Origin of the sequence: Bradyrhizobium sp. CSA112, from assembly GCF_029051645.1 — a bacterium.
Lineage (GTDB): Bacteria > Pseudomonadota > Alphaproteobacteria > Rhizobiales > Xanthobacteraceae > Bradyrhizobium.
In genome coordinates, this window is the sequence record NZ_JAACFS010000045.1 from 1 (window position 1) to 53,928 (window position 53,928).

At 59.8% G+C, this 53,928-nt stretch carries 51 protein-coding genes and 12 pseudogenes; 14 read left to right on the forward strand and 49 right to left on the reverse strand.

What is annotated here, in order from left to right; all coding sequences use genetic code 11:
• Window positions 1–866 precede the first annotated feature (866 nt).
• Complete coding sequence (locus tag GWE18_RS37540) at window positions 867–1,442, forward strand: helix-turn-helix domain-containing protein (RefSeq protein ID WP_275190651.1); 576 nt, start codon at window positions 867–869, stop codon at window positions 1,440–1,442.
• Window positions 1,443–1,837: 395 nt separating this feature from the next.
• Here GWE18_RS37540 and GWE18_RS37550 read toward each other — a convergent pair whose 3' ends face one another.
• Window positions 1,838–2,968, reverse strand: a complete 1,131-nt coding sequence (locus tag GWE18_RS37550) for an IS630 family transposase (RefSeq protein WP_275190653.1) — start codon at window positions 2,966–2,968, stop codon at window positions 1,838–1,840.
• A 38-nt stretch (window positions 2,969–3,006) separates the two neighbouring features.
• On the opposite strand from GWE18_RS37550, the gene GWE18_RS37555 reads away from it, so the two are divergent.
• Window positions 3,007–3,288, forward strand: coding sequence for a MarR family transcriptional regulator (locus GWE18_RS37555; protein WP_057850890.1), 282 nt, complete (start codon window positions 3,007–3,009; stop codon window positions 3,286–3,288).
• Window positions 3,289–4,244: 956 nt separating this feature from the next.
• On the opposite strand, the pseudogene GWE18_RS37560 reads toward GWE18_RS37555, so the two are convergent.
• Window positions 4,245–4,566, reverse strand: a pseudogene (locus tag GWE18_RS37560) (iron-sulfur cluster assembly accessory protein).
• 224 nt (window positions 4,567–4,790) lie between these two features.
• Here GWE18_RS37560 and GWE18_RS37565 point away from each other — a divergent pair.
• Together GWE18_RS37565 and GWE18_RS37570 are read left to right on the forward strand one after the other, a co-directional pair.
• Complete coding sequence (locus tag GWE18_RS37565) at window positions 4,791–6,521, forward strand: ATP-dependent Clp protease adaptor ClpS (RefSeq protein WP_275190654.1); 1,731 nt, start codon at window positions 4,791–4,793, stop codon at window positions 6,519–6,521.
• Window positions 6,522–7,016: 495 nt separating this feature from the next.
• A complete protein-coding gene (locus GWE18_RS37570; protein WP_275190655.1) occupies window positions 7,017–7,610 on the forward strand; it encodes a hypothetical protein in 594 nt (197 codons plus the stop codon).
• Here GWE18_RS37570 and GWE18_RS37575 read toward each other — a convergent pair.
• Window positions 7,579–7,967: pseudogene (locus GWE18_RS37575) on the reverse strand (Rieske 2Fe-2S domain-containing protein). The gene GWE18_RS37570 and the pseudogene GWE18_RS37575 overlap by 32 nt on opposite strands.
• 1,334 nt (window positions 7,968–9,301) lie before the next feature.
• Here GWE18_RS37575 and GWE18_RS37580 point away from each other — a divergent pair.
• A pseudogene (locus tag GWE18_RS37580) lies at window positions 9,302–9,400 on the forward strand (IS1 family transposase); the annotation flags it as partial.
• A gap of 542 nt (window positions 9,401–9,942) precedes the next feature.
• Window positions 9,943–10,335: pseudogene (locus GWE18_RS37585) on the forward strand (FMN-binding negative transcriptional regulator); the annotation flags it as partial.
• A 618-nt stretch (window positions 10,336–10,953) separates the two neighbouring features.
• On the opposite strand, the gene fdxB (GWE18_RS37590) reads toward GWE18_RS37585, so the two are convergent.
• From fdxB (GWE18_RS37590) to GWE18_RS37645, 12 genes and pseudogenes are all read right to left on the reverse strand, one after another.
• Window positions 10,954–11,253 carry a ferredoxin III, nif-specific gene (fdxB, locus tag GWE18_RS37590; RefSeq protein WP_275190656.1) on the reverse strand — a complete coding sequence of 100 codons (300 nt, stop codon included), beginning with the start codon at window positions 11,251–11,253 and terminating at the stop codon, window positions 10,954–10,956.
• Between the two features lie 15 nt (window positions 11,254–11,268).
• The gene (locus tag GWE18_RS37595) at window positions 11,269–11,469 is read right to left on the reverse strand and encodes a CCE_0567 family metalloprotein (RefSeq protein ID WP_275190657.1); all 201 of its coding nucleotides are present in this window, start codon (window positions 11,467–11,469) and stop codon (window positions 11,269–11,271) included.
• A 9-nt stretch (window positions 11,470–11,478) separates the two neighbouring features.
• Window positions 11,479–11,949, reverse strand: a complete 471-nt coding sequence (locus GWE18_RS37600; RefSeq protein ID WP_057846605.1) for a NifX-associated nitrogen fixation protein — start codon at window positions 11,947–11,949, stop codon at window positions 11,479–11,481.
• 7 nt (window positions 11,950–11,956) lie between these two features.
• On the reverse strand, window positions 11,957–12,352 hold the full coding sequence (gene nifX / locus GWE18_RS37605) for a nitrogen fixation protein NifX (RefSeq protein WP_108523372.1): 396 nt from the start codon (window positions 12,350–12,352) through the stop codon (window positions 11,957–11,959).
• Complete coding sequence (gene nifN, locus GWE18_RS37610) at window positions 12,349–13,755, reverse strand: nitrogenase iron-molybdenum cofactor biosynthesis protein NifN (RefSeq protein WP_275190658.1); 1,407 nt, start codon at window positions 13,753–13,755, stop codon at window positions 12,349–12,351. Before nifN (GWE18_RS37610) ends, nifX (GWE18_RS37605) begins: the two co-directional genes overlap by 4 nt.
• Window positions 13,756–13,764: 9 nt before the next feature.
• Window positions 13,765–14,199: pseudogene (locus tag GWE18_RS37615) on the reverse strand ((2Fe-2S)-binding protein); the annotation flags it as partial.
• Between the two features lie 420 nt (window positions 14,200–14,619).
• Window positions 14,620–14,949: a helix-turn-helix domain-containing protein gene (locus GWE18_RS37620; protein WP_249791459.1), complete on the reverse strand. Its 330-nt coding sequence runs from the start codon at window positions 14,947–14,949 to the stop codon at window positions 14,620–14,622.
• A 1,071-nt stretch (window positions 14,950–16,020) separates the two neighbouring features.
• Window positions 16,021–16,686: pseudogene (locus GWE18_RS37625) on the reverse strand (DDE-type integrase/transposase/recombinase); the annotation flags it as partial.
• Between the two features lie 324 nt (window positions 16,687–17,010).
• Complete coding sequence (locus GWE18_RS37630; RefSeq protein WP_249735011.1) at window positions 17,011–17,847, reverse strand: nucleotidyl transferase AbiEii/AbiGii toxin family protein; 837 nt, start codon at window positions 17,845–17,847, stop codon at window positions 17,011–17,013.
• A gap of 29 nt (window positions 17,848–17,876) precedes the next feature.
• Window positions 17,877–18,320 carry a type IV toxin-antitoxin system AbiEi family antitoxin gene (locus GWE18_RS37635; RefSeq protein WP_275190659.1) on the reverse strand — a complete coding sequence of 148 codons (444 nt, stop codon included), beginning with the start codon at window positions 18,318–18,320 and terminating at the stop codon, window positions 17,877–17,879.
• Window positions 18,239–18,451: a hypothetical protein gene (locus GWE18_RS37640; RefSeq protein ID WP_275190672.1), complete on the reverse strand. Its 213-nt coding sequence runs from the start codon at window positions 18,449–18,451 to the stop codon at window positions 18,239–18,241. The genes GWE18_RS37635 and GWE18_RS37640 overlap by 82 nt, the downstream gene beginning before the upstream one ends.
• 564 nt (window positions 18,452–19,015) lie before the next feature.
• Entirely contained in the window at window positions 19,016–19,216 is a 201-nt protein-coding gene (locus tag GWE18_RS37645) for a hypothetical protein (RefSeq protein ID WP_145963803.1), read from the reverse strand.
• A 202-nt stretch (window positions 19,217–19,418) separates the two neighbouring features.
• On the opposite strand from GWE18_RS37645, the pseudogene GWE18_RS37650 reads away from it, so the two are divergent.
• A pseudogene (locus GWE18_RS37650) lies at window positions 19,419–20,206 on the forward strand (ISNCY family transposase); the annotation flags it as partial.
• Window positions 20,207–20,241: 35 nt separating this feature from the next.
• Here GWE18_RS37650 and GWE18_RS37655 read toward each other — a convergent pair.
• A pseudogene (locus GWE18_RS37655) lies at window positions 20,242–20,618 on the reverse strand (hypothetical protein); the annotation flags it as partial.
• 822 nt (window positions 20,619–21,440) lie between these two features.
• Between GWE18_RS37655 and GWE18_RS37665 the strand changes: the two are divergent.
• Both GWE18_RS37665 and GWE18_RS37670 read left to right on the forward strand, forming a co-directional pair.
• Window positions 21,441–22,433, forward strand: a pseudogene (locus GWE18_RS37665) (IS630 family transposase); the annotation flags it as partial.
• A gap of 209 nt (window positions 22,434–22,642) precedes the next feature.
• A pseudogene (locus GWE18_RS37670) lies at window positions 22,643–23,982 on the forward strand (IS701 family transposase).
• 207 nt (window positions 23,983–24,189) lie between these two features.
• Here GWE18_RS37670 and GWE18_RS37675 read toward each other — a convergent pair.
• The 19 genes and pseudogenes from GWE18_RS37675 to GWE18_RS37765 form a co-directional block, all read right to left on the reverse strand.
• Window positions 24,190–24,348 (reverse strand): hypothetical protein, encoded by a 159-nt coding sequence (locus GWE18_RS37675; protein ID WP_210205921.1) that lies wholly within the window; start codon window positions 24,346–24,348, stop codon window positions 24,190–24,192.
• Window positions 24,349–24,604: 256 nt separating this feature from the next.
• A complete protein-coding gene (locus tag GWE18_RS37680) occupies window positions 24,605–25,054 on the reverse strand; it encodes a Rieske 2Fe-2S domain-containing protein (RefSeq protein ID WP_275190660.1) in 450 nt (149 codons plus the stop codon).
• Between the two features lie 196 nt (window positions 25,055–25,250).
• Window positions 25,251–25,436 (reverse strand): hypothetical protein, encoded by a 186-nt coding sequence (locus GWE18_RS37685; protein WP_275190661.1) that lies wholly within the window; start codon window positions 25,434–25,436, stop codon window positions 25,251–25,253.
• Window positions 25,437–25,648: 212 nt separating this feature from the next.
• Window positions 25,649–26,836: a DegT/DnrJ/EryC1/StrS family aminotransferase gene (locus tag GWE18_RS37690; RefSeq protein ID WP_275190673.1), complete on the reverse strand. Its 1,188-nt coding sequence runs from the start codon at window positions 26,834–26,836 to the stop codon at window positions 25,649–25,651.
• A gap of 5 nt (window positions 26,837–26,841) precedes the next feature.
• The gene (locus GWE18_RS37695) at window positions 26,842–27,111 is read right to left on the reverse strand and encodes a DUF6129 family protein (RefSeq protein WP_275190662.1); all 270 of its coding nucleotides are present in this window, start codon (window positions 27,109–27,111) and stop codon (window positions 26,842–26,844) included.
• A gap of 33 nt (window positions 27,112–27,144) precedes the next feature.
• Window positions 27,145–27,504, reverse strand: coding sequence for a DUF3024 domain-containing protein (locus tag GWE18_RS37700; protein ID WP_275190663.1), 360 nt, complete (start codon window positions 27,502–27,504; stop codon window positions 27,145–27,147).
• Window positions 27,505–27,519: 15 nt separating this feature from the next.
• Window positions 27,520–27,759 (reverse strand): nitrogen fixation protein NifZ, encoded by a 240-nt coding sequence (locus tag GWE18_RS37705; protein WP_057847888.1) that lies wholly within the window; start codon window positions 27,757–27,759, stop codon window positions 27,520–27,522.
• Complete coding sequence (locus GWE18_RS37710) at window positions 27,756–28,076, reverse strand: nitrogen fixation protein NifZ (RefSeq protein ID WP_057847889.1); 321 nt, start codon at window positions 28,074–28,076, stop codon at window positions 27,756–27,758. The genes GWE18_RS37705 and GWE18_RS37710 overlap by 4 nt, the downstream gene beginning before the upstream one ends.
• Window positions 28,073–28,846: a 4Fe4S-binding leucine-rich repeat protein gene (locus GWE18_RS37715; RefSeq protein WP_275190664.1), complete on the reverse strand. Its 774-nt coding sequence runs from the start codon at window positions 28,844–28,846 to the stop codon at window positions 28,073–28,075. Before GWE18_RS37715 ends, GWE18_RS37710 begins: the two co-directional genes overlap by 4 nt.
• Entirely contained in the window at window positions 28,836–29,372 is a 537-nt protein-coding gene (locus GWE18_RS37720; RefSeq protein ID WP_275190665.1) for a hypothetical protein, read from the reverse strand. The genes GWE18_RS37715 and GWE18_RS37720 overlap by 11 nt, the downstream gene beginning before the upstream one ends.
• Complete coding sequence (locus GWE18_RS37725; RefSeq protein WP_275190666.1) at window positions 29,369–29,497, reverse strand: hypothetical protein; 129 nt, start codon at window positions 29,495–29,497, stop codon at window positions 29,369–29,371. Before GWE18_RS37725 ends, GWE18_RS37720 begins: the two co-directional genes overlap by 4 nt.
• 228 nt (window positions 29,498–29,725) lie before the next feature.
• Window positions 29,726–29,950 (reverse strand): 4Fe-4S binding protein, encoded by a 225-nt coding sequence (locus tag GWE18_RS37730; RefSeq protein WP_057847892.1) that lies wholly within the window; start codon window positions 29,948–29,950, stop codon window positions 29,726–29,728.
• A gap of 11 nt (window positions 29,951–29,961) precedes the next feature.
• Window positions 29,962–31,461, reverse strand: coding sequence for a nitrogenase cofactor biosynthesis protein NifB (nifB, locus tag GWE18_RS37735; RefSeq protein ID WP_245310781.1), 1,500 nt, complete (start codon window positions 31,459–31,461; stop codon window positions 29,962–29,964).
• Between the two features lie 339 nt (window positions 31,462–31,800).
• The gene (locus GWE18_RS37740) at window positions 31,801–32,664 is read right to left on the reverse strand and encodes an SIR2 family protein (protein WP_057852083.1); all 864 of its coding nucleotides are present in this window, start codon (window positions 32,662–32,664) and stop codon (window positions 31,801–31,803) included.
• On the reverse strand, window positions 32,661–32,885 hold the full coding sequence (gene nifT / locus GWE18_RS37745; RefSeq protein ID WP_057847894.1) for a putative nitrogen fixation protein NifT: 225 nt from the start codon (window positions 32,883–32,885) through the stop codon (window positions 32,661–32,663). Before nifT ends, GWE18_RS37740 begins: the two co-directional genes overlap by 4 nt.
• Before the next feature lie 4 nt (window positions 32,886–32,889).
• A complete protein-coding gene (gene nifS / locus GWE18_RS37750) occupies window positions 32,890–34,074 on the reverse strand; it encodes a cysteine desulfurase NifS (RefSeq protein ID WP_213290818.1) in 1,185 nt (394 codons plus the stop codon).
• Between the two features lie 11 nt (window positions 34,075–34,085).
• A pseudogene (locus GWE18_RS37755) lies at window positions 34,086–34,362 on the reverse strand (NifU family protein).
• A gap of 19 nt (window positions 34,363–34,381) precedes the next feature.
• On the reverse strand, window positions 34,382–34,702 hold the full coding sequence (locus GWE18_RS37760; RefSeq protein ID WP_057852082.1) for an iron-sulfur cluster assembly accessory protein: 321 nt from the start codon (window positions 34,700–34,702) through the stop codon (window positions 34,382–34,384).
• A 75-nt stretch (window positions 34,703–34,777) separates the two neighbouring features.
• Window positions 34,778–34,981, reverse strand: a complete 204-nt coding sequence (locus tag GWE18_RS37765) for a hypothetical protein (protein ID WP_057852081.1) — start codon at window positions 34,979–34,981, stop codon at window positions 34,778–34,780.
• Between GWE18_RS37765 and GWE18_RS37770 the strand changes: the two genes are divergently transcribed.
• Window positions 34,980–35,570 carry a hypothetical protein gene (locus tag GWE18_RS37770; protein ID WP_108523046.1) on the forward strand — a complete coding sequence of 197 codons (591 nt, stop codon included), beginning with the start codon at window positions 34,980–34,982 and terminating at the stop codon, window positions 35,568–35,570. The genes GWE18_RS37765 and GWE18_RS37770 overlap by 2 nt on opposite strands.
• Before the next feature lie 15 nt (window positions 35,571–35,585).
• Here GWE18_RS37770 and GWE18_RS37775 read toward each other — a convergent pair whose 3' ends face one another.
• The 6 genes from GWE18_RS37775 to GWE18_RS37800 form a co-directional block, all read right to left on the reverse strand.
• Window positions 35,586–35,990 carry a Rieske 2Fe-2S domain-containing protein gene (locus GWE18_RS37775; protein WP_108523045.1) on the reverse strand — a complete coding sequence of 135 codons (405 nt, stop codon included), beginning with the start codon at window positions 35,988–35,990 and terminating at the stop codon, window positions 35,586–35,588.
• Window positions 35,991–36,577: 587 nt separating this feature from the next.
• Window positions 36,578–36,781 (reverse strand): hypothetical protein, encoded by a 204-nt coding sequence (locus GWE18_RS37780; RefSeq protein WP_275190667.1) that lies wholly within the window; start codon window positions 36,779–36,781, stop codon window positions 36,578–36,580.
• Window positions 36,782–36,885: 104 nt separating this feature from the next.
• Complete coding sequence (locus GWE18_RS37785; protein ID WP_057852077.1) at window positions 36,886–37,146, reverse strand: hypothetical protein; 261 nt, start codon at window positions 37,144–37,146, stop codon at window positions 36,886–36,888.
• A gap of 347 nt (window positions 37,147–37,493) precedes the next feature.
• On the reverse strand, window positions 37,494–38,024 hold the full coding sequence (locus GWE18_RS37790) for a type II TA system antitoxin MqsA family protein (RefSeq protein WP_108523044.1): 531 nt from the start codon (window positions 38,022–38,024) through the stop codon (window positions 37,494–37,496).
• A 780-nt stretch (window positions 38,025–38,804) separates the two neighbouring features.
• The gene (locus GWE18_RS37795) at window positions 38,805–39,287 is read right to left on the reverse strand and encodes a Wadjet anti-phage system protein JetA family protein (protein WP_275190674.1); all 483 of its coding nucleotides are present in this window, start codon (window positions 39,285–39,287) and stop codon (window positions 38,805–38,807) included.
• A 99-nt stretch (window positions 39,288–39,386) separates the two neighbouring features.
• Window positions 39,387–39,608 (reverse strand): hypothetical protein, encoded by a 222-nt coding sequence (locus GWE18_RS37800; RefSeq protein WP_213290821.1) that lies wholly within the window; start codon window positions 39,606–39,608, stop codon window positions 39,387–39,389.
• A gap of 214 nt (window positions 39,609–39,822) precedes the next feature.
• On the opposite strand from GWE18_RS37800, the gene GWE18_RS37805 reads away from it, so the two are divergent.
• From GWE18_RS37805 to GWE18_RS37815, 3 genes and pseudogenes are all read left to right on the forward strand, one after another.
• Entirely contained in the window at window positions 39,823–40,074 is a 252-nt protein-coding gene (locus GWE18_RS37805) for a helix-turn-helix domain-containing protein (protein ID WP_057852073.1), read from the forward strand.
• Window positions 40,074–41,399, forward strand: coding sequence for a type II toxin-antitoxin system HipA family toxin (locus tag GWE18_RS37810; RefSeq protein ID WP_275190668.1), 1,326 nt, complete (start codon window positions 40,074–40,076; stop codon window positions 41,397–41,399). Before GWE18_RS37805 ends, GWE18_RS37810 begins: the two co-directional genes overlap by 1 nt.
• A gap of 251 nt (window positions 41,400–41,650) precedes the next feature.
• Window positions 41,651–42,187: pseudogene (locus GWE18_RS37815) on the forward strand (GntR family transcriptional regulator); the annotation flags it as partial.
• An 885-nt stretch (window positions 42,188–43,072) separates the two neighbouring features.
• On the opposite strand, the gene fdxB (GWE18_RS37820) reads toward GWE18_RS37815, so the two are convergent.
• The 8 genes from fdxB (GWE18_RS37820) to nifD form a co-directional block, all read right to left on the reverse strand.
• Window positions 43,073–43,372 carry a ferredoxin III, nif-specific gene (gene fdxB, locus GWE18_RS37820; RefSeq protein ID WP_275190656.1) on the reverse strand — a complete coding sequence of 100 codons (300 nt, stop codon included), beginning with the start codon at window positions 43,370–43,372 and terminating at the stop codon, window positions 43,073–43,075.
• Window positions 43,373–43,387: 15 nt separating this feature from the next.
• The gene (locus tag GWE18_RS37825; protein WP_275190657.1) at window positions 43,388–43,588 is read right to left on the reverse strand and encodes a CCE_0567 family metalloprotein; all 201 of its coding nucleotides are present in this window, start codon (window positions 43,586–43,588) and stop codon (window positions 43,388–43,390) included.
• 9 nt (window positions 43,589–43,597) lie between these two features.
• Window positions 43,598–44,068, reverse strand: coding sequence for a NifX-associated nitrogen fixation protein (locus tag GWE18_RS37830; RefSeq protein WP_057846605.1), 471 nt, complete (start codon window positions 44,066–44,068; stop codon window positions 43,598–43,600).
• A gap of 7 nt (window positions 44,069–44,075) precedes the next feature.
• Window positions 44,076–44,471: a nitrogen fixation protein NifX gene (gene nifX / locus GWE18_RS37835; RefSeq protein WP_108523372.1), complete on the reverse strand. Its 396-nt coding sequence runs from the start codon at window positions 44,469–44,471 to the stop codon at window positions 44,076–44,078.
• Window positions 44,468–45,874: a nitrogenase iron-molybdenum cofactor biosynthesis protein NifN gene (gene nifN, locus GWE18_RS37840; RefSeq protein WP_275190669.1), complete on the reverse strand. Its 1,407-nt coding sequence runs from the start codon at window positions 45,872–45,874 to the stop codon at window positions 44,468–44,470. Before nifN (GWE18_RS37840) ends, nifX (GWE18_RS37835) begins: the two co-directional genes overlap by 4 nt.
• 9 nt (window positions 45,875–45,883) lie before the next feature.
• Window positions 45,884–47,548: a nitrogenase iron-molybdenum cofactor biosynthesis protein NifE gene (gene nifE / locus GWE18_RS37845; RefSeq protein ID WP_275190670.1), complete on the reverse strand. Its 1,665-nt coding sequence runs from the start codon at window positions 47,546–47,548 to the stop codon at window positions 45,884–45,886.
• A gap of 98 nt (window positions 47,549–47,646) precedes the next feature.
• A complete protein-coding gene (gene nifK, locus GWE18_RS37850) occupies window positions 47,647–49,206 on the reverse strand; it encodes a nitrogenase molybdenum-iron protein subunit beta (RefSeq protein ID WP_057852067.1) in 1,560 nt (519 codons plus the stop codon).
• A gap of 70 nt (window positions 49,207–49,276) precedes the next feature.
• Window positions 49,277–50,779 (reverse strand): nitrogenase molybdenum-iron protein alpha chain, encoded by a 1,503-nt coding sequence (gene nifD / locus GWE18_RS37855; protein ID WP_108522950.1) that lies wholly within the window; start codon window positions 50,777–50,779, stop codon window positions 49,277–49,279.
• A gap of 726 nt (window positions 50,780–51,505) precedes the next feature.
• Between nifD and GWE18_RS37860 the strand changes: the two genes are divergently transcribed.
• Window positions 51,506–53,821, forward strand: coding sequence for an NADP-dependent malic enzyme (locus GWE18_RS37860; protein WP_275190671.1), 2,316 nt, complete (start codon window positions 51,506–51,508; stop codon window positions 53,819–53,821).
• Window positions 53,822–53,928: the final 107 nt, after the last annotated feature.

The window sequence follows — 53,928 nt, forward strand, 5'->3', positions numbered from 1 at the left end:
ATCAGCTTGATGATGTTATCTTTGGACACGGCATATCGCTCCTTCGGTGGAGAAGTGGAGGCTTCAAGCACCCCCACGATATGCCGCCTTCCCGATTCCCACCGTCACCAACTTTCAGCGATAGCTCTTCGGGGGTCCCGGCCAGCATCAAAGGCATTCCTGCCAGATGTCGCGGTCCACTCTCCGAACGGTTCAAGTGGCAGCATTAGGCAGCGGTTCAGGCGGGTGCAATATCGGAGTGCTGCTGGAGCAAACGTGCGAGCGTCGTCCCCGACCTGGGGAGACCGAGAAGAAAACATACCTCTGACTAGTTGCTTAGGGCCAAGTTTCATGATGTGCCGGTTATACTTGAGCAAGGTGAGCAAGGCGCTGACCATCTCAGGAGAGATAGGCCGAGCTGCCGAACATAGGCATAAGCTGCCGGCCACCTATTATGAAAGGCACTTCGCTGCTCCAGCTTTGCATCGCGCAATCAATCCATTCGGCGATAGCGGAGGCATTTTCCATCTACATTCTACGGCTCCCGATAGCTGACGGAGGTCGATGACATGTTCAATTGTACGGAGGTGGGCGATCGGTATAGAAAAGAGGGGACCTGCTATACGAAGGTTTACCGATGGAAGCTCTACCCCAATTCGATCGGCTTGCCTGATCGAGCGGGCGCGTTGCAGCGTGTGCAACCGGAAGAGGTGTTTGCAACGCACTGCCAGGAGTCGCCATAGCGGCGTACCAACTCGAGCATGAGAGCCTGAACATATGCAGCGCAGCTTGCGCAGCAGCTCCTCCCACTGAGTGCATTCGGCGTTGCCATCACGAGCAGCTAGTACCCACCCTCCTTAGAGGGTGAGTCGTGATTCAAGATCGGGATGATACCCGAGGCAAGAGAAGTTCACCTTTCGAGGAAGGATCGCAAGGTCCTGGAGGCGCGTTGTCGTTCGCCGGCGACATTGCAGCGCGATTTGAAGCGGGCGCGGATAGTTTTGTTGGCGGCGGCCGGGCGCAGCACGCGGTCGATAGCCAAGGAAGTCGGGGTCCAGCCTCGGATTGTCAGCCTGTGGCGGCATCGCTATGCCGACCTTGGCCATGCAGGGCTGCAGGAGAGGCGGCGGCCTGGCAAGCAGCCGATCTATACGAAGGCCACCGACAAGCGGATTCTGCGGCTGTTGGACAAGCAGCCGCCGGAAGGGTTTGCGCGCTGGACCGGGCCCCTGCTGGCCGAGGCGCTGGGCGATGTTAACGTCCAATATGTCTGGCGGTTCTGCGCAACCACAAGATCGACCTCGTGGCTCGCAAGTCCTGGTGCGAGAGCAACGACCCGAACTTCACGGCCAAAGCCGCCGATGTTGTCGGCCTCTACGTCGCTCCGCCCGAGAAGGCTATCGTGCTATGCGTGGACGAAAAGCCTTCAATCCAGGCTTTGGAGCGAGCGCAAGGTTATCTGAAGTTGCCCAATGGTCGCGCCTTGACCGGTCAGAGCCACGACTACACGCGTGCATGGCACGACAACGCTGTTTGCGGCGCTCGAGGTTGCGACCGGAAAGATCATCGCGATGCATTCAAAACGGCGGCGCCGTGTCGAGTTCCTCGACTTCATGGACAGCGTCACCTCGGCTTTTTCCGGACCGCCAGCTTCACGTCATCCTCGACAACCTCAACACCCACAAGAAGAACGAGCACTGGCTAAGCCCACCCCAATGTGAAATTTCATTTCACGCCGACAAGCGCATCCTGCCTCAATCAGGTCGAAGTTTGGTTTTCGATCCTGCAGGGGCAGTCGCTCAGCGGCGCTTCCTTCACCAGCCTTAAGCAGCTCCAGGAGCATAGTGCTAGTGGTTCATCACAGTGATTTTGACTCATTGGCGGAGGTTGGATATGCGCGGCCGAGTTTGGCGCGGGCTTTATCGGTTGTGAACATCCATTTGATGCGGTCTCGTACTTTGTTTCGCTGCCGTTGCCATGCTGCGATCTCTTTTCGGAGCCGTTTGGGGTCGTCGATGCGGCTGCCGAGATACTGGCGCTGCAGCACGCTGATCTCGCACTCGACCATATTGAGCCAACTGGCGTGCTTCGGGGTGAAGTGGAATTCGAGGCGGCGCAGGATGCGCCGGGCCTCGGCGGGCGCAAATGCTTGATACAGCGCGCCGGCGGTGTGGATCGACAAATTGTCCTGCACGACACGGATGCAGGCGGCGTCGGGATAATGGACGTCGACGAGATCACACATACAGTGGGCGTAGTCCACGGCGGCGCGGCGGTCGGTGACCTTGACGTTGCGCCAGCCGCGATGTGGATCGAAGGTGACGAAGAGATTGGCGGTGCCGTTACGGCGATACTCGTAATCGTAGCGCTCGCGCTGTCCCGGTTGGGCCGGGACCGGCTGGCGCACCTCGCCGATGAGCTGGATGGGAGTCTCGTCGAAGCAGACCAGCGGCCGCTCGGGATCCGGCGCCTCGGAATAGAGGTCGAGCACGTTCTCCATGCGGGCAACGTATTCGCCGTCGACATGGGGAATGCACCACATGTCCCTGCGCCATGGCTTGAGGTCGTTCTCGGCCAGCCGGCGACGCACGGTCTCGCCCGACAGGCTGTCGTGATCGGTGAGCTTGACCAACGTGTCGGCCAGCAGCGTCAGCGTCCAGCGTTTGCGGCCGGTGGGCGGCTTGGCGCATGCGGTCGCGACCAGCAGGGCCTCTTCCTTGCCCGTCAGCTTGCGTTCCGCGCCCGGACGCGGCTCCTCGCTCAAGGCCCGCTCCAGATTGCCTTCCACGAAGCGGCGCTTGGTCCGGCCGACGGTGGAGAGGCTGACACTCACGGTCCGGGCAATCTCCTCGTCGCGGCGGCCCCTATCGGCCGCCAGCAAAATCTGCGCCCGCTTGAGCTTGCGGGCGGCGTGCTTGCCGCCGCCGAGCATCGCCGTCAGTTCATCGCGCTCGGCTTGGCTCAATTCGACCCGATAACGTACATTCATGCTTTGCCTCCTTGTCGGAGGCCGGGACGAATCCAACGATGAGTCAAAAATCAGGCGCGCGTTTCACCGAGAAGCAGGGGCACTACCTCGCTTTCATCCATACCTATTCGTACATGTTCGGACAGCCGCCCGCCGAAGCCGACATCCAGCGCCATTTCCGCGTCAGCCCGCCGACTGTCCACCAGATGATCGTCACCCTCGAACGGAACGGCTTCATCCGACGTCAACCCGGCGTCCCCAGAAGCATCGAGATTCTCTTGCCACCGGAAAACTTGCCCATCCTCGAATGGCTCGGTATCAAAACGTCAAAATCACTATGATGAACCACTAGACATCACCGTCCATGCCTCATCGGAGATGCCAAGGCTAAAGAAGCAAGCGCCGTGCCGCAACAAAGAAGATTGAGTCTGCACGCAGTATCTGCATGCGTCGCATTGTCGACATTTGGTTCGGAGCCGACAATCTTCCTGATACCAGACGCCTGTGGCGCGTACGCCGTTTCACTCTCGTGTGAGGGCACCCACCGGAAGGCGTTGACGCAGACATCCTCAGATGGTGTGCCGGGGATATCAAGATGCTCAGAAAGTCGGGAAGAGAAAATTGACTGGCGTCACGAATGAAGATGTCCATACCATCGAGGTGATCCGTAGCAATATAGTTCTCTCGCCTTGCTTTCCGCCAATGGCATCGAACACAAAGCGTATCGAGTCAACCACGGCGGCGTCTCGGGCTGTCGCTGTCCTCCTTGGACGTTTCCTCCCTAGACTTGTGCCGCTTGTCAGTTAAGCGTCCTTTTTGCTTGCCCATCAATCCGAGCATTTAGATCGGGTATGCGAGACTCAGGATTCGCGTTTGATGCGGAAGGATACAGACCGCGATCAACGACTTGGACGCCAGGGTCGCCTGAGTTGGCATGCTCTGCGAGCGCCTCCTGTGCCTTGTGCTGGGGATTATGTTTTGGGCATAAACCTTTTGGATCCCGTAAGGATTCGTTCCAGTGCTGATGGACACGCCACTCGTCTGGGAAACTGGAATTGGTGCCCGTCAGCAGCACGGAAAGCACGACCGAACTCCTCGCCCAATTCACTTCGAAGATCATCCGGCGGGAGCGATCCAGGCAGGTTTCTGCCGCCGACAGCAAGGACACAGGCAGCGTTGCGGATTGGGCCGGATCTCCTCGATCACGGCGCGAATGAGTTGCTCCCGACCGGTCTCAATGCTCGGCGGTTGCTTCAGTTGTTCTGGTTCCACCAGCATGGTTCGATTTCTCTTGTCATCAGCTGAAGGATTTGCCGCAAGAGCAGCTCGATTTGGCGTTTGGGTTGTCGAAGGTGAAGCCCGAGCCCTACAGCGCCACCACGAAATCGATCGTCGTGCCGGCGAGGTGTTCATGGCTCTTATTGTCGACGAACACCTTGACGCCGTCGCGCTCGATCACGGTGTCGTCAGGCTTAGCCTCGTCGGCCAGGCTTCATCCGGTATTTGAACCCGTCGCAGCCACCGGCCTCGACCATGATGCGCAGGCCGCTCGTCGGCTGCGCCGAAGCCGAGATCGCGCTCTTGAGCGCATTCACTGCGCTATCCGTCAGATTGATCATGGCACCCTTTATTTTCCCGAGTCGTTTGCATGGGAATTGGCAAGTCGCATGCCAGCGCGCCCGAGCTTGACATTGCTCACCTTTTCGAAATCGCGCCTGTTGGCTTTGCGAGCGTGTAGGGTTGCTGACAAAGGTCTTCGAGGGATTGCGGCGGCTTTGCGTGTCTTCTTTATGGATTCCGCCGATAAAGCGTAAGGAACGCGGCGGCAAGCAATTTGCATTGCGTGTCTAAGCCGGCCGAAGTGTCCGGTGATGAGCTTAGATCGGAGACCACTTTCATGACGAACACTACCGAACAACTAGAACACGCACCGGGGGTCTTTGTCGACAAGATCTCCGCAGGCGGTGCGCCCATTCAGCTTGTTTTGCACAATGACGACAAGACGACTCTCGGTTTCGTGGTACGCCTGCTGCGCGAGGTATTCGACAAACAGGAGCGGGATGCCATTGCGCTCGCCGAACTCGTCTTGCAGCATGGCAAGGCCGTCTGCGGACGCTATCCTCCCTCAGTCGCAAAGGCGCTCCTCGAGGCGGCGCAAGAGCGTATCCGAGCTGAAGGATGTCCCCTGCTGATCACGGGCGAAGCCGCGGGCGAACCGGACGGCCCCGACCTGTCCGACGTGCAATTCGAATATGCCTTCGAAGCGCTTGAGTGGCACTTCACCAACATACCGCCGAGCGAACTCGCCACTACTGTGCGGCGATTCCCGGGCCACATGCAGGCCGATGTTCAGGTCGCGATCGATAAGCTATTCGCCGATCCGGTCCGCTTCTTCGGCGTCTATGAACAACATAGGTACGAGACGCTTTCATTCGCTCGGATCAAACAGCGTGGACGGAATGCGATTTCGCTGGTGCCGCCGCAATATCACCACGTTGATACTGGCGAAACGGCGCCGGTCAAATGCCTGTGCAATGGACTGTGGCTTTGCCGGGCGAGCGAATTTTTCTATGCCGTCGTGCTCTCTACTGAGTTCGAGTTCAAGCAAGAGCCGAGGATCCGGATTGAAATCGTTGCCCCTGCGGGGTCTGGCGGCGAAGCCTTTGTTCAGCGCAGCTTTGACGAACTGGAACGGGCGGTGCACGCGGCACGTTCTTATCGCGGCAAGATCCTCTCATTTGAGAAAGGTGCGGATTACAGCGGCCGCTCAAGAGGCATCACGGTGCATCGAGTGGCACCAGTGAGGCGCGAGGAGGTGATCCTGCGGGAACAGGCTATCAAATTGCTCGATCGCAACGTGTTGAGTTTTGTCGCCACGCGCGGCGCACTCCGCCGATTCGGCCAGTCGACCCGCAAGGGCATCCTGCTCTATGGCCCGCCGGGCACCGGTAAGACCCACACCATCCGCTATCTCGCCACCAACCTACCGGGACACACCACGCTAATCATCACCGCCGAAGAGGTCGGTGAGCTGAGCGCCTATATGGCGCTCGCGCGCCTGCTGCAGCCTACCATGGTGGTGATCGAGGATGTCGATCTGATCGCCAGCAAGCGCGACGACTTGACAACATGTGAGGAGGCCGCGCTGAACAAGCTCCTAAATGAAATGGACGGCTTGAAGGAAGACGCTGACATCCTCTTCGTGCTCACCACCAACCGCCCCGAACAACTCGAGGGCGCCCTGGCCGGTCGTCCCGGCCGCATCGACCAGGCGATCGAGATGCCGCTGCCTGATACGACCGGCCGCGACAAGCTGATCCGGCTTTACGGCATGGGCCTGCCGCTTGAGGCGGAGATCGTAGCCGAGACGGTGCGCCGCACTGAGGGCGTCAGCGCCGCTTTCATTAAGGAGCTGATGCGGCGCATTGCGCAATCATGCATCGCTCGTAACGGCGGAAACTCAGTGACCACAGCTGACATCGAGGAAGCGCTCGACGACATGCTGTTCACCGGCGGCCGCCTCAACGTGAAGCTCTTGGGTGGGGCCGGAGCGATGGCTGCGGGGTCTGAATGAAGGCGAAGGGAGGAAGATCACCCGCCAAGGGCTGCGCCAACTCCCGCATGCGCCGGGTGTCGACGACGCGTCTATGACTGATGAGCAGCGAGGCGGTTCGTGAACGCGAACCGCCACGACGAGGCCGAAGCAACAATGACTGCCCGCTCGCCGGCTGCGCCGACGTTGAGATCGCGGTCTTGACTGCATCCATTACGCTATCCGTCAGGTTGCTTGTGGCTCACCCTTCCCTTGCATAAGTCGGTTGCTTGCGAATTCGCAAGCTGCATGCCCGCGCGCGCTTGATAGTTCCCGTCTTTTTCGAATCGCGCAGAGTGGCTTTGCGACCCGTGTCGGGTTCCTGACGAGGCTCTTCGAGGGATCGCGGCGCGCTTGCGTGTTTTCTTTAAGTGTTACGCGGATGAACCATTCCAGTCGCGGCGGCAAACAATTTGCATTGCACATGTTGCGCCGGCCGAGGTGTCCGGTGATGAGCTTAGATCGAGGACGATTTTCATGACTGCAATCGAGAACACCGCGCTCGGCCGGCTGGACAAGGAGGGGCGCCTGCTCAATGCCATATTCAAGGGCGGGACCACCAAGCCGGGCCGGTTCGGCTTTCGCGGCGATATCGCACTAAAATTCCAGACCCAGGTCGCGGACGAGGAGCGGCCGCCCGACTATTCGATCGAGCAGGTGCTGATGGTCGCGCAGGAAGGCGAAAGCACCATTCCGGTGCTGGCCGGCTATCTGCACTGCTTCGCTTATCTTGCTGATATCGCAAACGTTCTTGACGGCGCGCTAAGCCCTGGTGGCAGCTACTTCATGTTTTGCAACAACATAGACCTGTTGGCGAAATACCGAACCAAACTCGGTGATATCACCTTCCACGTGCTGCCGTGCGATGAATCCACTGTCATCTGGAAGGAGATGATGGACCTGGTCGGGGTCAACAAGAACGGCCTCAAGAAGCTCGATGCGGGCGGCAGGCTCGATTACTTGCTCGACGCGGCCAGGAATGTCGATGCATCCTCTGACGAAATCTCCTACGAAGACGGGCTGAAGAGGATGGGGCCCGTCAAAAACCGCAACGAGAACCGGCCGGTCTGAGCGCTGGTCCAGCCCTCGCCGGTGGGATCCGTTCTCGTCCTACAACAAGCCGCACGCCGGTGACGCAGATGTCGCCGTCCAGCACCGTCAACGCGACCGGCGTGAGCCCGCTGCCCTTGCACGGGCCATCAACGCAGCGGCCGGTGCCGAGCTCGAAGGTCGAGCCGTGCTTACTGCACATCAGCCGGATGCCCTTGGGATCGAGGAACTGGTTACGTTCCCAGTCCAGGTTGACCCGGTTATGCGGGCATTTATTGAGATAGCCAAACACCCGCTTGCCCCAGCGCACCACAACAATGGACCACGGCTTGGGATGTCGTAGAAGCCGCAGATCGCATAGGCGGTATTCGGCTGCATCCATTGCTCGTTCATGACAAGATGCCTTTCATTAATCACCCTGCGACCAGCCCTGCAAGAATCGCGCAGGGTGCTGGATCGCCTCACCTTCTGGGGAATTCGACGCGCGGCGTCGCAAGCGCACCACCACTAGGTGCGACCCGTGCACGATCGACGGGTTCGCGCGAGCACTGTCGCTTTACGGGGCTCACAACGCGCATCTCCGCGGCTGCTACAAAAAATTGATCTCTTCGCGTCCGACTTTGCCGGCTGCTCGCTGGACGAGCTGACGGCAATGCTCGATCGTGGCATGCTGACCATCTATTCGGTCACGCGCCCGATTACGGCAGATTGCGCTGTCGATCAGGCGGGATTCTCGTGATTTTCAGCGTTGGCACGCCGGCCTTCGGCCCGCGGAGGGTGGCGTGAACCAGCCGCTCCTCGCGGCCAATCCGGTTTCGGCCGCCGGCCTGGGCTTGCCCGTGCCCGTCAGGCGGATGGCACGATGGTTCCGGTTTTTTCCGCAGGCCCTGGCAACTACGAGATCAAATTCGCCGAAGTGTCCTGCTCGAAAGGCTCACCGGTGAAGATCACCGCTGTCAAATTGCTTCCGGTTCGTCATCATACGGAAAAGTGCCCCGAAGCAGCCTCTCTTGGTGGGAGCAGTCATTGGAATGCTTTCCGCATCGGTGGGATGAGCGCTATGAACAAGCTGCCCCTACAAACCCGCGTCCAGATTCTGACGATGCTCTGTGAGGGCAGCAGCTCAGCCGGATTACCGGGGTTATAGCGCGACAATCTGGATGGGAAGTCTTCGGGAACATTCCTCCATGAGGCAATACGCACTTCCATCCTGATTGCCGCGCCGCACGGGGTGTCGATCAATACCGTGACTAAGCTCTTGGTGGACGCTGGTTTGGCCTGCGCCGCCTTCCACGATGAGAAGGTCCGCCATGTCCCCGCCATCCGCATCCAATGCGATGAGGTTTGGTCGTTCAGCTACGCCAAGCAGAAGAATGTCAAATTTGCTAAGCGGCTCCGGCCGCTGCTGGCGACATCTGGACGTGGACGGGCCTGGACGCCGACTCCAAGCTGATCGTGTCATGGCACGTTGGCGACCGCAGCCAAGACAACGGCATTGTCTTCCTAGGAGACTTGGAGGCGCGTCTTGCCAACCGCGTCCAGCTCATCACAGATGGCCACAAAGCCTATCTCAAGGCCGTATCTGCGGTCGATTTCAACGCTGAGTACGCGATGCTGAACAAGATATTCGCGACTGACTATGCCGTCCTGGCCGCTATAGCCCTCCCAAGTGCATTGGCGCGATCAAGGAAGCCATCATGGGCAACCCCGATCCGAAGCGTAACAGCACCTCATTTGTTGAGCGGCAGAACCTGACCATGCGCATGTCAATGAGGCGGCTTACCCGCTTCACCAATGCGTTCAGCAAGAAGTTTGAAAACCATTGCCACGCGTTGGCACTCTACTTCTTTTTCTACAACTTCTGCCGCGTCCACAAGACACTTGGCGTCACCCCGGCTATGGTCGCTGCCGTGACGGATCGTATCATGAAAATGGAAAGCCTTGTTGAGATCATCGGCGCGCGGAATGCCCCGGGGCCGCGCGGCAAAGGGCTGGATGAGGCCCATACACCGTCCGCCTGCCGTTTCGCATCGACCAGGTTGCCCATGGCCGCTGAAGACGGATTGCGTGCAGCCTTCCCTATGCGCCAGATCCGACGGCGCAGCCGCTGGCTTGCATGTGGTGGTCTGGTTTCGCGATCTGCCCCAAACGTCCGAAGCATGGGTTACGCCGCACTGGAGGCGCGCCAGATCGAGCGCGGCTGTCAGCTTCTGGCTCAAGCGGTCGATCAGCTTCGTTCGCGGCGATTGTCCTAGTCGCATGCCCTCCAACTGGACCATCAAAATCAGTGATAAATGGCAGTTCTAACCGTACCAGGCTCGGTCTATCTCAGGAACGAGAACGGAGAACCGCCATGTATGTGCCCCCCGCCTTTAGAGATGACGAGGTCGAAAGCATCCGCGCGACCATTTGCTCCGCCGGCCTCGCCAACCTGGTCACGGCCACCGCGGACGGACCGATTGCGACACCCTTGCCGCTCTTCCTCGATGAGACCGAAGGAGAGCACGGAGTGCTGTACGGGCACTTGGCGAAGGCCAATCCACAATGGCGTTCGGCTCCGACCGGCGAAGCTCTGGCGATCTTCATGGGTCCGGAAGCCTACGTGAGACCCTCATGGTTCGCGACCAAGCAAGAAACCGGGAAGGTGGTGCCGACATGGAATTACACCGCCGTCCACGCGTAAGGGCCGGTTGAGTTCTTCCAGGAGCCCGAACGTCTGCTCGAGGTGGTCACGCGCCTAACGAACTCGTTCGCGACAGCGGAATGAAGTTATTGAAGATTGCCAACATCCGATCCCATAGTGGCAGCAGACATTATGAACCATCCGAACCGGCATTTTCGCAGAATTCAGATGCTTGCGGCCGACGACGCATGATTCTACCCGGGGACGGCGACTCGGAGCCAGCAAGCTGGTGGGAATGGCCGAGCAGGATCACCGACTTCGCGGGAGCAGTCACTGGTGAAGGTCACCGAACATTCCCGAAGGCCAGCTTGCCGGAGCCGGCACTATTACGACGCCCATCCGCGGCAGGGCCCTGCAATGCCAACCATTTTGTGATGCTGTCGCGGCGCATAGAGTCCCATCCTATGAACGACGCGCTGGCTCCGGCCGATCTCATTTCGATGGGAGCGGGATTTGAACTACCGTCCGTCGACCGGCCCTTCATGCTGCTGTCAGGGCGGACTACTTTGTCACGCATCTTGCAGACGACGGCCGCCCGCTTCGACCACTAATCAACCAAGTCCTTCGCGCCGGTCGGCGCCGAGGGGCTCTATCCCCGAGCGCAGCACACGGAGAGTCCCTTCAGCGAGGCTTCGCCGTCCAACTCCCGCTTGCCTGCGGGAAAGGCGGACAGAGGCGCTGTCAAGCGGCTTCCGTTGCGGCGGGCTGTTGGGTCTGGCAGTTGGTCGGACAAACCCGGGCGCAGGCGCCGCAGCCGATACAAGCGCCCCGGTCATTCATCACCATAATCTTCTTTTCGATCTCACCGTCTTCGTCATCGTCGAGATCGACAAGATCGCCCTCCTCATTGATCCCCTTCAACGTCATGACGTCGCGACCGCAGACCTTGAAACAGCGGCCACAACCGATGCACTTCTTGGGATCAATTGAGATCAGGTAGTTCGGCGTCCAGTCGCGGCCGTCGCGCGTTGCAAATGACATGATCGGATACCCTTTTTAGGCCTTTTCCAGCGCCTTGAGATCCTCGCGCTTGCGCTCGAGTTCGGCAAAGGCATCGTGCGCCTTCTGCGCCACCGCCATGATCGAGGTCCAGTTGATGGGAAGTTCCTCCGACAAATCATGCAGATCCATCTTGGCCTTCGTCGCCTTGACCGACAGCTTTCTTATTTCCCCTTTCAGCATTTCAAGGTCGCTCATGAGCTGCTCTCAATAGTTGGCCACGTCGGGAAATTTCCGGGTCATCTCGATGCCGCCTTCGACGTATTTGTCACCCTCGGCGGCGAGCTTTGCGAGATTGTCGAAGCCGAAGCGATGCACATCGCGCAGCTGCTTGTTCACCACGATCAGCCGGCCGCCGATCAGCACCATGCGGCCAAAGCCTTCGTGGTGCATCTTCAGCATCGGCTGGATCATCACACCGGTCGTCTTCTCGATCGAGAGCGCGACCGCATTGAAGAACAGCTCCAGCCGCCAGACCGTATCCGGATCGGGATCGCCGACGATCGGCAGCGCGCGCCGTTTCTCCTTGTCCAGAATATAGGGTTCGAGGAGATCGAGATCGCTCTTGCCGTCCCAGGCGCCATGGACGTCCTGGGCGCGCCAGATCTTGATCAGTTCCCTCACGAATGGCGCATCGAGCGCGCGATCGGTTTGCACGATATCCGCGGCTTCAGTCATGTCGTCCTCATTCTTCGAAATCGAGCGTGCGCTCCTGGTCCTTTGCCAGTGCCTTGCGCAGCCAGGGTGGCGGCGTACCCTTCAGCACGTGCTGAAGCTTCTCGACCAGCGCCAGAATGTTCTCGGGCTTGTTCACCTTGATGGGATGTATATTGTTCGCCACTACCCGCGCGGCACCGGAGCCGCCGATGGCAGCGACATAGAGAATGGCGCAATCCTTGATTGCCTCGATCTTGGGCGCGAGCTTGTCCTCGTTGCCGTCTTCCTTGAGATCGCCGTAGAACTGAACCGCCTTCAGAAATACGTGCCCGCCCGGCCCAACATCATAGATCGCGATGTACTTGGCCCAGCCAAAGTGCGCATCGACGCGCCTCAAGTCTTGGGTAGCGAATGCGACCTTCATGCAATCGACCCCTCTGTTGCGTCGATGAAGCTACGGCGGCCGGGCTTTAAGGGCCGTCTCGAGGTCCGCCAGCTATCGGGCGTCGGCTGATGATTTTCCTCTCGGTCGGCGATCACGAGATTGGCGATATTGAAGATCACATCGCGCGTGCCGCGATAGCCGACGGATAGCTGGTGTCCCGCGCCGATCCGATCGAACATCGGAAATCCCGCGCGATAAAACGGAATCTTCAGCCGCGCCGCCGCTTGGCGGCCATGCGAATGCGTAATCAGCAGATCGCAATTCCTCGTCCTAGCAAGCTCTTCCAGATCCTCGAGATCGCCGATCAGCACCTCCTTGGTCCCGATCCGCTCCAGCACCGGCGACGGCGTGGTCGTCACGGCCGCCGTCACCTGCGCGCCCATCTCGTGAAGCATGCTGGACAGGTCGAACAGGAGGTCAGGCTCGGCACCGATCGCGAGCCTGCGGCCGCCGACATGGAAATGCGCGTCCAGCATCGCATCGCTGAGCTGGCCGCGCTGGCGCCGATATTTTGCTGGCACAGGGCGGCCACTGATGTCGCTCAGGAAAGCGATGAATTCATCGTTGGGGATGAGGCCGCACAGCCGCTCGAACAAGCGAAACGGCACCCCAGACTTCGCCTGCATGGCTTCTGCCGCCCGCCGCATCTGCGCACCGATGGCAATGGTCCAGCTGGACCGGCCCATGCCCGCGACTTCGTCAACCCCGATGCCACCAATGGTCGTTGGCGTAAACTCGTCCGGGATATGCCCGTCCAGCGATCCCGCGAGATCAGGCAGGAAGGATGGCTTCAGGCCGAAATCCTCCAGGATCGTCCTAAGTTCGTCGAGGTCACCCGGCGTCAGGTGACATCCGGGGAGGACATTCACCCGCGCGGGATCACGCTCCGCCCCGACCGCCGGCGCCTCCACCAGTACCTCGACCATGCATGCCACTGTCTTTCCCCACCCGTCCTGGAAGGCGTCCTTGAAATCGGGCGTGGAGACAAAGACAAGAGGAAATTTGGCAAGCTGCGGATGCTGCTCGCGAATCAGCTTGATGTAGCCGTCGACGTCATCGCCATTGGTTTCGGTCACTCCGGTCGAGCAGATCCCGATGATCTCCGGCTTGGCACGATTGTATATGTTGAGGATAGCCTTCTCGACATTTTCATAACCGCCGAGCACGGTCGCCACCTCGCTCATCGCAGTCGTCTGCAGCGGCACCGCCTCCTTGAAATGCCGCACGAACAGCGTGAGCCCGAAGGATGTGCACCCTTGCGAGCCGTGCAGAAGCGGCATCGCCCCACGCAGCCCCATGAAGGCGAATGCGCCGCCGATCGGCTGACTCATCTTCAGCGGGTTGACCGCGCAGGCCTTCTTCGGCGTGGTGACGATGGCCATGACGCCGTCCTATTCCGCGGCCTGCAGCATGGCAGGCGTCGAGGAGACCGGCATGGTGGCCAGGATGTCCTCGATCCGCCTCTTGCAGCAGCCACCGAACGCGTTGGTGTGCTGCCTAACTGCCTCGACGCTGGTCAGGCCATGCGAGCGGATTGCGTCCTCGAGCGTGCCGAGATCGACTTCCTTGCAGAAGCAGACCTTTTTCGCGCGCCGGGTCGTCTCCGGATCGGCGGCGACCTCGGCGGCCTGCGCGTCCATTTGCGCAATGGCCTTGGCCCGCCAGTTATTGGCGACTTCGTCCCACGGCACCGGCCGGCGCAGTTGCTCCCAGATCGGGTTGAACAGCGCCTTGTCGATCTCCTCGACCAGCTTCACCATACCGACATAGCCCATGTAGGCGTGGTAGCGCTCCTGGTTGATGTCGAGCCAGGGCATCGCCGCTTTCCGCCATGGGTCATCCACTTCGCGGATTGAGCTTGCTGCATGTTTGATTCTCTTTGCATGGGCGTCTGCCCCATCAGCCCGGGCCACGCTGCATTGTCCTTGATCGAGATCGACCCCGATCAGCTATCCACACCACCGGAGGGAGTTTTCCATCAGGTCCAGCGGCTGCCTGAAGGAATCAGAAAGGACGACGCTTGCGCGCCCCCTCGGGTGGCGCCTGATGCACCCTGGGGATTGCACATTGACCCAAGCAAGGGCAGCGGCGAAAATAACGAAGACCGAGATGACGGCTGCGGAAGCCAAGAGCGAATCGGTGCGCATGACGATCTCCATTGAAGCTGATGCGAATATATCGCCGTTTCAATAGACGCGTCTTTGACCTTGATCAAATGAGGGCAAAAGAACCAGACGCGACGCGCTTCAACTTACGCCCGCAGACAGCGCTTCGGCGCGCGCGGCATCCAACAGGACGACGCCACGCGTAAAGGTGCGGATCACGCCATCACGTTCGAGCTTCGTGAAGGTACGACTCACCATTTCGATGGTGAGCCCCAGATAATCCGCGATGTCCAGCTGTTTCATCGGCAGCGGCAGAATTTCTCCACCACATTCAATTCCACTGAGTCGGTCGCGGCAGCCGATCAGGAAGCTCGCCACCTTCTCTTCGGCGGAGTGCCGTCCGAGCAAGACCATATGTTCCTGTGCCCGGGCGAGCTCGCGGCCCGCCAACTCATTGATTCGGCGCAACAACCGCGGCCGGTTCTCGGCGAATGTCGCGAACGATGCTCTGGAGATTTGGCACAGCGCGACACGGCCGATTGCGAGCGGAAAACTCGTGCTGCGGTAAGCCGGAGAGCCCGAGGAAATCGCCCGGCTATTGTCACCGGATTTGAATTGACCGACCAGATTATGGCGGTCCTTTGCTTTTGTGATCTGGGACGCGATTTGTCGGCCTCATCGTAAAGTGATAGTGGAACAAACCTGTCTTTGTAGTGATCTCAACAGCGCCACATACTCCTGATCGCGATTGTTGGTCTTGCCAAAACATCATTGCCCGAACGCTCAGTAAGCAAGGCTGGAAAAAGGCGCACTTTGACATCGATCCGGAAGTCAACCTCTTGCGTTTTATGCCCCGCCAACGCATCTACCGCAGTGCGGTGGCGCCATGCGCTATCGCTGCCCTCTTGGGCGTTTCCTCCCTAGACTTGGGCCGCTTGTTCGTTCAAGCGGCCTTTTTTCCTGGTCGCCGTTGTGGCGGCGCTCGGCCATTCACTCGGCAAGTCGCTCGCGCACACGCCCCATATTTTGTTATCGTCTTTACGGCCACGGCCGTCGCGGCCACTGTCTCAGACCCCGCCATGTTCCGCTCCGGTCGGGAGTTCGCTGCCTGGCTCGGCTCGGCCTGACGCCAAGGCAGAACTCCACGTGTGGGAAGGAAAGGCTCGGCCATATAAGGAAGCAGGGGGGACGCCCATCTCCGGCACTTGCTGATTATTGGGGCACGCAACGTCGTCCGGTACCCAAAGGCGCGATCACGGGTCGGAGCGGCCTGGATCGACGCACTACTTGAGTGACGTCGCCCCATAGTCGTTGCAATCGCCGTTGCCAACAAGTTAAGAAGCTCGGATCATCTGGGCGATGATGACGACCGGTGAGTTCTATAAGGCTGCGGGGTGAACTGCCAAGCAGGCTGGCCACTTTAGGTGTGAGGGCAGATGACAGCATGATGGAAACCGGCGGAGCTGGGGATCGAGAAAACCCGAAGAGCTTTAAGCGCAACAAGCGCGAACCCGTTGATGAGGCCTCGATCCGCGATCTCCATCAGGGCCAGCGGCCATGATATCGGTCGCACCAACAGGCCGTATACATGAACGCACCCGACCGATCTCCAAAACGCTGTCGAAATCCCTTGCACCCGCGGGGCCGTCTATACACGAAGCTCTCGATGAAACCGTTCTGCATCGGTTTCCCCGGCGCGATGAAGTGCCAGTCGATGACTGTGTCCTTGCTCCAGGCGAGCATGACATTGCAGGTGAACTCAGTGCCATGGTCGGGTACGATCTTCCGGGCTTGCCGCGTCGCTCGACGATCGCCGTCAGTTCGCGGGCAACGCGCCGTCCTGAGATCGACGTATCTGGAATAGCCCCAGGCACTCTTTGGTGACATCGTCGACGATGTTGAGGATACGGAAGCGTCGGCCATTGGCGAACTGGTCGTGGACGAAATCCAACGACCAGCGTGCATTCGGCGTCGCTTCCAGGATCGGCGCCCGCGTCCCCACAGCCTTGCGGCGGCCACGCCGCTTGCGGACGGCGAGCCCTTCCTCCCGATAAAGCCGGTAGATCCGGTTGATCCCGACGGCTCTCCCTCCCGCCGCAGCAGGATGAACAGCCGGCGATAGCCGAAACGCCGCCGCTCGTTGGCGAGATCGCGCAACCGGCCGCGCAGAGCCGCGTCTGGAGGGCGGGTGGAGCGGTAGCGGATCAGGGCCAGAACGAATTTCAAACTGGAATAAGCCCGTGGGGCAAGGTCACCTTGTTTCAAAAGTGCCGCGGGATCGAAAGCTGACCGAGATGGCCCGTTCGCACTGTTAATGTTAATGGAATGTCACTAATGCCTTGGGATGTGCGCGACGCTGAAAATCTGCTGTGCGAAGTCTGGGAGCTTTTGCTCGAAAAGTGCAAACAACCCTTCGTAACTTCAAGCGGCTTGTAAACTGTCAGCTCAAAACCTGCTTCGCTCGCGATTTCGCCATCTCATGGCCAAGGGCATTCACCGAAAAAGCTTCGGTTGGGCTTCTGACCATCGACTTTATTCGAACTGATCAATAAGTCCAGACTGTTCGATCATCTTCTCCGTCTTGGACCAGGCCTCGCCCGGCATCAGACGGATGATCTTACTGAAGACCTTGACGAACGCAGCCTTCGCCGCATCGTCGTCGAAATCCTCCGCCTCGTCTGCGGACAGCAGCGGGCGAACATCAGCCATGAAGTTTGGATTGTTGAGTTTCGTGAACATGCGCTTTTCGGCTTCAGCGCGGGATATCGATATCCCGCCAGCCGCGAGGTATTTGCCCAAGACTTCTACGGTCGTGCTCGCATCAAATCCCTCGAAGATATCGAGAGCGTGCGCAATGTCGATCAGGTCCCGCCCCTTATGGCATTGGAGCAGCGCGCGAAGCTTGGTCGAGAGTAATTCTTCGTTTGAAAACGTCGATATGTCGGCGGTGCCTGTAAACCACGTGTTTTCTACTTTAAATGGCAGAGATTGCGGTGTGTCGTAGGCAGTACGCTCCCGCGTGTTGATTTCGATCCTCAAGCGGATTGGCGCAGGGTTGCTCTTGTCTTCGGCTTCGACCGAGTATTTGAGCTTGGGCGCAATTTCGTTTTGTACGAATTGCGGTTCGCCAAACCACGGATTCAGAACTTCGCGAACGCGGTCAACACCGGCCCTATCGGGCCTGCCGTGGTACACGAGGTCGATGTCTTCGGAGTAGCGCAACGGCTTTGGAAAATGCAGGTTGTTGAGCGCGGTCCCTCCGAGTTCCGCCTTCAAGAACTCATCCGAAAAGAGCGCGACCAGCGCTCGGCTGATGATCAGGTCTTGCTCGACCTGCCTTGTTCGACCCATGGCGTTGTCTGCGACCATGCGACAATGTTGAGGGCCGGAATCATTCGTCAATCTCGGGGTAACGATGGACGATGACGTGCCAAACGCGTGCTGCGTACGAGCGGAGGTTCGCTTTCTTGAGCGTGCTCTTTGCGGTTCTGCGGCTCCAGCATTACCCAGGGCAGAGGTTTATAGTTTTCATGGAGATAGCTTTCCAAGGGACCTGCTACCTGCTCGTGACCAAGGCGCTCCAATAAATAACCGAGACGTTGGATGACCGTGCGCTCGAATTGCCGCGCCAGGGATGCAAGCTTGTCTGCTTTCATACGCGTCGCGAGATCGCTCAATACCGTCGCGATCGCGTCGATGCTACCAGCTACGTGCAGATACCGCAGGAGATCCAACGCGGTAAGTTCGGGCGACGAAAGTTTCATCGTGCCAGCGTCGGTATTGAAATCCTGTAATGCGTTCGAGACCTGCGAAAAAACCTTGCGATAGTAGAATACGAGCATGGAGCGCCCGACCCGCATCTTGGGATCTGCTTGTTGGTGATGATCTGAAATTCCATCACCGCATGATGTGAGGCGCCTTGCAGTTCCGCGGCCTTCGGTCCGACATAGTACGGTCGGTTCTCGTGGCGCATCAGTTGGTCAATGTACCAGGTCGGAGGCGGCGCGCCCCATGAGAGATATTGCGGCGGCACGATTACATAGAAGCCGTTTCGAGGACTTACGAGTTGCTGTTTTTGCTCCAGACGTTTCGCGCTCTTCAAGAAAGCGGCTTTAGACAGTCCAAAACACGCATCGCTTCGTCGCGGGTAAAGGAGATTTTGCCCGCGGCCTGGAGGCGGGTCGTGTACGCAGAAAGGGTGACAGGAGCATCTAGCATTGCATTGAATTATAGACGGAAATCATCCATTTTTCAATATGATGCTTTATTCAATGATGCTTTATTCATACAGCTATATACTCGTAAATTGACTGTCCGTTTTTCAACACGATGCGAGATGATCCCCGACGGTCGAGGGCCAGAACTTGCTCAGCGAAGGCTTGGCCTATCCATCTGTTTGCGGCCCCCACGGCTAAACAGCCTTGGTGCGAGCCGAATATCTAAGCGGATTCCACGGACTTGACCGGTCAACCATGAATGACGAGAGGCGGATATGTCATCGCCTCCTGGCCAGACATCCATTGGCCAAGTGCAACAATCAGGCGGCAGTTAGCACCGGCTTCTCTAACCAATTGCTACTACGTTCGTTCATCAACGCATCCATGCCGTTGCGGTGCAGCCACAGAAGCCCTCGGGCAAGTTGCCGTAGGTCGTTGCGGTCCGCACCAATAGGTAAGCTTCTTGCACGACGGAGAGCGTCGGCAGCCTGTTGCTCCAATGATGATAGCTTGCGTTCCATCTGCTGCCCCCCAAATCGATATTTGGCCCTTGGCGAACGCTTATCTACCCCACTTCAAATATCAGCATTGTGAAATAGCCCACAATTCTATAGCGCGACAATCTGGATGGGAAGCCGCATTGCGTCGCCTGAAATGTTCCTGAATGCTAGGCCGTTGCCTCACGTAATTTGCTCCCCAGTGAGATGGGACTGGGGGGCGATAATGAGGCAACTGAGCATGGCGACTCGAAGAGAGCTGACGGCCGCTGTGGGGCAGCGCTACAGAGAGGCGAGCCGCGCGGAGAAGGCGCGAATTCTCAACGAGTTTGTGGTGGTGACGGGCTTCCATCGAAAGCATTCGATGCGCCTGCTCCGAGGCGATATGGAGAAATCCCGGGTTCGGCGCACCCGTCGGCGGATTTACGAGGAAGCTGAACGAAATGCGCTGGTAGTTCTTTGGGAGGCATCGGACCGGATTTGCGGCAAGAGACTGAAAGCGCTGCTGCTGCTCCTGATCGAGTCGATGGAACGGAACGGCCACATGGGCCTGGCGCCTGAAATCCGCGCGAAGCGCTGGCGGCGAGCGCGTCGACGATCGATCGGGCGCTGGGGAAGGTCCGAGAGGAGGGTGCACGCCAGCGGCGCCGGCCGGTGGCGAGCGCATTGCGACGGAGCATCCCGGTACGGACGTCCGCCGACTGGAAGGATCCGGCGCTGGGCTTTGTCGAAGCCGATCTGGTCGCCCACAGCGGGCCCTCGGGGCGCGGCAGTTTTATCCAGACGCTGGTGCTCACGGATATTGCGACCGGTTGGACGGAGTGTGCGCCGTTGCTGGTGCGCGAGCAAACGCTCCTGAGCACCGTGTTGACAGAACTTCGCCGACAGCTGCCGTTCTCGTTGCAGGGCATCGATGCCGACAATGATACCGTGTTCATAAACGAAACGCTGAAAGCGTATTGTGAGCAGGCGAACATTGTGTTCACGCGTTGCCGACCCTACCGCAAGAACGAGTCCAGCTCGGCGCGCCCTATCAGTCGAAGCCGGCATCAGCCCCTCAGTCGGCTCTGCAGTGCCTGCCGATCGACGACGAGGTTCTCGAGGTTCAGGTCTGCCTGCCGTCTTCCCGCCAATCGCCTAACCAGCGCCCGCGTACCGTCCACCACGAAGACGCCGCAATCATAGCCGTTCCTCTGCTGGCTTATGGGGGCGTCTTGCAGGTTGGCTCCCACCCGTGCTGCGAGCATTGCTGCAGGTCTGTCATTGTGTCCCCGGGCGGGTCGTAGTGGTAGGCAACCGGCCTTTCGCGATCGCGGCGGTCCACCAGCAGCAACGACTAATGGGAGCCGCGGCGAATGATGTCCGTAGCGCTGGCATCGTTCACCAGCAAGAACAGGAAGTCGGCTGTATCGTTACCATTCCTATCGCGCTGTATTGACCCTACCCGGCGCCGGCCCCCAGCAGTTTGGTTCTCGGGCCGGCCCAGCGAACGGACCCTGATGCCCCTGCAATTCCATCGTGCCGTCGAAGACATGGAGATATGGAGCGCAAGCAGCGACCACTATTCGTTCGTGATCAGCTTCCAGAGCCCAACCGGTCCTGGCTTTCGCGGAAGGTTGGGCTACGTCGCGTCGTGGCGTCCGCTTCACCAGGGCCGTGGCGCGATCAGGGTTCTCGGCTTGCCCCTCCAAAGTTTCGCTGAGGCCGAGGACGCCTGCAACACTATGCTGAATTACCTGAAGGACGACACTGATTCCACTTCCCAGCAAAGTTGAAGCCTCGCTAAAATGCCGCAATCGCTCCGCGTGCCGCCAGGATATCCGCACGATCAACTCGCAGCGCTCAAACCAGCCCTCGGTCGAGGGTGCATCTCCGACAAGGAGGACAAAATAGCCCTCTGAACTTTGCCATTGGCCGCCATTACGCTTTCGCAGGCGGCATCGCTGCCAACGCTGCATGGTCGAGGATCAACTGCGTCATCACGCTCGTGAGGGCCCCGGGCGGCGGGTACGGCTTTGATAGCGGGAAGATTGGCGACATGATCGGCGGTGCCATTGGCGGCGTACCCTGCCGGCCACCGCCAGCCCATGCCGGTTCTCCATGGTGGCGTGAAAATTGGCGCCGTTATCATCGTCGCCGCTGCCATCCTTGGGGCGAAAGCTCTTCTGTGAAGCCCAGGCTTCGATCAGCGTAGTTCTGTCACTGACATTTGAATCCCAACTTGTCGCGAACATGATTCACTCGCGGCATGGGAAACGACTTGATTGTACTTGATCGCAAGGCTCGTAGGGAACTGGAGCAATTGCTCACCGATGGAAACACGGCTCAGAAGATCGCCAAGCGAGCGAGGATCGTGCTGATGACGGCGGACGGTCATGGCATCGTGGCGATTATGCGTGAGGTCGGGGTTTCGAAGACCACCGTCTGGCGCTGGCAGGACTATTTTGTCGAGGCCGGCGTCGATGGTCTGATCAAAGGCCGCTCCAAGCCGCCTGGCCGGAAGCCGCTCAGCGCTGCCATGAAGCTCAAGGTCGTCGAGAAGACCGTGAAGGAGCGTCCGGCCAATGCCGCGCACTGGAGCGTGCGGTCGATGGCGGAAGAAATGGGCATCAGCCACACGAGCGTGCAGCGCATCTGGGCCGAACACGGCCTCAAGCCGCATCTCCTGCGCAGCTTCAAGATCTCCAACGATCCCCACTTCATCGCGAAGGTCGAGGACATCGTCGGCCTTTACGTCGATCCGCCGGAGAAGGCGCTGGTGCTTTCCGCCGATGAAAAGAGTCAAATCCAGGCACTCGACCGCACTCAGCCGGGTTTGCCCTTGAAAAAGGGCCGTGCCGGCACGATGACCCATGATTACAAGCGCAACGACACCACAACACTCTTCGCCGCGCTCGATGTGGCGGCCGGTACCGTCATCGGCGAATGTCTGGCACGCCATCGGGCAGACGAGTTCCTCTCGTTTCTGAAAACAATCGACCGCGAGACGCCCGCACATCTCAATCTGCATCTGATCCTCGACAACTATGCCACCCACAAGACGCCGGCCGTGAAGCGCTGGTTGGCGCGACACAAACGCTTCACGCTGCACTTCACGCCGACATCCTGTTCCTGGCTCAACCTCGTCGAGCGGCTCTTCGCCGAAATCACTCGCCAGCGCATCCGGCGAGGAACCTTCAACGACGTCACCGAACTCAAGACCGCGATTGCCGAGTGGATCGAGCATCGAAACCAAAACCCATAGCCCTTCAGGTGGACCGCCAGCGCCAAATCCATCCTCGCAAAGCACCGCCGAGCCAAAAAAGCGCTCGCCATCGCAAAAGCGGGATGCAAATGAATGAGTCAGAACACTAGCACTACTTTGGCCGAATTTGGCGATTGATTGGCGAAACTGGAGTCCCGAATCAGATTTTCAATGATTCATGGATGGTCGGCTTTGGAGGGCCGACCATGGTGGGCACGAAGTCGAAGTGGGAAGACGAGCTTGGACGCTGGCTCAAGCCATTCCTGGATCGTTTAGGTCACAAGGCGCGGCGGCGGATGTGTCCGCTTTATATCTCGGGATTGATTGGACCGGGTGATCGCAAGAGCGTCCAGCCGATGGCGGCGCGGCTGGCACCGGGCGAGTATGATCAGTTGCACCATTTCATTGCTGATGGCGTTTGGGATGCAGCGCCATTGGAGGCGAAATTGCTGATTCAGGCCGATCGCCTGGTCGGCGGCAAGGATGCGGTGCTGGTCATCGACGACACGGCGATGCCGAAGAAGGGCGATCGTTCGGTTGTGTGTCGCTCCACAATATGCCTCGTCTCTCGGCAAGACGGCCAATTGCCAAACATTACTGTCGCTGACGCTTGCGCGGGGTGAAGTGCCGGTCATGGTGGCATTACGTCTCTTCGTTCCCGAGAGTTGGACGAGTAATCTGGTGCGTTTGAAGCGTGCGGGCGTTCCAGTCGAGCACCGCGCAGCGCGGACCAAGCCAGAGATCGCCTTGGCGGAGATCGACTGCGTCATCGCCTCCGGTGTGCGTTTCGGCTGTGTGCTTGCCGATTCAGGGTACGGCTCCAGCGGGCCTTTCCGTCAGGCTTTGAGCGAGCGCGGTCTGCTGTGGGCGGTGGGTCTGTCGCGGCGCCAGAACGTCTATCCCGCCGACATTGCCCTGATCTTCCCCATCGCGAGGACCGGCAAGCCCCGCAAATACCACATCCCTGATCAGCCACCAGTCTCTGCTGAAGCGTTATTGGCCGAAGGCAATTGGCAAAGGGTCAGTTGGCGGCGGGGCACCAAAGGTCGGCTGACATGTCGCTTCACTGCCCGCCGTGTCCGCGTTGCGGATGGCCATAAGCACCGGATGCTCAATAGCCGTATGCAGTGCATGCCTGGTGACGAGGTCTGGCTCGTCGGCGAGCGGCGGTCGACCGGGGAGCAAAAAATACTATGTGTCGAACCTGCCGGCCGATGCCACCATCAAGACGCTCGCTGCCACGATCAAGGCCAGGTGGGTCTGTGAACAGGCTCACCAGCAGCTCAAGGAGGAGCTTGGGCTCGACCACTTCGAAGGTAGATCCTCGACGGGATTACATCGACACGCGTTGATGACGATGATCGCCTACGCCTTCCTCCAATCCCGCCGCCTCAAAGCAGCGGGACGGAAAAAAAAGAATCTCAGGACTGCCACCACAACCAAGCATGCCGGCCATCAGGCAAGCCATCCTCGACCTCTTCGCACGACCTCCACCCCGACAATGTCCTCACTGCGACATGTTCCTTGCAGATATTGCCAAGCCTAAAGTGCCAAAGTAGTGCTAGGGGAGCGCTGCCACCTTCTCTTTAGGATGCGCCGCGGTCTTTCATCATACCGGCCTGGTTGCGCCGTCGAGCGTTGACAGCGCAAGGTCGAGTTCGGCACGCGCGGTTTCGTTAGCAATCGTCTCCTGCAATACGCCGCACATGTAGGCGAGCCAGCGGGTCGAGCTCGGCGCCGCCGATGAGAAAACTTAGATGGCTCTGGCGCGGCCGCTGGCATGGCCCTTCTCGGAAGTATAGATTTTTGGCTCGGCGAGATAGCACTTGAACACCTCCTTGGTGCCCCCGACATCAGCCGGATGCACGGCGCGAATGATCTCCGCTTCAGGCAATTCATCCATGCGTGCCAAGAGCTGTCGACCGGCCGATCGGTCCTCACAAAGCCGCCAATGCGGCTCGAACACCGAAATGGCTGCGCGTCTTGCTGTTCGACTGTCCCCGTACCATTCATACATGCCGGGCTACTGGATGACTTCGGCCGCCGTGCCCGGCCCTTGATCTCTCACGAGTTCGAAAGCAGCGAAGGCGCGGGCCTGCGCCAATGTTCATGAGAACGACGGCGCTTTACCGAAAGGCTCCTGAGCTACGGTCATGAGATCATCCCTGTTAGTCCGGATGGATCATGATGTCCATGGTTTCGTCGCTGTCCTCGAACGGATCGGGAAACCCGTTGTCCTCCACCAGCTTCACGCCACACAGGCAGACGTCGCCGTCGACCACAGCGAGCGCGACCGGCTCAAGGGCCTTTCCGTTGCAAGGGCCATCGATGCAAAACCCGCTATCGATCTCGAAGGTCGCACCGTGCCGGCCGCATCTGATAAAGGCGCGGTCCGACGAGAAAAACTCTCCGGAGCCGATGTTGAGCCAGACACCGTCATGCGGGCAGCGGTTGACATAGCCGTGGTAGTCGTTTCCAAAGGTCCGCACCACGACAATCGGAAACGGCCGGCTCTCGCCGCTCTCGTCGATCCGCGACAGGTTAAAACCCTTCGCGCCGCCCCGCTCGATTGCATCGGCGCGACAGACGGTGAACACCTCGATCTCTTGGCTGCCCATATCGCGGTGCTACCTTCGCTCGTGCTTGTCGTTGCGTTTTCCTGCCTGAAGGCATCGACGGCGGCACGGGTCAGCCGAAGCACGCCAATTCCACCGACCAGCTCCTGGAAGGGCATCGACGGCCCGCTGATAAAATCAAACCATTGGTGCGGCGTGAGGCAGGCCGGGCGCTCTTCAAGCTCCACCACTGTCTCGTTCAGGGAACAATGACGTGTTGCGAAATCCATGTGCCTTCCCGCCCAAGCTTGAAGAAACCCGAGCCGAAGCCGAAGAGCTCGATGATCATGCTACCGGTTCCGAGCAAATTGACTTCGCAGGCGAGCCGCAACTTGGAGGCGCCTCCTCCGATCGTATTGAGCTTGTCATTCTCTTTGCGCGCCACCCTCGAGAGTTCCTTGCGGCCTTGCCGGACGAAATGTCGGAGGATCCACGTTTGGTCTGCACTTGCATTTGTTTGGCGTTGCGATCTTCGGGTTCTGCAGCACCGCCAAGAGTGATGTGGCCTGAATGACCTCGATCATCTTGCCCCATGGTGAGGCCGTGGCTGTCGACATTCAAGCCCTCCTTTTGCGTCCCATTGATGATTCCTCGGCTCTAATAAATTGCAGCGCCAGCGCCGATGTTGATTGACGCATCCTTCATCGTCTCCACGATGAACTCGATCTGGTCATCGGTGAGGTGGGTGTGAAACGGCAGTGCCAGGGCTCGATCGGCGATCTTTTCCGTGACCAGAAAATCGCCATGCCGATAGCCGCGTTCGAAATAATGTCGCTGCAAATGCAACGGGTGGCAATAGGAGGCGGCCTCGACCTGCTCGATGCGCAGGTCATCGACGATGGCATCGCGGCTGGAGCGCGTGAAGCGCGTCCCGAGATGGACGAGATAGAGGAACCAGTTCACCTCGGTCGCATCGGGAGCCACATAGGGCGGCTTGATACCTTCGAAGGATTGCATATGCGCATTGTAGAGCTGTTCAGCGAGCCGGCGTCGCTCCAGGATTTCGTCGAGGCGCCTTAGCTGCGCAAGGCCCAGCGCGGCTGTGAGATCGCTCATGCCGGCCTGGTGGGGCGCTGCGCTGCTGATGACAACGGAGGAGCGCTCATCCAGCCGATGTGCGCGATGGCGACGCAAGCCGCCGGCCAAGTCGATGTCGTCGGTCACCACCATGCCGCCTTCGCCGCAGGTCAGGGCCAGTGGCTGAGCGAAGTCAAACACGGCGATATCGCCAAAGCGGCCGACGAGTTCGCCCTTGTATCGCGATCCGATCGCTTCGGTCGAATCCTCCAGGAGCGGCAGCTGATGGCGCTGCGCGATCGCGCGCAGCTCCGACCATGGCGCCGGATGCCCATTGGGGTTGCCACCAATAATCGCCCGCGTGTTGGCCGTGACACGCTCTTCGACCTTCGCCGGAGCCAAGGCTCCCGACCAATAGTCGACGTCGGCAAATACGGCCCTCGCGCCCACGAGACTAATAGCATGCACCGCCTCGCGAAACGAATAAGGCGAGGCGATCACCTCCTGCCCGGGTCCGATGCCAAGCGCTTTTAGCGCTAGCAGAAGCCCGATCGTGCCGCTGGGGACGGCAACGGCATATTTGCGGCCAAGATAGGCGGCAAAGGCTTTCTCGAAGGCGTCAGTGATCGGCCCATTGGAGATTCGCGGCGAACATAGCAGCGCTTCCACGGCAGAGAGCTCGGCGGAGGTGATATCGGGATCGGACAGCGGAATGAAGCATACGGCCTCGATCGCTTCGGTGCCGTCGTGATCCTCTGCGAGTGCAATGCCGGTCACCGCCCAGTACTCCTTGCCGCCAGCAGGATACCAATCGCGCGTGCCGGATCGGCCGTGATCTGCACGCAGCGATCGCAGCCACCGATCAGATGCAGGTCGAAACGCGGAAAGCTTCGGAACGGCCGCTCCGTCACATCAGACGCATCACAGCGCGTGAAGGCGAGGTGCGGAAAACGGCGCCGCAGCTCGAGGAATGGGCTTGCATCGGCCTCCGCCGCCGCAAGCACCCGTTCTATTTCGATCAGTTGGTCTGTGCCAAGCGCCATCGCGGTTCCCATATAACTAGTCCCAAATCAGCTTTATTGCCAGAACCGCCGCTCTGGATCCGTGTTTAAATCCTCGATCGCTGAGGTCAGCCGGAGGTAAATGCTGTAAAACTCCCAGATCCCGTGCGCGTGGTTCATGCGAAACAGCTTCCACATCCCGCTCACCATGTCATAGTGGATCAGCGCGACATCGATCAGGCCGCCGTCCTTGTCGATATTGCGAGAGCAGCAGGGACTCTCGATCAGATAGCCACCCCTCACCGGCTTCACATTCGGCGACACAAAGCGATAGCGCTTGCGCGAGCCCAAGGCGCGCTCGATCCGCTTGCGATCGAGCTCGTTCGGGTGAGGGATCATTCCGATCGCTAGTTTTCTCATCACCGCAGCATTCATCGCGAACCAGCACCCTCAAAGCACTGCAATTTCTTCTTCAAGACAGCCGACGACCAGCCGCTCGCCGAACTCGACGAGATAGATTGGCACGTTCGCTTCGGTATGCCTGCCGACCTGCACGATCTCGCCGATCCCTCCGGCGCCCATCAATAGTCCATCGGCCGGTGCATCCGGAAAGGAGCCGTCGTTAATGAGGTCGATCGCCGCCTTGACGCGCTGGCCCCATTGGTACTTCGGCAGCCTCGGGTCGATCATGACGCGGCCTCTTCCGGCAACGGCAGGTCCTCAAACTCCTCGCGCGCCACCGCCGGCACGAGCTCCTTGCGCTTCATGCCGACGCGGTTGCCGCTTTCGAGAAATTCGACGCCATAGATGTAGAACTGCTGCAGGAAAGTGCCGATTGAAACGACGTAACCCACCTCCCCCTTTTTGGCGAGGATCTCGCCGACTTCCTTGCCGGCATAGGTTCCGTCATTGCGGATGGTGCGGTTGGCCCGCACCTTTTCGCCAAAGCTGAAGAAAGGCGGCCCGGTCAGCTCGACCACCTCGCTGTCGCGAACGATGTTGCTCATGTCCCACTCTCTCTCGGTCGTTCGGGCCGGATGGCCACGCGCGCGCGGGCGGCTTCCTGCACCATCGAGTCCCCGTCCTCGGTCAACTCCGCCAGCTCGGCCGCCGTAATGCGGCTTGCCACCTCATAGCGGACGCGCCAATCCGGATCGCGGCGCAGCAGGCTGAGCGAATCCGGAGACAGCCGCCGTGCGATCTCGAGCCGCACGGTGCCATCGGGATCATTGACCATGCCGAGCAGCCAGTCATGGGGAATGCGGAGCGCGACCACGCGGCGCACCTCGGGCTCGTCATCGCTCATGAGACGCCCAAGCAGCGCCGGCGCGATCCGGCTCGCCACCACCAGGCGGACGTAATAGTCCTGGTCCAACATCATCGGCGCCAGCTTCTCGCCGTCCAGCAAGGTCGCAACCCGCATCCTCACCTCCCGATGCGGGTCGCTGCGCAGCCGCAGCACAAAGCGCTTGGGCAGGCGGCGCGCCGCGTTCCAGCGCACGGTTTCCTCAGCATCGTCGAGCAGCATCGGCAGCAGGAACACATTGGCGTGGTTGGCCGAGATTGCGCGCACCTCGAAATGCGGATGTGTGACGTAAGCGTCGGCCAGCACCGGATTCCAGTTGAAGAAGCGGTCGATGCAGCGGGCGTAGCGGTCGTTGACGCAGGCGTGCATCAAGCGGCAGCCGCCGCTGGCCCTGAGCAAGAGATGCGTGCAGGTGCCGCAGTCGACCTCGTTGCCCAGCCAGTCGCGGGCCTTATCGATGTCATCCGTCATCGTCCTGCCCCATCCGCTCCAGCACGTCCAGGAGCACCTTGGCGCCGATCTTGTCGGTCGGGTCGAGCTCCACAAGCTTGTTGGCGGCGGCGTGCCCTTCATCCAGATCGCCGAGCCGCATCTGCAGGTAGGCGTAGGCTTTCAGGGAAAATAAATTGAAGCGCGGCAGGATGTTCTCGTAGCGATCGAAAGCAGCGTCGCTCGTGTTGACCCGCCGCCAATCGTCTGCGAGACTGTTTTCACGAGCTGCCTTACACATACAGAGCTTTGCGACCTCCAACGCCTCGGCCAAGCGAGCCTTGTAGAAATAGAAGCGGTAGAGCCCGATCAGGACGGCGGCGTGGCCCGGCGCCAGCGCCTGCGCTTCATGCAGGTGTTTTTCCGCGATCTCGTCCAGGTGATAGGACAGCCCGGCCTCCCACAGATGATCCTTGGCTTCGCGCGGCAGCCCTTCGCCGAGTAGCGTGTGCGCGATCAGCGCCCCCTCGCTCTCGGACAGCGGATTGCCTGCCCCATCGAGGTTCATTGGCAGCTTTCCTCTTCTAATGGGCAGCCTTTGCGGCGTTGTTGGAGCAGCATACCTGCTTCTGGAAAGATCAGCCCGGTCTGCGCAGAGGAGTCGGTCAAATGGATGGTGACAAAGCCAAGCATTAGCTGGCTCTCGGCATTGAGAAGCAACTTTAGGCCGTTGCTCTCTACGCCTTGCTGACCGGGCTGAGCTGCCGGCGCAACACCTATATCGGCGGGCGGACAACCCCGAGCAACCATCTGCCGTGACGGCGAGCCGGAAACCGGCGCCAACGGTGCCATCGGCGCGCAGCACGTAACTCGTGAGTTTTTCAGCGGCGGGCGTGAGCGTGATGGTCATGGGCTCGCCCCCTACGCCCGCGCCTGGTAGCGCGGCAATGAGGTGTCGACGACGCAGGTGTTATCAACCGGGCACACCGCGACGCATTGCGGCTCGTCGAAATGGCCGATGCACTCGGTGCATTTCTTCGGGTCGATGACGAACGTCCCGCCTTTCTCCGAGATTGCGACATTCGGACATTCGAGCTCGCAAGCCGAGCAGCCGGAGCATTGTGAGGCAATGATCTTGAACGGCATGAATATCTCCCTTACGCCGCCGAAATCAGCGCGCCCTGGCGGATCGCCGCCTCGCCCCGCTCAACATGCTGGATCTCGCCGCTTTGCACCTTCACAAGATAGGACTTGAACCAGGCGATCGCTGATTTTTCGATGAACTCATGGGCGTATTGGTCGACCGGCTCGATCCCTGCCTTCAACAGATTGCTCTTCGGACAGCCGCCGATCTTGGCCACGAAGGCCGCATGGCAGTCGTTGATGGCGCGGATGATGGTGGCAAGGCTCTCCTCCTCGCCATAACCGCCCCGGCAATAGTGATCGACGCGGCGATGGCCGACGAATTTGGCACCCGTAGTGGAGAGTTCGTACACTTGGAACTCCTTGGCATGCCCAAAATGCTCGTTGATCAGGCCCGAGCCCTTCGTCGCCACCGCAACCAAGAGCTTGACGCCGCTCATTTCGTTGCCGAGCTCGGCGAGCTCTTCCTGCTCGGCAGCAACCTTGGCGACGCGCTCCTCCTCGACCTTGGCCTGATAGGCCTTGCGCATCTTCAGGTCATATTTGACGTCCATGGCCATAATCTTCTCGGTAGTGAACTCCGCGCTGCGGTCCTCGCCGAGGAGGCCGACAGCGTCGGCGCGGCACTGCCGGCAGTGCCGCATCATGTTCGTCTCGCCTTCGCAGAGATCCTGCAGTGCCTTCAATTCCTGCGCGGTCGGAGCCCGCTGGCCGTTGAGACCGAGTACAGTGCCGTGCTCGGGCGCGGCGATTAGCGGCATGATGTTGTGTAGGAACGCGCCGCGCGATTTGACCGCCTTGTTGACCTCGACCAGATGCTGGTCGTTGATGCCCGGGATCATCACCGAATTGATCTTGCAGAGGATGCCCCGCTCGGTCAGCATCTCGAGGCCTTGCAGCTGGCGGTCGTTGAGGATCTTTGCGGCTTCGAGGCCGGTGTAGCGCTTGTGGTTGTAGAAGATCCACGGATAGATTTTGGCGCCGATTTCGGGCTGGACCATGTTGATGGTGATGGTGACATGGTCGATCTTGAAGCGGGCGATCGTATCGACATGGTCGGGCAGCATGAGGCCGTTGGTCGACAGGCACAGCTTGATGTCGGGAGCGGCCTTGGCCACCAGCTCGAAGGTCTTGAACGTCTTTTCCGGATTGGCCAGGGGATCACCGGGCCCCGCGATGCCGAGCACGGTCATCTGTGGGATGGTGGAGGCAACCGCCAGCACCTTTTTCGCCGCCTGCTCCGGCGTTAGTTTTTCGCTCACCACGCCCGGACGCGATTCATTGGCGCAATCATATTTGCGATTGCAGTAATTGCATTGGATGTTGCAGGCGGGCGCGACCGCAACATGCATGCGGGCGTAGTGATGATGCGCTTCTTCGCTGTAGCAGGGATGGTTCTTGACCTTCTCCCAGATCTCGGTCGGCAGATCACCCTGGCCGGCTTGCGAGCCGCAGCTCGCGTTGCCGGTGCCGCCGGACGTGCCGCAGCCCTTGTGCTCGGCGATCGCCTGCATGGTCTCGCCGATGTCGACGGCGCTCCCTGCCAAGCTTGCTTCGTCCAGCGCTGATACGTCCATCCGTTCATTCTCCCTGGAGGCGGAAACTGAAAAGAAGATTTGCAACTCGCGTGCCATGGCCGGAATGGCGAGCAATTTTGATCTAAGTCAGAAAGTGAGCCGCCTGCCGCGGTTGGCCGTGGAAGCGAAGCCTTCTGCACGACATTAGAAATGTTCGAAGTGTGACAGGCGTCTTGATCCTGACATGGAGATGAGCGCAGTCATTCGCCGGCGCGAAACGCAAGACAACTCGCGTGCGCCGGCACGCGAGCAACATCGACCCATATACAAGGTCTGTCAGGCAGCGAGCAGGATCTCGATCGCGCGCGGGAGCGGGATCGCAAGCGGCGTCAGGCTCTGTTCGACCAGAAAGCGCAGCTCATTCCTGGACAGCACATCCGGTTCCACGATGGCGTAATGAACACCGGCCGAGCGCTTGGTGAGCTGCCGCGCATAGGTTCGCAGTAGCTGATCGTTGAAGCGGCAACCGATGAAGAGAAATCTTCTGCCATTGCGCCGCTCTTTCACCACATCGGGGATCGGCGTCTGAATGTCGATCTCGGTCAGCACCTCGACATAGTCGGCGTCAGAGATCAGGAAGTTCCTGGCAGGCAGCACGCCGCCGTGCGGCTTGTAGAGGACCGTGGTCCAGCTCTGCGCCACAGCGCGATCGACCTCTCTGCCCTCTGCATCATAGAAGCGATACCAGCGGTCCTCGCCGATGCCGGCGCGGCAAATGCCCTGCACCTCGCCCCACCCCTCGTGCTTGCCAAGCGCCGCACGCATCGCGCCGTCATACCAGGCATCGACCATGACAGGCAGGGACAGCGCGGCGAGATGATGATGCAGTGGTGTCGGCTCGACCGGCGCAGCAAAGGCCTGCGCCACCAATGCCGTCACGGTGGAGCGATGCTTGTTGCTTTCGATGTGCTGCGCCGACGCCCAGACATTGCCGTTGGCCCGGCGCGGCAGCGCGACCTTGGTAGCGAAGAAGCCAGCCAAGGCCTCCGGCGTCATCGGCGCATCCGGTTTGGACAACGCGGTGAGACCAGGTCCGAGATAGGGAACAATGCTGCCGGCACGCAGCCTAGCCGCTACGTCAGTGAGAATCGCCTCCGCATCGGCCGCGTTGACAAAGTCGATTTGCGGGGTCACCTTCATCGGTCGTCGCCGCCCTCGCCGCGCTTTCGGGCATTGACCGTGATCGGCAGCGGCGTATCGCTCGCCATTTCGGGCAGATCGAGCACCCAGCCATTGGCTATTCTGATCCAGCCGCCCCACAGCGTCTCGTGCTCCGATTCAACGATCGGCTCCTCGAGATCTTTTTTCGGCACGTAAATCGACAGGCCCGCCTCCGGAGAGCGGCGAATCATGACTTTCATGAGATCAACTCGTGTATCGGGGCGAATTGCTGGTGGGATTGGGATGCTCTCGTGACATGGCGCGCAGGTGAGCCACGATGCCGGACAGTACGCGGACGACCTGATCGACTTCTTCGACGGTGGTTTCATGCGATAAGGAAAAGCGCACCGCGCCGCGCAGGCTCCTCGCCGGCACGTTCATGGCGCGCAGCACGTGCGACGGGTCCATTGAGCACGAGCTGCAAGCTGATCCCAGCGAAGCAGCAATGCCCGCGCGATTGAGATGGTGGACGATTGCTTCGCCTTCGAGATCCTCGAAGGCAATGTTGGCCGTGTTCGGCAGCCGGTTGCTGACATCGCCGAGCGCCATGCAGTGGCCGTTGTGCAAAATCGCCTGCTCCAGGCGATCGCGCAACCCACCAATGCGAACGCGATCCGGCTCGAGCCGCTCCGCCGCAAGCTCTGCAGCTTTTCCAAGACCGACGATGCCGGGGATGTTCTCGGTTCCGCCGCGGCGCCTTCGTTCCTGTGCCCCGCCCCAGATCAGCGGTCTGAAATTTGTGCCTTGGCGTAAAAAGAGCGCGCCGGTCCCCTTGGGGCCGTGCAGCTTGTGCGCGGACAGCGATAGCATGTCGATAGCATTGTCCTTCAGGTCGATGGGCACCCTGCCTATGGCCTGCACGGCATCAGTGTGAAACAGCGCGCCTGCCGCACGCGCTAACCCGGCCAGAAACTCCACCGGGAAAATCGTGCCGGTCTCGTTGTTGGCCCACATAACCGACGCAATCGCCGTGCGTGGTCCAAGCGCCCAGCGAAAGGCCTCGACGTCGAGCCGTCCGCGCGAATCCACCGGGATCACGTGCGTCTTGATGCCCCTTGTCGCCAATTGCTCGACCAGCGTGAGGATGGCGGAATGCTCGACGGAGGTGGTGACGATCTCGTCGCGCCCTTCCTGGGTCGTAAGCGCGGAAAGGATGGCGGCGTTGTTGGACTCGGTCCCGCCGGAGGTGAAGACGATCTCATGATCGTGGGCGGCCCCCAGCAAACCCTGCAGGCTGCGGCGCGCCTCCCCCACCGCGCCCGCGATCTCGCTGCCGAAGGTATGGGTGGACGAGGCATTGCCGAACTGCTCCGTGAGGAACGGCAACATGGCTTGCAAGACACACGGATCTGTCCGCGTGGTCGCATTGTTGTCGAGATAGATCGGCACAAACGCCTCCTTCAATGCCGCGCATTGGCGGCGCCGGCGACCGGGATCAGGCGAACGAAGTCGCCGAGCCTTTCGACCAGCCGCGCCTGAATGCCTTCTAGCGTCGCGCTTGAAAGCTTGCAGAATACGCAGGCACCAGTCAGCTTGACCATGATCTTGCTCCCCTCGATCCCGACCAGCTGACAGTCGCCGCCGTCGCGTTGCAGATTCGGCTGGTTCGCGCCGTAGTTGCTCCCGACCGGTCTCAATGCTCGGCGGTTGCTTCAGTTGTTCCGGTTCGACCGGCATGCTTCGATTTCTCTTGTCATCAGCTGAAGGATTTGCCGCAAGAGCAGCTCGATTTGGCGTTCGGGTTGTCGAAGGTGAAGCCCGAGCCCTCGAGCGCCACCACGAAATCGATGGTCGTGCCGGCGAGGTGGTCATGGCTCTTGTTGTCTACGAACACCTTGACACCGTCGCGCTCGATCACGGTGTCGTCAGGCTTAGCCTCGTCGGCCAGGCTCAACCGGTATTTGAACCCGGCGCAGCCACTGGCCTCGACCATGATGCGCAGGCCGCTTGCCGGCTGCGCCGATGCTGAAATCGTGCTCTTGACCGCATTCACTGCGCTATCCGTCAGATTGATCATGGCTATCCTTTTTGCCTGGGTCGTTTGCATGGGAATTGGCAAGTCGCATGCCAGCGCGCCCGAGCTTGACATTGCTCACCTTTTCGAAATCGCGCCTGTTGGCTTTGCGACGCGTGTAGGGTTGCTGACAAAGGTCTTCGAGGGATTGCGGCGGCTTTGCGTGTCTTCTTTATGGATTTCGCCGATGAGCGTTACGAACGCGGCGGCAAACAATTTGCATTGCGTCTCCCGCCGCCGGAGTGTCCGGCGATTGTCTTGGATCGAGGGATGATTTTTCATGACTGCAATCGAGAACACCGCGCTAGGCCGGTTCGAGAAGGAGGGGCGCCTGCTCAATGCCATATTCAAAGGCGGGACCACCAAGCAGGGCCGGTTCGGCTTTCGCGGCGATATCGCCCTAAAATTCCAGGCCCAGGTCGCGGACGAGAAGCGGCCGCCCCACTATTCGATCGAGCAGGTACTGACGGTCGTGCAGGAAGGCGAAAGGAGCATTCCGGTGCTGGCCGGCTATCTGCACTGCTTCGCTTATCTTGCTGATGTCGCAAACGTTCTTGACGGCGCGCTAAGCCCTGATGGCAGCTACTTCATGTTTTGCAACAACATAGACCTGTTGGCGAAATACCGAATCAAGCTCGGTGGTATCACCTTCAACGTGCTGCCGTGCGATGAATCCACCGTTTGGAAGGAAATGATGTACCTGGCCGGGGTCGACAAGAATGACATCAAGAAGCTCGACGCGCCCGGCAAGCTCGACTACCTGCTCGACGCAACTGAGGATCTCGATGCGTCCTATGATGAGATCTCTTACGAAGACGGGCTGAAGAGGATGGAACCTGTGAGAAACCGTAACGAGAACCGGCCGGTCTGAGCGCCGGCTTTAGCTTTAGCCAGAGGAATCCTCCTCGACAAGCCGCACGCCGGTAACGCAGATATCGCCGTCCAGCACCGTCAACGCGACCGGCGTGAGACTGCTGCCCTTGCACCGGCCGTCCACACAGCGGCCGGTGCCGAGCTCGAAGGTCGAGCCGTGCTTGCCGCACATCAGCCGGATGCCGCGTGGATCGAAAAACTGGTTGCATTCCCAGTCCAGATTGACGCCATTGTGCGGGCATTTGTTAAGATAGGCAAACACCCGCTTGCCCCAGCGCACCACGACAATGGGCCACGGCCTGTGGCTGCCGTCTTCGTCGACGATCATGAGGTGGAAGCCCATGGCGCGCTGGCTTGGAATATCGTTGAAGCCGCAGATTGCATAGGCGATATTCGGCTGCGTCCGCCGCTCGTTCATGACAAGAGAACCATCAATTGATCATCCTGCGATCAGCCTTGCAAAAATCGCGCAAAGTACCGGATCGCCTCACCTTCTTGGGAGTCCGGCGCGCGCCGTCGCAAACGAGAAGCCGCTCGATCATCGGACCAACGAGCTTGGTGGGATCAGGCACCGCTTGGCTGTTCAGCAATCGGATCGCAGCAGATCCAGAGCCATCTGGCCGCGCGCGTGGTTTCTGTTATTCGCTCAGGACCTTCTCAAGATCCAGCGCGGCGCTCTTTTCAGCTGGCAGGCTGTCAAGGTTCTGCATTCGCCATTTGACGGCCGGCAAATCGCGGGCACCGGGAACGCCCCGAGCAAATCTCATTCAGCATCGCCGCGCTCAATGAAATCAGGAATTTCCGATGCCTGTCTGGCATGTTGCCGACAATCTCCGCGACAGCGTTTTGCGTACGGCCAGCGGCTCATCTCGCGAAACGGACTTGGCAGTCATACCTTCGAAGCAGCGCACAAATTCCTGGCTGATATCCTTTTCGCTCCGCCTAGCACTTCATGCCATTGGGAGATTATGGCTGAGCATGTAGACAATGAAGGCAGTGCGCAGATCATCGCTGATACCTTATTTCCCAGCAGGTCGCGGACACCGAATAAATCGCGCGGATGCTGACGATCGAGCGCTGCAACAACTTACCTGCGTAAAGGTCGCCCCTCCGCAACTTGCGTCTCACCGCGTCGATCTCTGTTAAAGATTCTTCGCGCGGCTTGACCGGCAGGTACGTGAGGTCGATGTCGACTGAAAGGCGCGGCATGATGGAAGCCGACCTGAAGCATCCGCCATCGCATCAATCCCTCTTTGCGTCGTTGTGAAGTCGGGTGAGGTCGCCCGCTGTCGTGGAAACCTTAACCGTTTGTTTCATGTAGGAAGGCCGTCGGGTGTTTCGCCACGCGCATCGAATCGTGAAGTCTCTGGCGGCAATTCATCGAAGCCGGTCAGTTTGACGAGCCGGCAATAGCGTTCGGAAAGCGGGCCGATGATAAGGGAATTCCGGTCGGGGCCGCTGTCATATGCTGCGCCGACGACGGCTTCGATGGTTGAATGAAGGTCGTCGCCAAATGCGAAGCTTAATTTGCGTGGTGACACGTCGATTGCGTCGATGAACAGGGTTTCCGTCATGGTGTTCTTGATGACGAGGCACGCCGTCGCGTCGTGAGGCTGAAAGAAAATCGTCGGCTGCGATTTGTAAAGCCGGTCATAGATCAGGAATGCCGTTGACAGTATGCCGCCAATTCCGCCAACGAGCTGATTGCTTCTATTGGGTCGAAAGTCATTCCGCGAATTCCCCGTCAAACGCGACTATACAGCAAAAAGCCCGGCATGGTTGCCGGGCTTCGAGGTCGATAGAGCGCGTGCCGCGTCGCCTAGCCGCAGCAGCACGCCGCGACAGTCGCTTGGGATGGGGCGCTTACCGAAGTTAACTGCCTCTTGCGGCGCAAGTTTACGCTTATGGAGAGAGGCCGCAATTAAGCGGCCTCACTCCACATCGTGTCGTCTTCTTCATTTGTACGGTGCGTGGTCCGCACGCGGACCATTTCAATCGGTGCAATTCCCCCTTCGGGAAACGGCACAAAAACCATACTCGCAATGGCTTTAGGGTCGTACTCGCACGCGCCATCACTCAGCAACGCACAGACGTTGTGGCGCACAAGCTTTTCGCTAGCGCCGCCAACCCCATTATGGTCATTCTCCCAACGGGACACATGTTCTGCGGACAGGTCCATTGCTGCCGCAAAATCGGTTTGCTTCATGTCCAGCGCGCGCCGGATAAACCTCACTTCTTTACCAGTCAAACGCTCAGGACTCTGGGCGCGCGCCATTGCAGCAGCGCGGGTCAATCCCTGGACGTCCGGTATGCCAATCATTTCGTCGCCGCAAGCAGAGCAGCGCTGCACGACAACAGCATTCAAGACCTTGACGACCAAACCGCCCAAGTCTTCAACGTGCTCTGGCTTCACACTTCTCTCCATCAATCCATTCTTGCATTTGCAACGCATCTGACAGCCCTTTCACTCATTTCTTGTTCGCCCAAGTCGTGACGATCTTCACCTCTGCGACATCCTCGTAAGCCACGACTACAGCCGTTATTTTCCTCCCGTCGTTATCAGTCCCTTCTGCCCTCCATTCTTCTTCTCCGTTTTCTTTGTTCACCTCCACCAATGATACCGTACATCGCCCAAGCACGTTGATGACATCGAGTTTTTCGATGCCATCTTTCTTGCGCTCAATCTCAGCGTGGTTCGTGAAGAAGATCGTCCCTTCGTGAAGAAGATCGTCCCTCGCCGCGCGATTCTACGCAGGCGACCGGCCTCGTTCTCAAATGCCATCGGCGAATGCCATAGCTGTTGTTGATCGCGCGTTCCATGGGCTTCAGTTGATCTAATGTCAAGTTATTCGTCCAGCTTACCCAGAATGCCAGTGGGCATCTAACAGGCAAAATGTGGCACTTCAGCAACATATCTGGATATATGGCCGTCGAATTGGTTGACAATAGGTCAAGTTTTCTTGACCCTAGGTTCAATATTTTCGGGCGAAATCCGTTCCATGCACGGCGGCAGCGCTGACGGCCGACGCCAAGGCGGGCCAGCCGCGCCCGTCTCGTGAAACGCCCGGCGGCGGCCGACGCACTGGCGTGCTTCCTATTGGCTTGGCGGCCTATCGGCCGAACTGTCCCGTTAAGAAACGGTTAACCGTCCGCAAAAATTCCATACAAATTCCGAAAGATCAGTTGGCACGAAATTCAAGAAACCATTGTGCTGCAGGCATAACTTTAATTTCTAGAGCTTCAAAACAAGGGTGTCCGGCGTGTAGGAGATCCTGAGCGCCAGGTCGACGATGGCGTCGCGGAAACGGTAGGGATGGTTCACCGTCAGGATGGACTCGAAATCTTTCAGCGGGAGCTGATCGACGAACTCCTCGAAGAAGGCCTCCAGGCGGGTGCCGAGCGTCTTCGACTCCATGACCGTCCGCCTGATCCGCTTGAGGTCGGCGAGGATCGCCCGAAGGCTCTTGGTGAACTGGTCGGCCTGGTTGCGCGCCCCACGCACCGCGAGCGCGGCTTCGCGCTGCTTGCGATAGGTCACCTCGGGCGTGAGCTTCTCCATCGCCTCGAGGTTCAGACGAATCTGGACGATCAGGCCGCCGAATCTTTGGGAGAGGTCCTTGTTCAGGCTCGCCTGTCGCTGGATCACCAGCATCGCCATGTCGACGGTGACCCGCAGGCCGTATTCCTCTTCCTCGAGCCCGCCCCAATCGACCAGACGCGAGTAGAGTTGTCGGGCCGAGCCGAGCGCCTTGTCGCCTTTCTCGGATGCGAAAGCGAGGGTCGGCTTTACGGATCCGGCGGCGGCCCGCCGAGATCACGTCCGGCAGCCCAAGTGAGCTATCGCGTCGTCGCAAAGCGCACTCATGATCTGCTTAACGATGTCATCTATTTGGTAGCCATCTTTAGAGCGGCTGGCATACAAATGCCTACCCATGAATAGAATCTCGTTTTGCTCCAAGAGATGTAATTCCATTGCAGCTCGCCCCTCATTGATCGCAGCGAACTGAATCTCGGTAAAACATCCGATAGCAATCATCGGCACCCTCTCGCCTCTAGCAAGGCGCTCAAGGTGCTCCCTGATTGCCGCTTCCATTCCGGCGTAAAGTGGCTAACGCGATCGCTATAAGGGAAGTCATAGCCTTAATTCCGATAAACGTGTTTTATGCAGTTCAACGCATAATGTCCATTTATGCGCCATTTGCTATATTGCGCTTTTATCGGATTTAGCACATACTAGGTCGGAGTAAGAAATGACCGGCCTTGCCCGCACACCGAACCAGATCGGCAACCTGATCCGCCGCACTCGTAAGAAGCGGGGGCTCAGCCAGTCGCAGGTCGGCGCGCGGGCGGGCCTGCGGCAGGAGACAATCTCGCTCATCGAAACTGGCAATCCGGCAGCCAAGCTTGAAACCATCCTTGCGGTACTCGCGGCCCTAGACCTTGAGTTCCGGATCGTCCCGCGCACCAAAGGCACAGCCGCCGACCTTGAGGACATTTTCTGATGCCCCGGCGTCGCCGCCATGAGCCGCTGCGCGTGCTCCTCAACAACCGCCTCGTCGGCCTGATGAGCAAGGCGGCGACTGGCGCTATTGAATTCCGGTATGAGGCTGACTGGCTCGGATGGGAACATGCCCTGCCCGTCTCGCTCTCGCTGCCGCTGCGGGAGGATGCCTTCCGCGGCGAAGCCATCACGGCCGTCTTCGACAATCTGCTACCCGACTCCGACGCGCTCCGTCGCCGGGTAGCGCAAAGGGTCGGCGCTGCCGGGACCGACGCCTACAGCCTGCTCGCTGCCATCGGCAGGGACTGCGTCGGCGCCCTGCAATTCGTCGCCGACGATGATGATCATCATGATGATGATCACCATGGTGATGGTCGCACCATCGCCGGCGATGCCGTCGATGACGAAGCGATAGAAAAGCTCCTCAACGGGCTTGCCCAGACTCCGCTCGGGCTTACGCGCGACGATCATTTCCGGATTTCCGTGGCAGGAGCGCAGGAGAAAACGGCGCTGCTGCGGCACGGCGGCAAGTGGCTCAAGCCGCACGGCACCACGCCGACGACCCATATTTTCAAGACGCAGATCGGGGAGCTGCCCAACGGCATCGACCTTTCGAACAGCGTCGAGAATGAATACTACTGTCTGAGACTTGCCGCCGCCTCCGGCCTGCCGGTGAACCATGCCGAGATTGCGACTTTCGGTAAGACCACGGCGCTCGTCATCGAGCGCTTCGACCGGCGGTGGACGAAGGATGGCCGCCTGCTCCGCCTGCCGCAGGAGGACTGCTGTCAGGCCCTGTCGGTCCCGCCGACGCGCAAATACCAGAGCGATGGCGGTCCTGGCATGGTGAAGCTTCTTGACCTGCTCAAAGGCAGCGACACGCCCGCTGATGATCAGGCGATGCTGCTCAGAGCGCAAATCTTCTTTTGGCTGATTGGCGCGACCGATGGCCATGCGAAGAATTTCAGCATCTTCATCACGCCTGGCGGCCGCTACCATCTGACACCGCTTTACGACGTGCTCACGGCACAGCCGAGCCTGGACACCGGTCAAATTCAGCGCAAGCAGATGAAGCTCGCAATGTCGGTAGGGACAAACAATCACTACAGGATTGCCGAAGTAGACGGCCGGCATTTCTTGCAGACAGGCGAAGCGGCGGGCGTACCGAAAAAGCTTGTTCAGGAATCAATCGAACGTGTCGCCCTTACCGCTGAAGCTGCGCTCGGCAAAATTGAAAGCGAGCTGCCAGAGGGCTTTCCCGAGGCAATCCATAATTCGGTGAAAACCGCGGCTATGCAGCGTCTGAGTTCATTGAAAGTGCACTAACAGAAAGATTACGGTTTGCGACCGGGGCGAACTGCATTTGCGCCGTATGGCGCTTGCGTCCGCACCGGCCGCCGTTGACCAGCACGCACGAAGTGGTCGCCGAAACGAAGACCTGCTGGATTGGATTCTGCGGCAACGCCCGGAATAGCGCCCTGGGTTGCCTGCGCCGCTAACTCCTCAGAACAGCTTGGCATTCAACCCGAATAGCTAGAGAGTGGCTTATCAAGCAAGCGTAGTTATGCGAACTTTTGATGGCCCAGATGAAGACGCCCCCTAGGCACCGCACGCCGCGAATGGGAGCGCGTCAGATCTACGAAGCGAGGGATCAGATCCTGGGGCGCGTGTACGGCGCCGATGGGCTGCTGCCGTCGTCCCGCGCCCTCGCCGGGAAACTCGGCGTGTCTCGCGGTACGGTGACGATCGCCTATGAGCAACTCGCGGCGGAAGGCTTCATTGAGATCCGCCATGGCGCACGACCGCGCGTTGCACAAGCTGTTGTCGAGAGGGGGCGCGTGCGCGCGACGTGGCGGCCATTGTCACGGAAGGTGCGACTGTCGGGCTACGGTGAGCGTTTGAGACAGGTCGCGCCGCGCTCGGAGGAGCAACCTCGCAACCTCCTCGCAAATTTTCGGTATGGTGACCTCTCACCTTCGGATTTCCCCGTGCTCGCGTGGAAAAGAGCCGCGGTCGCTGCAATGACACGGCGGCCCGCGAGAAAGGCCTACAACGATCCTTGCGGCTCTCGACGGCTGCGGATGGCGCTGCAGGCCTATCTCTGGCGTCACCGTAAGCTATCACAGCTACGAAGTCGTCCTCCCAGTGATAACCGAATTCACGGTTCATCGCGGCAGCACCTTAGAAAGAATCGCTCACGGCGCGAGAGTATTGATCGGGACCAAAGCATCTTTTATCAGACGAGATTCGAGCACTGACACAACCATTACCCTGAATGCGGTACGAGGCGGTAGCATTGCTGTTTCCTGCCAAGTATTCGTGCCAAAAGATCAACCTCCGCCCGAGCCGCCAAAGCCGAGTCAAGTGCGATAGAATTCGAAGTTGCTGGATCCGCTACCGTCTCGGTCGGAATGGTGTGGTGGAACCTACGGCACGGGCCGAAGAGCCACTGGGGGTGGGAATGAGCGTGGGTGAGGCCGAACAAACCGGCAGGACCTTTAGGTGCAAAACGGATCTTGGTGAGACAAGATTTAAGCTCTCGTGGTTCCTGGCAAACGCTAAGCTGGATTAGTTTCTGAGGTTGGCGGCTATCCAGGGCCAAATGAACACTGGGTTCTGATCATTGAGTCTGAGATTCATGGACACTTAAGGTCTGGGCATGGCGAACGTGTCGAGCGGATTGACTTTAGCGCACGCAGCGACGGAACGGCTCGTTCGCCACAGCGGAATGAAGTTATTGAGGATTGGCGATATCTGATTCCATATGGCGGCAGACATTTTGAGCCATCCGAGCCGGCATTTTCGCAGATTAGAATTTCGATACCTGCGGGCGACGAGGGCATGATTCTACACTGCGGTCGGCTCGGCACCCGCAAGCTGGCGGGAATGGATCGGCGCCGAGGGGCTCTATCCCCGAGCGCAGCACACGGAGAGTCCCTTCAGCGAGGCTTCGCCGTCCAACTCCCGCTTGCCTGCGGGAAAGGCGGACAGAGGCGCTGTCAAGCGGCTTCCGTTGCGGCGGGCTGTTGGGTCTGGCAGTTGGTCGGACAAACCCGGGCGCAGGCGCCGCAGCCGATACAAGCGCCCCGGTCATTCATCACCATAATCTTCTTTTCGATCTCACCGTCTTCGTCATCGTCGAGATCGACAAGATCGCCCTCCTCATTGATCCCCTTCAACGTCATGACGTCGCGACCGCAGACCTTGAAACAGCGGCCACAACCGATGCACTTCTTGGGATCAATTGAGATCAGGTAGTTCGGCGTCCAGTCGCGGCCGTCGCGCGTTGCAAATGACATGATCGGATACCCTTTTTAGGCCTTTTCCAGCGCCTTGAGATCCTCGCGCTTGCGCTCGAGTTCGGCAAAGGCATCGTGCGCCTTCTGCGCCACCGCCATGATCGAGGTCCAGTTGATGGGAAGTTCCTCCGACAAATCATGCAGATCCATCTTGGCCTTCGTCGCCTTGACCGACAGCTTTCTTATTTCCCCTTTCAGCATTTCAAGGTCGCTCATGAGCTGCTCTCAATAGTTGGCCACGTCGGGAAATTTCCGGGTCATCTCGATGCCGCCTTCGACGTATTTGTCACCCTCGGCGGCGAGCTTTGCGAGATTGTCGAAGCCGAAGCGATGCACATCGCGCAGCTGCTTGTTCACCACGATCAGCCGGCCGCCGATCAGCACCATGCGGCCAAAGCCTTCGTGGTGCATCTTCAGCATCGGCTGGATCATCACACCGGTCGTCTTCTCGATCGAGAGCGCGACCGCATTGAAGAACAGCTCCAGCCGCCAGACCGTATCCGGATCGGGATCGCCGACGATCGGCAGCGCGCGCCGTTTCTCCTTGTCCAGAATATAGGGTTCGAGGAGATCGAGATCGCTCTTGCCGTCCCAGGCGCCATGGACGTCCTGGGCGCGCCAGATCTTGATCAGTTCCCTCACGAATGGCGCATCGAGCGCGCGATCGGTTTGCACGATATCCGCGGCTTCAGTCATGTCGTCCTCATTCTTCGAAATCGAGCGTGCGCTCCTGGTCCTTTGCCAGTGCCTTGCGCAGCCAGGGTGGCGGCGTACCCTTCAGCACGTGCTGAAGCTTCTCGACCAGCGCCAGAATGTTCTCGGGCTTGTTCACCTTGATGGGATGTATATTGTTCGCCACTACCCGCGCGGCACCGGAGCCGCCGATGGCAGCGACATAGAGAATGGCGCAATCCTTGATTGCCTCGATCTTGGGCGCGAGCTTGTCCTCGTTGCCGTCTTCCTTGAGATCGCCGTAGAACTGAACCGCCTTCAGAAATACGTGCCCGCCCGGCCCAACATCATAGATCGCGATGTACTTGGCCCAGCCAAAGTGCGCATCGACGCGCCTCAAGTCTTGGGTAGCGAATGCGACCTTCATGCAATCGACCCCTCTGTTGCGTCGATGAAGCTACGGCGGCCGGGCTTTAAGGGCCGTCTCGAGGTCCGCCAGCTATCGGGCGTCGGCTGATGATTTTCCTCTCGGTCGGCGATCACGAGATTGGCGATATTGAAGATCACATCGCGCGTGCCGCGATAGCCGACGGATAGCTGGTGTCCCGCGCCGATCCGATCGAACATCGGAAATCCCGCGCGATAAAACGGAATCTTCAGCCGCGCCGCCGCTTGGCGGCCATGCGAATGCGTAATCAGCAGATCGCAATTCCTCGTCCTAGCAAGCTCTTCCAGATCCTCGAGATCGCCGATCAGCACCTCCTTGGTCCCGATCCGCTCCAGCACCGGCGACGGCGTGGTCGTCACGGCCGCCGTCACCTGCGCGCCCATCTCGTGAAGCATGCTGGACAGGTCGAACAGGAGGTCAGGCTCGGCACCGATCGCGAGCCTGCGGCCGCCGACATGGAAATGCGCGTCCAGCATCGCATCGCTGAGCTGGCCGCGCTGGCGCCGATATTTTGCTGGCACAGGGCGGCCACTGATGTCGCTCAGGAAAGCGATGAATTCATCGTTGGGGATGAGGCCGCACAGCCGCTCGAACAAGCGAAACGGCACCCCAGACTTCGCCTGCATGGCTTCTGCCGCCCGCCGCATCTGCGCACCGATGGCAATGGTCCAGCTGGACCGGCCCATGCCCGCGACTTCGTCAACCCCGATGCCACCAATGGTCGTTGGCGTAAACTCGTCCGGGATATGCCCGTCCAGCGATCCCGCGAGATCAGGCAGGAAGGATGGCTTCAGGCCGAAATCCTCCAGGATCGTCCTAAGTTCGTCGAGGTCACCCGGCGTCAGGTGACATCCGGGGAGGACATTCACCCGCGCGGGATCACGCTCCGCCCCGACCGCCGGCGCCTCCACCAGTACCTCGACCATGCATGCCACTGTCTTTCCCCACCCGTCCTGGAAGGCGTCCTTGAAATCGGGCGTGGAGACAAAGACAAGAGGAAATTTGGCAAGCTGCGGATGCTGCTCGCGAATCAGCTTGATGTAGCCGTCGACGTCATCGCCATTGGTTTCGGTCACTCCGGTCGAGCAGATCCCGATGATCTCCGGCTTGGCACGATTGTATATGTTGAGGATAGCCTGCTCGACATTTTCGTAACCGCCGAGCACGGTCGCCACTTCGCTCATCGCAGTCGTCTGCAGCGGCACCGCCTCCTTGAAATGCCGCACGAACAGCGTGAGCCCGAAGGATGTGCACCCTTGCGAGCCGTGCAGAAGCGGCATCGCCCCACGCAGGCCCATGAAGGCGAATGCGCCGCCAATCGGCTGACTCATCTTCAGCGGGTTGACCGCGCAGGCCTTCTTCGGCGTGGTGACGATGGCCATGACGCCGTCCTATTCCGCGGCTTGCAGCATGGCAGGCGGCGAGGAGACCGGCATGGTGGCCAGGATGTCCTCGATCCGCCTCTTACAGCAGCCACCGAACGCGTTGGTGTGCTGTCTGACTGCCTCGACGCTGGTCAGGCCATGCGAGCGGATTGCGTCCTCGAGCGTGCCGAGATCGACTTCCTTGCAGAAGCAGACCTTTTTCGCGCGCCGGGTCGTCTCCGGATCGGCGGCAACCTCGGCGGCCTGCGCGTCCATCTGCGCCATCCCCTTAGTCTGCCGATTCTTCGCCACCTCCTCCCACGGCACTGGTCGACGCAGCTGCTCCCACATCGGGTTGAACAGCGCTCTGTCGATCTCCTCGACCAGCTTCACCATACCGACGTAGCCCATATAAGCGTGGCAGCGCTCCTGGTTGATGTCGAGCCAGGGCATCGCCGCTTTCAGCGCAACGAACTGCGATTTGCCACCCGAGAGCATGATATCCGCTTTCGCTTCCTTGAGCATTTTGTATATCTCGCGCGGCGTCATGTCCTCGATCATGTGGGCATCCTGCCCCATCAGCTCCTTGATGCGCTCCTTGTCCTCCTTGGTGGATTTTTTGACGCTGGTGCCGACCAGCTCGAGCCCTGCCTCCTGCAGCGCCGCCACCACGGACCAGGACTTGACGCCGCCGGTGATCAGAAGTGCCCTCTTACCCGCAAACCGCGGCTTGTACCGTTCGATCGCGGCCCAGGCGCGCGCCTCCTCGCGTGCGATCACCGCCTCGGTGCGCTCGATCAGTTCGGAAGGCGCGCCGCGCTCGACTAACAGCCGGGCGATTTCGCGCAGCGAATCGCTAGAATCCTGGATGCCATAGAACGACCCTTCGAAAAACGGGATGCCGTAACGCTCCTCCATCTTGCGCGCGACATTGATCATCGCCTTCGAACATACCATCATGGCAGCGCGCGCCCGGTGCGAAGAAGCGACTTCGCGATATTTGCCGTCCCCCGAGATGCAGGAGAGGATGCGGATACCGAGCTCGTCAAGCAGCGGCTTGACCTGCCAAAGCTCGCCGGAGAGGTTGTATTCGCCAATCAGGTTGATGTCGTAGGGCGTGGTGTAGTTCGGCTCTTGCGTGCCGATGACGTGCTCGAGCAAGGCCTCGCCGGCGAGCTTGTTGCCTAGGTTCTTGGGGCCGACGAAGCCCGGCGAATTTACGGGAATGACCGGCTTGCCGAGCTTTTGCGAAGCCGCCTTGCAAACCGCATTGATGTCGTCGCCGATCATGGCGGGAACGCAGGTCTGATAGACGAAGATGGCCGACGGGTTGTACTTGTTGATGATCTCTTTGATTGCCTTGTAGAGACGCTTCTCGCCCCCAAATACTATATCGGTTTCGTTCATGTCAGTGGTGAAGCCGGTCCGCCAGATGCTGGCGCCAGACGAAGCCGCACCGCGGTTGTCCCAGGAATTACCCTCGCAGGCGATCGGACCGTGCACCAGATGGGCGACGTCGGTAAAAGGCTGCAGCGCAATTTTGGCGCCGTCGAAGGCGCAGCCGCCTGCGGCGCCGCCCGGCTGCAGCTGCTTGGTGCAGCCCTTCTTGCGCTCGGCATCCGACTTGTTGGCGTTCTTGGCGCAGCCCGGCTCGTTGAACATCTCCTGGATCGTGGCCGATAGCGAACTCATCCGTCTCTCCTCTCAACCGAGCTTGTTCGCGAAGATCAGTCCATCGTGCGCTTAGGCCATCGCCGACGTTTGCCGGCGATGGCGCGCGCCGTTCGTCATCAACGAATGATGTCGAAGCTATAGTCGGTCTTGCCGGCAATGTTGGTCTTCTTGTCGATCTCGTCGAAGATCTTGTCGAGAATCTTCACCAGCACGTTCATGCCCCCCTGATAGCCCCACACCGGAGAGCGGTGATGGTGATGCCGATCGAAGATTGGGAAACCGATCCGGATCAGCGGCGTACCCGTGTCGCGCTCCAGATACTTGCCATAGGTGTTACCAATCAGGAAGTCGACAGGCTCGGTGAACAAGAGCGAGCGCATATGCCAGAGGTCTCGCGCCGGATAGGCATGGCAGTTCTGCCCAAACGGCGAGCTCCCAAACAACGCCTGCATTTTCTTCTCCCAGGCCTTGTTGCCGTTCGTGGACAGCACATGGATCGGCTCGGCGCCAAGCTCGAGCAGGAAGGCAGCCAACCCATAGCAGAGGTCTGGATCGCCATAGATCGCGAACTTCTTGCCGTGGATATGCGCGCTGGAGTCGGCCATCGCGTCGACCAAGCGGCCGCGTTCTCGTGCCAGTCCCTCCGGAATGTCCTTGCCACTGATGCGCGACAGCGCCATGAGAAACTCATCCGTTGCGGACACGCCCACCGGATAATTGAACGCCACCACCTCCTGGCCATGGGCGGCGATGAACGGCAGCGTCTTTTCCGTGCACCACTGCTGCATGGAGATCGTTGCCTTAGCGTGAACCGCGTTCGCGGCGTCTTCCAGAGTCGTGCCGCCGTCATACATCCGGAACTCGCCGTCGGTCGGTGTATCGAACACATCGGAATTATCGGCAAGAATGGTGTACTGGATGCCCATCAATTCGAAGATGCGCTTGATCTCGCGGATGTTGCCGACGGTGTAGCCGTCAAAGCCGCCGATGAGGTTGATCTTCTTGTTGGGCGCGCGCTCGAGTTTCGCGGCTGTCCCCGCCTTGCCGTCCCAGAAATGCTCGAGGATGCCCTTGAGCGCATTGTCGTACCCGGTGACGTGGCTGCCCACGAAGGCTGGCGTGTGCGCAAACGGCACATCGAAATCAGCTGGCACCGAGCCTTTTTCCTTGGACGTTTTGATAAAGGCATTGAGGTCGTCTCCGATCACCTCCGCCATACAGGTGGTGGAGACCGCGATCATCTTGGGCTTATACATATTATAGCTGTTGGCGAGCCCATCGATCATGTTGTTCAGCCCGCCGAATACCGCAGCGTCCTCCGTCATCGACGAGGAGACGCAGGAGCTTGGCTCCTTGAAGTGCCGCGAAAGATGGCTGCGGTAATAGGCCACGCAGCCTTGGGAGCCGTGCACGAAGGGCAGCGTGGCCTCGAAGCCAACCGAGGCGAACACCGCGCCCAGCGGCTGGCAGGCCTTGGCTGGGTTTACCGTCAGCGCTTCCCGCGCAAAATTCTTTTCGCGATATTCGGGCGTCTTCGCCCATTCCCTAATGCGTTCGACCTCCGCGGCATCGCGGGGATTCTCGAACATCTTCTTCTTGTTGGCCAGCATCTGCTGGTATTCCGGACCGCGGAACAGCTCGAAATGATCGAGCACGTGTTCTGCACTCTGCGCCATTGGTAGGATCCCTTCGAAAATCGTGATTAATGTCGGCTCCGGCTCTCAGCAGAGAGCCGAGCCACTCGAGTTATTCGGCAGCCAACAGCTTCGGCTTCGGGACGTCCTTCCACGGCGCCTTGGTCTTCTTCCAGATCGGTGAGTTGATGGCCATGTCCATGTCGCGCGCGAAGATCGCAAATCCATCATAGCCATGATACGGACCCGAATAGTCCCAGGAGTGCATTTGGCGGAACGGCACGCCCATCTTCTGGAAGACATATTTTTCCTTGATGCCCGAGCCGACCAGGTCAGGCTGGACCTTCTCGACGAAGCGTTCGAACTCGTAGCCGGTAACGTCGTCGTAGATCAACGTGCCATCCTTGACGTAGTGCTGGGCGGTGCGTTGGTAGTCATCATTGTGGCCGAACTCGTAGCCGGTGCCGACGACCTCCATGCCGAGATCTTCATAAGCGCCGATCACGTGGCGCGGACGCAGTCCGCCAACGAACAGCATCACGCTCTTGCCTTCCAGGCGCGGGCGATACTTAGCGATCACCGCGTCCACCAGCGGCTGATATTTTGCAATCACCCGCTCGGCACCCTCCTTGATCTTGTCGTCGAAATAGCCGGCGATCTTGCGCAGCGACTCCACGATCTTAGAGGGCCCGAAGAAGTTGTATTCGCACCAGGGAATGCCAAACTTCTCCTCCATATGCCGCGAGATGTAGTTCATCGAGCGGTAGCAATGCAGCACGTTAAGCTTCGCCTTTGGCGTTGCCTCGAGCTCGGCCAGGGAACCGTCGCCGGACCACTGCGCGATAACGCGCAGGCCCATTTCCTCCAGCAGGATTCGGGATGACCACGCGTCGCCGCCGATATTGTAGTCGCCGATGATCGCGACATCATAGGGCGTCGGCTCGAACGTCGGCTTGCTCTCGGGCGTGACCTTGTCGAACACCCAATCGCGCACCGCGTCGTTGGCAATATGGTGACCGAGCGATTGTGACACGCCGCGGAAACCCTCGCAGCGGACCGGCACGATGGTCTTGCCCCCATATTCCTTCGACTTCGCCCTGGAGACCGCCTCGATGTCGTCGCCGATCAGGCCGATCGGGCATTCCGATTGGATGGTGATGCCGTTGTTGAGCGGGAACAGCTCCTGGATCTCGTCAATGACTTTGACGAGCTTCTTGTCGCCGCCGAACACGATATCCTTTTCCTGGAAGTCGGATGTGAACTGCAAGGTCACGAAACTATCGATGCCTGTCGTGCCGACGTAATAGTTACGCCGCGAGCCCCACGAGTACTGTCCACAGCCGACCGGACCATGGCTGATATGGATCATGTCCTTGATCGGTCCCCAGACCACACCTTTGGAGCCCGCGTAGGCGCAGCCGCGGATCGTCATCACGCCGGGGATGGATTTGAGGTTGGACTTGACTCCGCAGTCCGACTTGCCGACCTCGTGAACATTGAGGTGCTTGGCGCGCCGTTTTGCGGTCTTCTCCGGATAGACCTTCAGCACCTCCTGAATCAGCTCTTTGTTGCGGGCTTTGATTTCTGCGATGCTCTGGGTCGGGGCTAGACTCATGCTGATATCCTTCAAAGGTTTCCTGTTGCGACGGCGGCTCTCGGCCAAGACTTTTGCAACGACTGTGCCAGCCGCGGCGTAAGCGCAAAAATCAGCGCAGTTGAAAGTAGATAGCCACGTTCGCGCGGGTAACCGGACCGTTGTTGCAAACCCGACATTGAGCGTGTCCACAGACGTGCTCGTTTGATCCTGTTCGAAATAAAACAAGGGAGGGCGCGCGTAATATTGCACCGCATTGCCCCACAAGGCCGCGAGAACATTGCGATACTTGGCGGGCCCGCTGCCGGAAATCGCACGTGACGAGGCGACCCAGCTGCAAGGCTGCGTCAGCCAGTCTGGCTCACCATCGTCGCGAAGCCCGACCGCTGCTCACCTCGTTGGCGACGGTGGTGCGCACATTGCGCCTGGCCTCGTCGCCATCCTGATCCCGGCCAGCCAGCCAGAGAGATCGTCGCGGCCGATCCGCAGGCATTGCTCGAGTGCCTTGAGCACCTCAAGCCACAGCGCTCGTACGATTTCCGCTCTATGGTCTTCTGCATGCGCGTCGACGCCCAGGCCGCCCTAGCTGATGCGCCTTAACGCACTAGGGGCTGTTGATGGGGTGCGATCCGATGTTGCATCCAGGCTGCCGGGCGTGCTTCACCTCCGGCTCCATCTACCGGACAACCGACCCCGGCTAGACTAGCACAGAATTAGAAGCTTCGGGTCAGGAAACGCGAGAGTAGCATGTCATCCCATTCTGAAGATCTCTTTTCGGCGGCGCTGGCTTATCACCGGCTGCCACGACCCGGTAAGCTCGAAATCCAGGCGATCAAGCCGCTCGTCAACCAGCGCGACCTTGCGCTCGCCTATTCGCCCGGCGTTGCCGCCGCCTGCACCGAAATCGCCAAAGACCCCGCTGAGGCCGCCTCGCTGACGGCGCGTGGCAATTTGGTCGCCGTGGTCAGTAACGGCAGCGCCGTGCTCGGCCTCGGCAACATCGGCCCGCTGGCGTCCAAGCCGGTGATGGAGGGCAAGGCGGTGCTTTTCAAGAAGTTCGCCGGCATCGACGTGTTCGACATCGAGATCAAGGCCGACACTATCGAGCGCGTGGTCAACACCGTGGCGGCGCTGGAACCGACTTTCGGGGGCATCAATCTCGAAGATATCCGCGGACCGGAATGCTTTGAAATCGAGGCGCAGCTGAAGGAGCGGATGAAGATCCCGGTCTTCCATGACGACCAGCACGGCACCGCGATCATCGTGGGCGCTGCGATCGTCAACGCGCTGCTTCTCAACGGCAAGAAGCTGCCCGAAGTGAAGATCGTCTGCTCCGGCGCCGGCGCGGCCGCGATCGCCTGTCTCAACCTGCTGGTGTCGATGGGGGCGCAGCGCAAGAACATCTCGGTCTGCGACATCGATGGCGTCGTCCATGAAGGCCGCAACACCTCGATGGACCCCTGGAAGGCTGTCTATGCGCAGAACACTGATGCGCGGGTGCTCGCGGATGTCATCCCCGGTGCGGATGTCTTCTTGGGGTTGTCAGCGCCGAACGTGCTGAACCCGGAAATGGTCAAGCAGATGGCCGACAAGCCGCTGGTGATGGCGCTCGCCAACCCTGTGCCGGAGATCATGCCGGACGAGGCCCGCAAAGCCCGTCCCGACGCGATGATCTGCACGGGACGTTCGGACTTCCCGAACCAGGTCAATAACGTCCTGTGCTTTCCGTTCATCTTCCGCGGCGCGCTCGACGTCGGCGCCACCGCGATCAACGAGGAGATGAAGCATGCGGCGGTCGATGCAATCGCGCAGCTTGCGCGCGATCCGCCGTCGGACGCGGTGCCGCCCGGCTTCGACACCGGCGAGACGCAGGGCTTTGGGCCGGGATCGCTGATCCCGAGCCCGTTCGACCCGCGCCTGATCCTGCGCATCGCGCCGGCGGTGGCGAAGGCTGCGATGGACTCCGGCGTCGCGACGCGGCCGATCAAGAATTTCGACGAATATCGCGCGCTGCTCGAGCGGTTTGCGTTCCGCTCCGGCCTCGTCATGAAGCCGATGTTCGCCAAGGCCAAGACGCAGCCGGTGCGCGTCATCTACGCCGAGGGCGAGGACGAGCGCGTGCTGCGCGCCACGCAAGTGGTGCTCGAGGAGAAGCTGGCGCGACCGATCCTGGTGGGGCGGCCGTCGGTGGTGGAAACCCGCATCAAGCGGTTTGGCCTGTCGATCAAGGCGGGCAAGGATTTTGACCTTGTCAATCCCGAGGACGATCCGCGCTATCGCTCCTACGTGCAGTCCTATATCGACGTTGCGGGGCGCCGCGGCGTCACGCCGGATGTGGCGCGCACGGTGGTGCGCACCTACAACACGGTGATCGCGGCGCTCGCGGTGGTGCGCGGGGAAGCCGACGCCATGCTGTGCGGCGTCGAGGGGCGGTACATGAGCCATCTGCGCCATGTGCGCGAGATCATCGGCTTCTTGCCGGGGGTCAGCGATTATGCGGCGCTGGCGCTGATGATCACCAGCAAGGGCTCCTATTTCATCGCCGATACGCAGGTGCGGCCCAGCCCAAGCGCGGAGGAACTGGCGGAAATGGCGGCGCTGGCGGCGCTCCACGTCCAGCGCTTCAACTTCAAGCCGAAGGTCGCGTTCGTGTCGCATTCCGACTTCGGCAGCCATGACACCGATTCCTCGCGCAAGATGCGCCGCGCCACCCAGCTTCTGAAAGAGAAGCACCCGGAGCTTGAGGCCGACGGCGAGATGCAGGGCGACACCGCGCTGTCGGCCGCTGCACGACGGATGGTGCTGCCGCAATCGAGGTTGGAAGGCGAGGCCAACATCCTGATCATGCCGACGCTGGATGCGGCCAACATCGCCTATCAGACGATCAAGGTCCTGGCGGATGCGCTTCCCGTGGGGCCGATCCTGATCGGTCCGGCGCGGCCGGCGCATATCCTCACGCCCGGGGTGACCGCGCGCGGCGTCCTCAACATGACGGCGGTCGCCGCGGTCGAGGCCCAGGAGCGCGCCGGCGCGCGCAACCAACCTAGGAGCCTGTCTGAGTAGTGACTGGTCAAGAGGGTGCGAGTCTGATTCCTTGCGTGGCCATGAGCAAGGAATTTCGCCCCTGGAAGATCGACGAGGTCCAGCTTCTGCCGCCGAGCGTGCAGGAC

Coding starts and splice junctions, on each gene's coding strand:
- GWE18_RS37540 (WP_275190651.1), top strand. CDS start 867: ATGATACCCGAGGCAAGAGAAGTTCACCTTTCGAGGAAGGATCGCAAG.
- GWE18_RS37550 (WP_275190653.1), bottom strand. CDS start 2,968: ATGAATGTACGTTATCGGGTCGAATTGAGCCAAGCCGAGCGCGATGAA.
- GWE18_RS37555 (WP_057850890.1), top strand. CDS start 3,007: ATGAGTCAAAAATCAGGCGCGCGTTTCACCGAGAAGCAGGGGCACTAC.
- GWE18_RS37570 (WP_275190655.1), top strand. CDS start 7,017: ATGACTGCAATCGAGAACACCGCGCTCGGCCGGCTGGACAAGGAGGGG.
- fdxB (WP_275190656.1), bottom strand. CDS start 11,253: ATGTCATTTGCAACGCGCGACGGCCGCGACTGGACGCCGAACTACCTG.
- GWE18_RS37595 (WP_275190657.1), bottom strand. CDS start 11,469: ATGAGCGACCTTGAAATGCTGAAAGGGGAAATAAGAAAGCTGTCGGTC.
- GWE18_RS37600 (WP_057846605.1), bottom strand. CDS start 11,949: ATGACTGAAGCCGCGGATATCGTGCAAACCGATCGCGCGCTCGATGCG.
- nifX (WP_108523372.1), bottom strand. CDS start 12,352: ATGAAGGTCGCATTCGCTACCCAAGACTTGAGGCGCGTCGATGCGCAC.
- nifN (WP_275190658.1), bottom strand. CDS start 13,755: ATGGCCATCGTCACCACGCCGAAGAAGGCCTGCGCGGTCAACCCGCTG.
- GWE18_RS37630 (WP_249735011.1), bottom strand. CDS start 17,847: ATGGTCGCAGACAACGCCATGGGTCGAACAAGGCAGGTCGAGCAAGAC.
- GWE18_RS37635 (WP_275190659.1), bottom strand. CDS start 18,320: ATGCTCGTATTCTACTATCGCAAGGTTTTTTCGCAGGTCTCGAACGCA.
- GWE18_RS37640 (WP_275190672.1), bottom strand. CDS start 18,451: ATGCGCCACGAGAACCGACCGTACTATGTCGGACCGAAGGCCGCGGAA.
- GWE18_RS37645 (WP_145963803.1), bottom strand. CDS start 19,216: ATGGAACGCAAGCTATCATCATTGGAGCAACAGGCTGCCGACGCTCTC.
- GWE18_RS37680 (WP_275190660.1), bottom strand. CDS start 25,054: ATGGGCAGCCAAGAGATCGAGGTGTTCACCGTCTGTCGCGCCGATGCA.
- GWE18_RS37695 (WP_275190662.1), bottom strand. CDS start 27,111: ATGGCGCTTGGCACAGACCAACTGATCGAAATAGAACGGGTGCTTGCG.
- GWE18_RS37700 (WP_275190663.1), bottom strand. CDS start 27,504: ATGAATGCTGCGGTGATGAGAAAACTAGCGATCGGAATGATCCCTCAC.
- GWE18_RS37705 (WP_057847888.1), bottom strand. CDS start 27,759: ATGATCGACCCGAGGCTGCCGAAGTACCAATGGGGCCAGCGCGTCAAG.
- GWE18_RS37710 (WP_057847889.1), bottom strand. CDS start 28,076: ATGAGCAACATCGTTCGCGACAGCGAGGTGGTCGAGCTGACCGGGCCG.
- GWE18_RS37715 (WP_275190664.1), bottom strand. CDS start 28,846: ATGACGGATGACATCGATAAGGCCCGCGACTGGCTGGGCAACGAGGTC.
- GWE18_RS37720 (WP_275190665.1), bottom strand. CDS start 29,372: ATGAACCTCGATGGGGCAGGCAATCCGCTGTCCGAGAGCGAGGGGGCG.
- GWE18_RS37725 (WP_275190666.1), bottom strand. CDS start 29,497: ATGCTTGGCTTTGTCACCATCCATTTGACCGACTCCTCTGCGCAGACC.
- GWE18_RS37730 (WP_057847892.1), bottom strand. CDS start 29,950: ATGCCGTTCAAGATCATTGCCTCACAATGCTCCGGCTGCTCGGCTTGC.
- nifB (WP_245310781.1), bottom strand. CDS start 31,461: ATGCAGGCGATCGCCGAGCACAAGGGCTGCGGCACGTCCGGCGGCACC.
- GWE18_RS37740 (WP_057852083.1), bottom strand. CDS start 32,664: ATGAAGGTGACCCCGCAAATCGACTTTGTCAACGCGGCCGATGCGGAG.
- nifT (WP_057847894.1), bottom strand. CDS start 32,885: ATGAAAGTCATGATTCGCCGCTCTCCGGAGGCGGGCCTGTCGATTTAC.
- GWE18_RS37760 (WP_057852082.1), bottom strand. CDS start 34,702: ATGATCAATCTGACGGATAGCGCAGTGAATGCGGTCAAGAGCACGATT.
- GWE18_RS37770 (WP_108523046.1), top strand. CDS start 34,980: ATGACTGCAATCGAGAACACCGCGCTAGGCCGGTTCGAGAAGGAGGGG.
- GWE18_RS37765 (WP_057852081.1), bottom strand. CDS start 34,981: ATGAAAAATCATCCCTCGATCCAAGACAATCGCCGGACACTCCGGCGG.
- GWE18_RS37775 (WP_108523045.1), bottom strand. CDS start 35,990: ATGAACGAGCGGCGGACGCAGCCGAATATCGCCTATGCAATCTGCGGC.
- GWE18_RS37780 (WP_275190667.1), bottom strand. CDS start 36,781: ATGCCGCGCCTTTCAGTCGACATCGACCTCACGTACCTGCCGGTCAAG.
- GWE18_RS37785 (WP_057852077.1), bottom strand. CDS start 37,146: ATGACGGAAACCCTGTTCATCGACGCAATCGACGTGTCACCACGCAAA.
- GWE18_RS37790 (WP_108523044.1), bottom strand. CDS start 38,024: ATGCGTTGCAAATGCAAGAATGGATTGATGGAGAGAAGTGTGAAGCCA.
- GWE18_RS37800 (WP_213290821.1), bottom strand. CDS start 39,608: ATGATTGCTATCGGATGTTTTACCGAGATTCAGTTCGCTGCGATCAAT.
- GWE18_RS37805 (WP_057852073.1), top strand. CDS start 39,823: ATGACCGGCCTTGCCCGCACACCGAACCAGATCGGCAACCTGATCCGC.
- GWE18_RS37810 (WP_275190668.1), top strand. CDS start 40,074: ATGCCCCGGCGTCGCCGCCATGAGCCGCTGCGCGTGCTCCTCAACAAC.
- fdxB (WP_275190656.1), bottom strand. CDS start 43,372: ATGTCATTTGCAACGCGCGACGGCCGCGACTGGACGCCGAACTACCTG.
- GWE18_RS37825 (WP_275190657.1), bottom strand. CDS start 43,588: ATGAGCGACCTTGAAATGCTGAAAGGGGAAATAAGAAAGCTGTCGGTC.
- GWE18_RS37830 (WP_057846605.1), bottom strand. CDS start 44,068: ATGACTGAAGCCGCGGATATCGTGCAAACCGATCGCGCGCTCGATGCG.
- nifX (WP_108523372.1), bottom strand. CDS start 44,471: ATGAAGGTCGCATTCGCTACCCAAGACTTGAGGCGCGTCGATGCGCAC.
- nifN (WP_275190669.1), bottom strand. CDS start 45,874: ATGGCCATCGTCACCACGCCGAAGAAGGCCTGCGCGGTCAACCCGCTG.
- nifE (WP_275190670.1), bottom strand. CDS start 47,548: ATGAGTTCGCTATCGGCCACGATCCAGGAGATGTTCAACGAGCCGGGC.
- nifK (WP_057852067.1), bottom strand. CDS start 49,206: ATGGCGCAGAGTGCAGAACACGTGCTCGATCATTTCGAGCTGTTCCGC.
- nifD (WP_108522950.1), bottom strand. CDS start 50,779: ATGAGTCTAGCCCCGACCCAGAGCATCGCAGAAATCAAAGCCCGCAAC.
- GWE18_RS37860 (WP_275190671.1), top strand. CDS start 51,506: ATGTCATCCCATTCTGAAGATCTCTTTTCGGCGGCGCTGGCTTATCAC.